The sequence below is a fragment of the Allobosea sp. CS1GBMeth4 genome (assembly GCF_900185715.1).
Lineage (GTDB): Bacteria > Pseudomonadota > Alphaproteobacteria > Rhizobiales > Beijerinckiaceae > Allobosea.
The window spans coordinates 1-54,440 of the sequence record NZ_FYAS01000020.1 but is presented as its reverse complement, the minus strand read 5'-3'; the positions used below and the strand labels follow the sequence as shown (position 1 = coordinate 54,440).

47 protein-coding genes and 2 pseudogenes are annotated in these 54,440 nt (G+C 68.6%); 29 read left to right on the top strand and 20 right to left on the bottom strand.

All coding sequences use genetic code 11. The features are described from left to right. From CS1GBM4_RS12935 to gmk, 3 genes and pseudogenes are all read left to right on the top strand, one after another. Positions 1-317, top strand: a pseudogene (locus CS1GBM4_RS12935) (hypothetical protein); the annotation flags it as partial. A gap of 101 nt (positions 318-418) precedes the next feature. Then, positions 419-1,300 carry a YicC/YloC family endoribonuclease gene (locus CS1GBM4_RS12930; RefSeq protein WP_186419140.1) on the top strand — a complete coding sequence of 294 codons (882 nt, stop codon included), beginning with the start codon at positions 419-421 and terminating at the stop codon, positions 1,298-1,300. Between the two features lie 5 nt (positions 1,301-1,305). After that, positions 1,306-1,953, top strand: a complete 648-nt coding sequence (gene gmk, locus CS1GBM4_RS12925; RefSeq protein ID WP_186419139.1) for a guanylate kinase — start codon at positions 1,306-1,308, stop codon at positions 1,951-1,953. Here the strand turns inward: gmk and rsmA are convergent, their stop codons facing one another. The 5 genes from rsmA to lptF are packed head-to-tail and all read right to left on the bottom strand — an operon-like array spanning position 1,954 to position 8,689. Next, complete coding sequence (gene rsmA, locus CS1GBM4_RS24595; protein ID WP_244607206.1) at positions 1,954-2,751, bottom strand: 16S rRNA (adenine(1518)-N(6)/adenine(1519)-N(6))-dimethyltransferase RsmA; 798 nt, start codon at positions 2,749-2,751, stop codon at positions 1,954-1,956. A 59-nt stretch (positions 2,752-2,810) separates the two neighbouring features. Further along, positions 2,811-3,830 (bottom strand): 4-hydroxythreonine-4-phosphate dehydrogenase PdxA, encoded by a 1,020-nt coding sequence (gene pdxA, locus CS1GBM4_RS24590; RefSeq protein WP_186419137.1) that lies wholly within the window; start codon positions 3,828-3,830, stop codon positions 2,811-2,813. A gap of 6 nt (positions 3,831-3,836) precedes the next feature. Then, entirely contained in the window at positions 3,837-6,374 is a 2,538-nt protein-coding gene (locus tag CS1GBM4_RS12910; protein WP_186419136.1) for an LPS-assembly protein LptD, read from the bottom strand. A gap of 36 nt (positions 6,375-6,410) precedes the next feature. After that, positions 6,411-7,499 carry an LPS export ABC transporter permease LptG gene (gene lptG / locus CS1GBM4_RS12905; protein ID WP_186419135.1) on the bottom strand — a complete coding sequence of 363 codons (1,089 nt, stop codon included), beginning with the start codon at positions 7,497-7,499 and terminating at the stop codon, positions 6,411-6,413. Next, positions 7,499-8,689 carry an LPS export ABC transporter permease LptF gene (lptF, locus tag CS1GBM4_RS12900; RefSeq protein WP_186419134.1) on the bottom strand — a complete coding sequence of 397 codons (1,191 nt, stop codon included), beginning with the start codon at positions 8,687-8,689 and terminating at the stop codon, positions 7,499-7,501. Before lptF ends, lptG begins: the two co-directional genes overlap by 1 nt. A gap of 238 nt (positions 8,690-8,927) precedes the next feature. Here lptF and CS1GBM4_RS12895 point away from each other — a divergent pair, with 238 nt between their 5' ends. From CS1GBM4_RS12895 to CS1GBM4_RS24585, 3 genes are all read left to right on the top strand, one after another. Further along, positions 8,928-10,421, top strand: a complete 1,494-nt coding sequence (locus CS1GBM4_RS12895; RefSeq protein WP_186419133.1) for a leucyl aminopeptidase — start codon at positions 8,928-8,930, stop codon at positions 10,419-10,421. A gap of 91 nt (positions 10,422-10,512) precedes the next feature. Beyond that, positions 10,513-10,965: a DNA polymerase III subunit chi gene (locus tag CS1GBM4_RS12890; RefSeq protein ID WP_186419132.1), complete on the top strand. Its 453-nt coding sequence runs from the start codon at positions 10,513-10,515 to the stop codon at positions 10,963-10,965. Continuing rightward, the gene (locus tag CS1GBM4_RS24585; RefSeq protein WP_244607203.1) at positions 10,962-11,372 is read left to right on the top strand and encodes a hypothetical protein; all 411 of its coding nucleotides are present in this window, start codon (positions 10,962-10,964) and stop codon (positions 11,370-11,372) included. Before CS1GBM4_RS12890 ends, CS1GBM4_RS24585 begins: the two co-directional genes overlap by 4 nt. Before the next feature lie 24 nt (positions 11,373-11,396). Here CS1GBM4_RS24585 and CS1GBM4_RS12880 read toward each other — a convergent pair whose 3' ends face one another. Beyond that, positions 11,397-13,262: an ABC-F family ATP-binding cassette domain-containing protein gene (locus CS1GBM4_RS12880; protein WP_186419131.1), complete on the bottom strand. Its 1,866-nt coding sequence runs from the start codon at positions 13,260-13,262 to the stop codon at positions 11,397-11,399. A gap of 186 nt (positions 13,263-13,448) precedes the next feature. On the opposite strand from CS1GBM4_RS12880, the gene CS1GBM4_RS24760 reads away from it, so the two are divergent. The 6 genes from CS1GBM4_RS24760 (at position 13,449) to CS1GBM4_RS12855 (ending at position 19,837) form a co-directional block, all read left to right on the top strand. Beyond that, positions 13,449-13,580, top strand: coding sequence for a hypothetical protein (locus CS1GBM4_RS24760; protein ID WP_280177713.1), 132 nt, complete (start codon positions 13,449-13,451; stop codon positions 13,578-13,580). 92 nt (positions 13,581-13,672) lie between these two features. After that, positions 13,673-15,811, top strand: coding sequence for a methyl-accepting chemotaxis protein (locus CS1GBM4_RS12875; protein WP_186419130.1), 2,139 nt, complete (start codon positions 13,673-13,675; stop codon positions 15,809-15,811). 40 nt (positions 15,812-15,851) lie between these two features. Further along, on the top strand, positions 15,852-16,352 hold the full coding sequence (gene coaD, locus CS1GBM4_RS12870) for a pantetheine-phosphate adenylyltransferase (RefSeq protein ID WP_186419129.1): 501 nt from the start codon (positions 15,852-15,854) through the stop codon (positions 16,350-16,352). A gap of 138 nt (positions 16,353-16,490) precedes the next feature. Further along, complete coding sequence (gene proS, locus CS1GBM4_RS12865; RefSeq protein WP_186419128.1) at positions 16,491-17,822, top strand: proline--tRNA ligase; 1,332 nt, start codon at positions 16,491-16,493, stop codon at positions 17,820-17,822. A gap of 16 nt (positions 17,823-17,838) precedes the next feature. Next, positions 17,839-19,137 carry a lipoprotein-releasing ABC transporter permease subunit gene (locus CS1GBM4_RS12860; RefSeq protein WP_186419127.1) on the top strand — a complete coding sequence of 433 codons (1,299 nt, stop codon included), beginning with the start codon at positions 17,839-17,841 and terminating at the stop codon, positions 19,135-19,137. A gap of 10 nt (positions 19,138-19,147) precedes the next feature. Next, a complete protein-coding gene (locus CS1GBM4_RS12855) occupies positions 19,148-19,837 on the top strand; it encodes an ABC transporter ATP-binding protein (RefSeq protein ID WP_186419126.1) in 690 nt (229 codons plus the stop codon). Positions 19,838-19,846: 9 nt separating this feature from the next. Here CS1GBM4_RS12855 and tagH read toward each other — a convergent pair whose 3' ends face one another. Genes tagH through tssI form a run of 3 tightly spaced genes read right to left on the bottom strand, consistent with a single transcriptional unit; the run spans position 19,847 to position 23,702 of the window. Continuing rightward, the gene (tagH, locus tag CS1GBM4_RS12850; RefSeq protein ID WP_186419125.1) at positions 19,847-21,214 is read right to left on the bottom strand and encodes a type VI secretion system-associated FHA domain protein TagH; all 1,368 of its coding nucleotides are present in this window, start codon (positions 21,212-21,214) and stop codon (positions 19,847-19,849) included. 60 nt (positions 21,215-21,274) lie between these two features. Then, positions 21,275-21,832, bottom strand: coding sequence for a hypothetical protein (locus CS1GBM4_RS12845; protein ID WP_186419124.1), 558 nt, complete (start codon positions 21,830-21,832; stop codon positions 21,275-21,277). Between the two features lie 7 nt (positions 21,833-21,839). Continuing rightward, complete coding sequence (gene tssI, locus CS1GBM4_RS12840) at positions 21,840-23,702, bottom strand: type VI secretion system tip protein TssI/VgrG (RefSeq protein ID WP_186419123.1); 1,863 nt, start codon at positions 23,700-23,702, stop codon at positions 21,840-21,842. 136 nt (positions 23,703-23,838) lie between these two features. Between tssI and CS1GBM4_RS12835 the strand changes: the two genes are divergently transcribed. The 9 genes from CS1GBM4_RS12835 to tssH all read left to right on the top strand — a co-directional run bounded on the left by CS1GBM4_RS12835 (position 23,839) and on the right by tssH (position 35,282). Then, positions 23,839-24,363, top strand: a complete 525-nt coding sequence (locus tag CS1GBM4_RS12835) for an OmpA family protein (RefSeq protein ID WP_186419122.1) — start codon at positions 23,839-23,841, stop codon at positions 24,361-24,363. Positions 24,364-24,410: 47 nt separating this feature from the next. Further along, positions 24,411-25,931, top strand: a complete 1,521-nt coding sequence (locus CS1GBM4_RS12830) for a type VI secretion system ImpA family N-terminal domain-containing protein (RefSeq protein ID WP_186419121.1) — start codon at positions 24,411-24,413, stop codon at positions 25,929-25,931. Between the two features lie 225 nt (positions 25,932-26,156). Beyond that, complete coding sequence (gene tssB / locus CS1GBM4_RS12825; protein WP_186419120.1) at positions 26,157-26,696, top strand: type VI secretion system contractile sheath small subunit; 540 nt, start codon at positions 26,157-26,159, stop codon at positions 26,694-26,696. 11 nt (positions 26,697-26,707) lie between these two features. Then, positions 26,708-28,210: a type VI secretion system contractile sheath large subunit gene (gene tssC / locus CS1GBM4_RS12820; protein WP_186419119.1), complete on the top strand. Its 1,503-nt coding sequence runs from the start codon at positions 26,708-26,710 to the stop codon at positions 28,208-28,210. Between the two features lie 155 nt (positions 28,211-28,365). Further along, positions 28,366-28,851 carry a type VI secretion system tube protein Hcp gene (locus tag CS1GBM4_RS12815; RefSeq protein WP_186419118.1) on the top strand — a complete coding sequence of 162 codons (486 nt, stop codon included), beginning with the start codon at positions 28,366-28,368 and terminating at the stop codon, positions 28,849-28,851. A 135-nt stretch (positions 28,852-28,986) separates the two neighbouring features. Further along, on the top strand, positions 28,987-29,535 hold the full coding sequence (locus CS1GBM4_RS12810) for a GPW/gp25 family protein (protein ID WP_244607201.1): 549 nt from the start codon (positions 28,987-28,989) through the stop codon (positions 29,533-29,535). Positions 29,536-29,541: 6 nt separating this feature from the next. Beyond that, positions 29,542-31,503, top strand: a complete 1,962-nt coding sequence (gene tssF, locus CS1GBM4_RS12805; RefSeq protein ID WP_186419117.1) for a type VI secretion system baseplate subunit TssF — start codon at positions 29,542-29,544, stop codon at positions 31,501-31,503. Then, complete coding sequence (gene tssG, locus CS1GBM4_RS12800) at positions 31,500-32,588, top strand: type VI secretion system baseplate subunit TssG (protein WP_348522324.1); 1,089 nt, start codon at positions 31,500-31,502, stop codon at positions 32,586-32,588. Before tssF ends, tssG begins: the two co-directional genes overlap by 4 nt. A 9-nt stretch (positions 32,589-32,597) precedes the next feature. Further along, on the top strand, positions 32,598-35,282 hold the full coding sequence (gene tssH, locus CS1GBM4_RS12795; RefSeq protein WP_186419116.1) for a type VI secretion system ATPase TssH: 2,685 nt from the start codon (positions 32,598-32,600) through the stop codon (positions 35,280-35,282). Positions 35,283-35,343: 61 nt separating this feature from the next. Here tssH and CS1GBM4_RS12790 read toward each other — a convergent pair whose 3' ends face one another. Beyond that, positions 35,344-36,129 carry a hypothetical protein gene (locus CS1GBM4_RS12790; protein ID WP_186419115.1) on the bottom strand — a complete coding sequence of 262 codons (786 nt, stop codon included), beginning with the start codon at positions 36,127-36,129 and terminating at the stop codon, positions 35,344-35,346. A 224-nt stretch (positions 36,130-36,353) separates the two neighbouring features. On the opposite strand from CS1GBM4_RS12790, the gene CS1GBM4_RS24755 reads away from it, so the two are divergent. After that, complete coding sequence (locus CS1GBM4_RS24755) at positions 36,354-37,676, top strand: peptidoglycan DD-metalloendopeptidase family protein (RefSeq protein WP_186419114.1); 1,323 nt, start codon at positions 36,354-36,356, stop codon at positions 37,674-37,676. Between the two features lie 8 nt (positions 37,677-37,684). Here CS1GBM4_RS24755 and CS1GBM4_RS12780 read toward each other — a convergent pair whose 3' ends face one another. Together CS1GBM4_RS12780 and CS1GBM4_RS12775 are read right to left on the bottom strand one after the other, a co-directional pair. Continuing rightward, positions 37,685-38,059: a nuclear transport factor 2 family protein gene (locus CS1GBM4_RS12780; RefSeq protein ID WP_186419113.1), complete on the bottom strand. Its 375-nt coding sequence runs from the start codon at positions 38,057-38,059 to the stop codon at positions 37,685-37,687. A gap of 57 nt (positions 38,060-38,116) precedes the next feature. Further along, positions 38,117-38,278, bottom strand: coding sequence for a hypothetical protein (locus tag CS1GBM4_RS12775; RefSeq protein ID WP_186419112.1), 162 nt, complete (start codon positions 38,276-38,278; stop codon positions 38,117-38,119). Positions 38,279-38,543: 265 nt separating this feature from the next. Here CS1GBM4_RS12775 and CS1GBM4_RS12770 point away from each other — a divergent pair, with 265 nt between their 5' ends. The 3 genes from CS1GBM4_RS12770 to cysN are packed head-to-tail and all read left to right on the top strand — an operon-like array spanning position 38,544 to position 41,904. After that, positions 38,544-39,377 (top strand): phosphoadenylyl-sulfate reductase, encoded by an 834-nt coding sequence (locus CS1GBM4_RS12770; protein ID WP_186419111.1) that lies wholly within the window; start codon positions 38,544-38,546, stop codon positions 39,375-39,377. Beyond that, positions 39,374-40,276, top strand: coding sequence for a sulfate adenylyltransferase subunit CysD (gene cysD, locus CS1GBM4_RS12765; protein ID WP_244607200.1), 903 nt, complete (start codon positions 39,374-39,376; stop codon positions 40,274-40,276). The genes CS1GBM4_RS12770 and cysD overlap by 4 nt, the downstream gene beginning before the upstream one ends. After that, the gene (gene cysN, locus CS1GBM4_RS12760) at positions 40,276-41,904 is read left to right on the top strand and encodes a sulfate adenylyltransferase subunit CysN (RefSeq protein WP_186419109.1); all 1,629 of its coding nucleotides are present in this window, start codon (positions 40,276-40,278) and stop codon (positions 41,902-41,904) included. Before cysD ends, cysN begins: the two co-directional genes overlap by 1 nt. Before the next feature lie 47 nt (positions 41,905-41,951). On the opposite strand, the gene CS1GBM4_RS12755 is transcribed toward cysN, so the two are convergent. From CS1GBM4_RS12755 to CS1GBM4_RS12725, 7 genes are all read right to left on the bottom strand, one after another. Next, entirely contained in the window at positions 41,952-42,605 is a 654-nt protein-coding gene (locus CS1GBM4_RS12755) for an EF-hand domain-containing protein (RefSeq protein WP_186419108.1), read from the bottom strand. A 177-nt stretch (positions 42,606-42,782) separates the two neighbouring features. Further along, a complete protein-coding gene (locus tag CS1GBM4_RS12750; protein WP_186419107.1) occupies positions 42,783-43,214 on the bottom strand; it encodes a RidA family protein in 432 nt (143 codons plus the stop codon). A gap of 23 nt (positions 43,215-43,237) precedes the next feature. Continuing rightward, a complete protein-coding gene (locus CS1GBM4_RS12745) occupies positions 43,238-44,884 on the bottom strand; it encodes an AMP-binding protein (RefSeq protein WP_186419106.1) in 1,647 nt (548 codons plus the stop codon). Between the two features lie 77 nt (positions 44,885-44,961). Then, positions 44,962-46,122 carry an acyl-CoA dehydrogenase family protein gene (locus CS1GBM4_RS12740; protein ID WP_186419105.1) on the bottom strand — a complete coding sequence of 387 codons (1,161 nt, stop codon included), beginning with the start codon at positions 46,120-46,122 and terminating at the stop codon, positions 44,962-44,964. Between the two features lies 1 nt (position 46,123). After that, complete coding sequence (locus CS1GBM4_RS12735; protein WP_186419104.1) at positions 46,124-46,957, bottom strand: enoyl-CoA hydratase family protein; 834 nt, start codon at positions 46,955-46,957, stop codon at positions 46,124-46,126. Further along, complete coding sequence (locus CS1GBM4_RS12730; protein WP_186419103.1) at positions 46,954-47,499, bottom strand: MarR family transcriptional regulator; 546 nt, start codon at positions 47,497-47,499, stop codon at positions 46,954-46,956. The genes CS1GBM4_RS12735 and CS1GBM4_RS12730 overlap by 4 nt, the downstream gene beginning before the upstream one ends. A gap of 2 nt (positions 47,500-47,501) precedes the next feature. Next, positions 47,502-48,263 carry an SDR family oxidoreductase gene (locus CS1GBM4_RS12725; RefSeq protein WP_186419102.1) on the bottom strand — a complete coding sequence of 254 codons (762 nt, stop codon included), beginning with the start codon at positions 48,261-48,263 and terminating at the stop codon, positions 47,502-47,504. Between the two features lie 227 nt (positions 48,264-48,490). Between CS1GBM4_RS12725 and CS1GBM4_RS12720 the strand changes: the two genes are divergently transcribed. The 4 genes from CS1GBM4_RS12720 (at position 48,491) to CS1GBM4_RS12705 (ending at position 53,682) form a co-directional block, all read left to right on the top strand. Continuing rightward, complete coding sequence (locus CS1GBM4_RS12720) at positions 48,491-50,854, top strand: bifunctional salicylyl-CoA 5-hydroxylase/oxidoreductase (RefSeq protein WP_186419101.1); 2,364 nt, start codon at positions 48,491-48,493, stop codon at positions 50,852-50,854. Positions 50,855-50,881: 27 nt separating this feature from the next. Next, on the top strand, positions 50,882-51,220 hold the full coding sequence (locus tag CS1GBM4_RS12715) for a hypothetical protein (RefSeq protein WP_186419100.1): 339 nt from the start codon (positions 50,882-50,884) through the stop codon (positions 51,218-51,220). Positions 51,221-51,349: 129 nt separating this feature from the next. After that, positions 51,350-52,300 (top strand): ring-cleaving dioxygenase, encoded by a 951-nt coding sequence (locus tag CS1GBM4_RS12710; RefSeq protein WP_186419099.1) that lies wholly within the window; start codon positions 51,350-51,352, stop codon positions 52,298-52,300. Between the two features lie 248 nt (positions 52,301-52,548). Then, a complete protein-coding gene (locus CS1GBM4_RS12705; RefSeq protein WP_244607199.1) occupies positions 52,549-53,682 on the top strand; it encodes a tlde1 domain-containing protein in 1,134 nt (377 codons plus the stop codon). Between the two features lie 429 nt (positions 53,683-54,111). On the opposite strand, the pseudogene CS1GBM4_RS12700 reads toward CS1GBM4_RS12705, so the two are convergent. Further along, positions 54,112-54,440: pseudogene (locus CS1GBM4_RS12700) on the bottom strand (hypothetical protein); the annotation flags it as partial.

Here is a 54,440-nt window from a genome sequence, read left to right as displayed (position 1 = left end):
CCCGCCCGCCGCTCGACAGCGGCGTCGATCGCGCCGAGCCGCCGCCGGCTCCGGATCAGCGCACCGAGGCCCCGGCCGGAGCCCGGCCGGATGGCCAGGCCGCGAGCACGCCCGGCCAGGGCGAGCCGGAGACCTTCCCGGTCCCGGGCAACCGCCGCGCCGCGGCTGGCCAGCCCGGGCAAGCTGGCGCCGGAGCCGGCCCGGCCGGCACCAGGGCGCGCGCCTTCGACGCTTCGGAAGGCACGGCGCGCGACCCCCTGCTGAACAAGACCTTCGATCTCAACAGCCCCAAGCAGGTTCCCCAGCTGAAGCCCTGATCCGGAGGCTGACAGCCTCCGGCTTTCCACATCTCGCGCTTGTCGATCTCGCCGCGCCTGAATAGGGTCCGCGCGCAACGCGAGAGGAAAGAGATCGGCCGATGGCGATCGAGAGCATGACGGGGTTTGCGCGCAAGGCCGGGACATCCGGGGCGCACGCCTTCGCCTGGGAGGTCCGCAGCGTCAACGGCCGGGGCCTCGATGTCCGCATCCGTGTCCCGGCCGGCCTTGAGAGTTTTTCCGAGGCGGCGCGCAAGCAGTTCTCCGCCGCCTTCACGCGCGGCACGCTGCATGTCAGCCTCGCCGTCACCAGCGAAGCCGCCGCCGCGCGTCCGCGGATCAATCAGGAGGCGCTTTCGGCCCTGATCGAGGCCACGGCGCGGCTCGAGCTGCCCGACGGTATCGCTCCCGCCACCCTCGACGGTCTGCTTGCGATCCGCGGCGTCGTCGAGGTGTCGGAAGAGGGCGGCGACACCCTCGCCGAGCTCGAGGGCCCCGTGCTCGCTGCGCTCACGCAGACGATCGCGGCGCTGAGCCAGGCGAGGCTCGCCGAGGGGCGGGCGCTCGAAACGATCATCGCCCGCCATCTCGACACCATCGCCCGCCTCACTGACGAGGCGGAAGGCCATCCCGGCCGCAGCGTCGAGGCGATCCGTGCCAGGCTGGCGGCGCAGGTCGCAGCCCTGCTCGACACCGCCGCCGCGCTGGAGCCGCAGCGCCTGCATCAGGAAGCGGCGCTGCTGGCGGTGAAGGCCGATATCCGCGAGGAGATCGACCGGCTCCATGCGCATGTGGCGGCCGCACGCGAACTGCTGTCCGAGGGCGGCCCGATCGGCCGCAAGCTCGATTTCCTGGCCCAGGAATTCGGCCGCGAGGCCTCGACCCTGTGCGCGAAGGCGGGCGACCCGGCCTTGTCGCGGATCGGGCTGGACTTGCGCACGGTCGTCGACCAGCTGCGCGAGCAGGTCCAGAACGTGGAGTGACCGCGATGGCCGATCTCATCCGTCCGGCCCGCCGCGGCCTCATGCTCGTCCTGTCCTCGCCCTCCGGCGCCGGCAAGTCGACGCTCACGCGCACGCTGTCGCAGAAGGAGACGAATCTCGATCTCTCCATCTCGGTGACGACGCGCGGCAAGCGTCCGTCGGAGATCGACGGCGTCCATTACCGCTTCATCGACCGCGACGCCTTCGATCTCCTGCGCGAGCGCGACGAGCTGCTGGAATCGGCCGAGGTCCACGGCAATGGCTACGGCACGCCGCGCAAGCCGGTCGAGGCTGCCCTGAAGGCCGGGCGCGACGTCCTGTTCGACATCGATTACCAGGGCACGCAGCAGATCCTCGAGAAGGCGCGCGAGGACGTCGTCGCGATCTTCATCCTGCCGCCCTCCATGGCCGAGCTGCGCTCGCGCCTGGTCCGGCGGGCGGAGGATGCGCCGGAGGTGATCGCGCGCCGGCTCGCCAATGCCCGCGACGAGATCGCCCGGTGGAGCGTCTACGACTACGTCATCATCAACGACGACCTCGGCGCCGCCTATGAATCGGTCCGTTCGATCCTCGCGGCCGAGCGCCTGAAGCGCAGCCGGGCCGTCGGCATGCCGGCCTTCGTCGAAACCTTGCTGGCCGAGCCGGTCGGCTGATCAGCCGCGCGAGGCCGAGGCGAGCGCGTTGGCGAGCGCGACGAAGCCGCTCACCGAGACCTCCTCGGCGCGCATGGTCGGCGACAATCCCGCCGCCTCGATCATCGCGGCCGGATCGGGGAGCACGGCCTTGAGGCTCTGGCGCAGCATCTTCCGGCGCTGGCCGAAGGCGGCGAGCGTCACCCGCTCCAGAAGCCGCCGGTCGCAGGGCTCCGGCTGCTGCCGAGGCACCAGCTGGACGATCGACGAGGTGATCTTCGGCTGCGGCACGAAGGCGGTTTTCGGCACGTCGAACAGGATCTTCGTCTCGCAGCGCCAATTGGCCAGCACGGCCAGCCGCCCATAGGCCGCGCGCTGCTCCGGCGTCGCGACGATGCGCTCGGCGACCTCGCGCTGGAACATCAGCGTCAGCGACGACCACCAGGGCGGCCATGGTTCGGCGCTGAGCCAGCCGACCAGCAGCGGCGTGCCGATATTGTAGGGCAGGTTCGCGACGATCCTGGCCTCGCCGCCGCCGAGCAGGGCGGAGAGGTCGACGGCGAGCGCGTCGCCGTCGACGACCTCGAGCCGTCCCGGATAACGGGCGGCGATCTCGGCCAGCGCCGGCAGGCAGCGCCGGTCGCGTTCGATCGCGACGACCCGGCCCGCCCCGTTGACCAGCAGGGCGCGGGTGAGCCCGCCGGGGCCGGGGCCGATCTCGACCACGGTCTGGCCTTCGAGCGGCCCCGCCGCGCGGGCGATCCGGCCGGTCAGGTTGAGGTCGAACAGGAAGTTCTGGCCGAGCGCCTTCTGCGCCATCAGCCCGTGGCGCTCCACCACCTCGCGCAGCGGCGGCAGTCCGTCCTGGGCGGCTGCGCTCACGGCGCCGCCCCGCTCTCGGCCGCCGCCATGCGCGCCGCCAGCCGCAGCGCCGCGCACAGGCTGTCCGGCCGCGCGATGCCCCGGCCGGCGATGTCGAAGGCGGTGCCGTGATCGGGAGAGGTCCGGATGAAGGGCAGGCCGAGCGTGACGTTGACGCCGTCGTCGAAGGCGATGGTCTTGATCGGGATCAGCGCCTGGTCGTGATACATGCCGAGCGCCAGGTCGTAGCCGGCGCGCGCTCGCGCATGGAACAGGGTATCGGCCGGATAGGGGCCGCTCGCCTCGATGCCGAGCGCCCGCAACCGCTCGACGGCGGGTGCGACCACCGCCGCGTCCTCCCTGCCGAGCGCCCCGCCTTCGCCGGCATGCGGGTTGAGTCCGCATAGCGCCAGTCGCGGCCGGGAGATGCCGAAACGGCGCCTCAGATCGGCGGCCGCGATCCGCCCGGTCTCGACGATGAGCTCCGTCGTCAGCTGCTCCGGCACCGCCGCCAGGGGGATGTGGATGGTCACCGGGACGACGGCGAGTTCCTCCGACCAGATCATCATCACCGGACGCAGCGTCGCCGCCCGGCCGCGGCCGGCCAGCTCCGCCAGGAATTCGGTATGGCCGGGATGCCGGAAGCCGGCGGCATAGAGCACGCTCTTCGCGATCGGATTGGTGACGAGGGCGCCGGCACGCCCGGTCTCGACGGCCTCGACCCCCCGCTCGATCGCCTCGATCACGCCGGCTGCGTTGCCGGGGTCGGGAATGCCGGGCCGGGCCGGGGTGTGGTGGGCGAGCTCGATCACCGGCAGGGCGGCCGGGAAGCAGGCTTCGGCCTCATCCCAGCCGACGCCGCGCAGCGGCACCGCCTGCCCGAGCCGCTCCGCCAGCCCTGCGAGGCCCGCGATGCTGCCGAGATAGGCGAAGGGCGGGAGCGCCCGCTCTTCGCGCTGCCGCCAGGCGGCGAGCGCCAGTTCCGGGCCGATCCCGGCGGGATCGCCTTGGGTCAGAGCGAGCAGGCGCGGGGCCAAGTTCGCTCAGCGGCTGCTGGAGGATACGCCGTCGCCGACGCTGCTCGTGCCGAGATTCTGCGAATAGCTGATCTCGCCGAGCGTGCGCAGCTCGAGCCGGAACATCAGCGTGCGCGTGTCCTTGGTCGAGCCCGCCTGCCTGTCGGCATAGGACTGCGAATAGGACACGTCGAAGATCGTGCACTCGTCCTGATAGCGCAGGCCGACCGAAGCCGCCGCCGTCTGGAACGGGCCGGTGTTCGGATAGGCCGGGTTCGTATAGCTGGCGGGATTCGCCAGATAGAGCGACACCGCATCGCGATAGCGCTCGCGGTCGTATTTGAACTTGTCGAGGTCGAACAGCACGCTGCCGCGCACGCTCCAATACTGGGCGAACGAGACCGACTGGCTGATGCTCAGACCTTCGCGGCGGCGCGGAATGCCGAGATCGGGCTGCGGCTCGTAACGGCTGTAGCCCACCGTGGTCGACAGGAACTTGTAGCTGAAGGCGGCGGAGGCGTCGACGCGCTGCGGCTCGAAGGTCGATTCGTCGAAACGGCCGCCGGCCTGCAGCAGCAGTCCCTTGAACGGCTGGAGCTGCACCTTGGCGACATAGTCGGAGCGGCGGGTATCCAGTCCCGAGTTGAGCCCGGTATTGGCCAGGTCGCCGCTGGCGTAGGAATTGCGGCCGCCGAGATGGTAGGACTGCCCGACCAGGGCGTTGGCATAGGCGTCCTTGCCGAAGGTCCCGCTGTAGCGCAGCCCGACATTGGCGCGGCTGCCGCCCTCGACCCGGTCGTAGCCGGAGAACTTGTTCCACTCGAACAGGTTGGTGTCGTCGAACACCAGGCTCTGGGCGTCCTCGTTGGCGACGCGCAGGCTGTTGGTCTCGTTCGGGCGCGCGACGATCTGCGCCACCGGCTCGAGGATATGCGTCCCCCAGGACGTCGAGGCGACGAAGGGGAAGCGGTACATCAGGCCGATCGCCGGCATGGCCCGGCCGAACACCTCGTCCGAAATGTCGGCGATCGTGCTGACATTGGCGTTGGTGTAGCTCGTCGTGTTCGGGTTGATCGAGAACACGTCGGCCCTGAGCGAGGCATAGGGCGTCCAGACCTGGCCGATCGGATCGATGAAGTTGCGCCGCCAGTCGACCTCGGCGGTGGCGCGCGCGATCGAGCCGGCGAGGCCGGTCACCAGGCACTGCCCCTTCTGATACACCGCGCAGCCGTCGAACAGCGAATAGCTCGGCGTGGTGATCAGATAGCTCTTCTGGACCGGGAGCTCCTTGTAAGAGGTCGCCTCGCGGGTCAGATGCGTGAGGTTGACGGTGAAGGAGAGCTCGCCGCCGATCATCGACGGCTTGTGCACGCGCTTGTTGTAGTCGACCACGGGGCCGACGATCGGCTGCTGCTTCTGCCAGTCGTAATAAGTCAGCGGCTGGAAGTAGTAGCCGCGCATGTCGAACCACGCGTCGGCGCTCTGGCCGTTGAGCGAGACGGTCGAGGTCGATTCCTGCAGATAGGTCGAGGCCGTGATGCTCTCGCTGCGGATGCGGTAGTTCTTGAAAAAGAACCGGTCGGTCGCGGCTGCGACGTCCCAGCTGAAGTTCCAGCGCGGGTTGATGAAGACCTTGCCGGAGCTCTCGATCGAGCCGCGGAACTTGTCGTCGCCGGCGCCGAAGGGGCTCTTCAGGAAGGCTTCCTTCTCCTGCTGGAAAATGCCGGCGGCGCGGATGTTGTACGAGCCGTTGACGAAGCGGTGCCGCCACTCGACCTGGCCGAGCAGGCCCTGGCGCGTGAGATAGGTCGGCGTGACCGTCAGGTCGTAATTCGGCGCGAGGTTGATGAAATAGGGCAGACCGACGCCATAGCCGAGCGCCGAGGTGTTGATGAACTTGGGCGCGAGAAACCCGCTCTTGCGCTTAACGGTCGCGTCGGGCCCCGACATGTACGGGATGTAGGCGATCGGGATGCCGGCGAACTCCAGCCGGGCATCCTCGTAATAGATCATCTGCTCGGACTTCTTGTGGATGATCCGGGCGGCGCGCACCTGCCAGAAGGGCGGGCGCTCGGGCTGCTCCACGCAGGGCTCGCAGGCGGTGTAGATGCCCTTGTCGAAGACGAAGACCTCGCCGTCGGTGCGCTCGGCGCGCGGCGCGGAGAAGCGCGTCTTGTCGGTGTTCACCACGCGCAGCGAATCGATGAAGCCGTCGCGGAAATCGTCGGTCAGGTTGAAGCGGTCGCCGGTGATGACCGTGCCGTTCGCCTCGGTGATGCGGGCATTGCCGGTCGCGACGACGCGCTTGCTCTGGCGGTCGTAGACGACGCGGTCGGCCTCGATCGTGCGGCCCTGATAGAGGATCTGGACGTCGCCGACGGCGGAGACGGTGTTGTTGTCCTTGTCGTAGACGAGCTCGCGCGCGTCGACGACCATGCGCTCCTGCGGCTTGGCCGCCGGAGTTTGGGCATAGGCGAGGCTCGTCCAGCCGAGGACCGGCGCGAGCGTCGTCGCCAGCGCGGTCGCAGCCGCAAGGCGCGTGATGCGTCTTACGCCGGAAGCCATGAACTCAATCCAAAATTAACCATAGCCACCGTATTCTCAGCCATCTTCCTGATGGAGGAGGGCAAGAGTGCCGAGCAGCGTGCCCACGATCGCGGGCAGCCATGCGGCCACCGAGGCGTTGACGATCCCCGATGAGCCCAACTCTTCAGATAACTGTGTCGCAACATAGAGCACGAACCCGGCCGCGACGCCACCTACCACCAATCTGGTCACACCACCAAACCGGAAAAATCTTAAGGAAACGGATGCCGCGATCAGGATCATGGCGATCAGCAGCACCGGCCGCGCCTTGAGGGCTTCGTAGCGCAGCTCGTAGCGCGTCGTGTCGAGCCCGGCCTTGCGGGTCCGGTCGAGCACGGCCGGCATCGACCAGAACCCGACGGAATCCGGCGGTGTGAAGCTTTGTCGCACCTGGTCGGGCTCCAGCGTCGTCGCGACCAGGTATGTCGAGTAGCTCTGTGGCTCTTCCGTGGCCGAGGTGACGCGGGCTTCCGACAATTCCCAGTAGCCGCGATACAGGACCGCCTGCTTCGCCTCGATCCGCTCGCTGAATCCGCCATCCGGCGAGAAGGTGAAGAAGGCCACCTGGGCGAGCCCCACGCCGTCCTGCAGCGCGGCGGCGGCGCGGATGATCGCCTGGCCGTCGACGCTGCGCTGGCGGATCCAGATTTCCTTCCCGCCCACGACCTGGCCGGTCCGGGCGAAGAGCGAGGCTTCGAGCGCGGTGGCGCGCTGCTTCAGCTCGGCGGCGACCGGGTTGTAGATCCCGATCGAGACGAGGCCGACCAGCCCGGCGACCAGCGCCGCCGGCTGCAGGAACTGCCAGGCGGAGATGCCGACCGAGCGGGCGACGACCAGCTCCAGCTTCCGGCTCAGGTTGAGCAGCGCGAACATGCCGCCGAACAGCACCGCGAACGGGAAGATCTGCTCGGCGACCGAGGGGGCGCGGTAAAGCGCGAGCTGGATGATGCTCGGCGTCGTCGCGACCGGCGAGTCGCCGGCGCGCCGCATCAGCTCGACGAAGTCGAGCGTTGCGATCAGGAAGAAGAAGGTGCCGAACACGCTCAGGATCGCGCGCAGGAAGCGCTGCGTCAGATAGCGGCCGAAGGTCTTGAACAGCAGCATCAGGCGCGCCGGAAACGTGCAGTGAGGGCCAGGAAGGGCGCGATCAGCGGCTCGGTCAGCCGGTCGATCAGCGCCCGCGTCCGTGACCCGAAGCCGATGGCGAAGGCGGCCACGACGATGGTCGTGATCGGCAGGACGTAGAGCAGGGCGACCGCGAAAGGCGAGCGCACGCTGGCGGTCCAGGCGGCATAGGCGCCGATCCTGATCGCGCCGACCAGGAAGATCGCGAGCTGGATCGCCGCGGCGCGGCCCTGCCGGGTCGTCCGCGCCTCGCCGAGAATCGCGAAGGCGACCAGCATGAAGGCGATCGGATAGAGCGGTGCCGACAGGCGGTTGTGCAGTTCCGCCCGGAACCGGCCTTCCTGAATCTTGTAATAGGGCTCGTTCGGGTCCTGGGTGAGCAGCGCCCAGGTGGTCCGCTCGCGCGGCTTGTAGACGACCTTGTCGCCGTCGCCGCCGCCGGCGCCGTCGGCATCGCCCGTCAGTGCCGAGAGGTTCAGCGCATAGCGCTCGAACGAGATGATCGAGCTCGAATTCTGGCTGCGGCTCTCGCGCTGGATCGTGCCCTTCTCGAGCATCAGGAAACTGTTGCCGTCGGCCTCCGCCGACTGTCCGCGCTCGGCGATGTAGACCGCCGGCTGGTTGGGGTCGCGCCGGTCCTGCATGAAGATGCCGAGCAGCGCCTGTCCCTGCTTCTCGCGGTAGTGGAAGGTGACGCCGGAATCGAGCGAGACGAACTGGCCTTCCTTGATGACGTTCGCGACGAAATCGGCGCGGATCAGCGTGATTAGGTCGCGCAGCGAGCGGAAGCCGGCCGGCATCACCGAGAGCGACATCCAGCCGACCAGCGCCGCGGTGATCAGGGTCAGTGTGATGAACGGGCGGGTCAGCCGGTGCGGCGCGACGCCGGCGGCGTTCATCACGATCAGTTCGGAATCGCTGTTGAGCTTGTTGAGCGTGTAGAGCGTCGCCATGAACAGCGCGACCGGCGCGATGCCGGCGATCAGCGCCGGCAGCGAGAGCAGTGTCACGGTGAAGAAGATCAGCACCGTCTGGCCCTTGCCGGTGATCAGGTCGACCTCGCGCAGCGCCTGCGTGACCCAGATCACGCTCGTCAGCCCGATGAGCAGAATCAGTGCCGCCCCGGTGGCGATCTTCAGGATGTAGCGGTCGAGAAGTCCAAAGCGCACGAAGGACGATCCTGGAGCCGGCGGCCCGCGACGAAAGTGAGGAGCCGGATTCACCGATCGGGTTGAATCGATCCGATCGGATCCGGCTCCGGCCAGGCGCTCCCCTTGGACGGCTCGCCTCGACTCCCTATGGTATAGCTTCGATCATGGCGCAAACGGGAATCGTTTGTGGCCTTGGCCGGGCCGGTCCCGGCCGCCTCCTTCCGCCAGCCCTTTTCCCGCAGCCCGTGAGCCGTCGATGTCGCAGCGCCTGAAGCTTGAGGTCAAAGCCCTGAACGCCGTTGCCGGGGAGGATCTCGTCATCCTCGTCTCGGACCGGCTGGCACCACCGAAAGCGGCCGAGGAATGGATCGGGGAGGGCGCCCATGCCCTGATCGCCCGCGCCGCCGCGGCCGAGCGTTTCAAGGGCAAGGCGCTTTCCGGCCTCACCCTGATCGCTCCGGACGATGCCGGCTACGAGCGCCTGATTCTGGTCGGGACAGGGCCGGCCGCCGACCGCGACAAGCTCGACTTCGCCGCGCTCGGCGGCGCCATTGCCGGCCGGCTCGGGCATGGCCGCAGCGCCGACATCGTCGCGGCTCTGCCGGAAGGAGAGCTCTCCGCCGCCGAGATCGCCGAGATCGGGCTCGGATTGCGGCTCAGGAGCTATGCCTTCGATCGCTACAAGACCAGGAGCCGGGACAAGGAGCAGTCCGAGCCGCGGACGGTGACGCTGCGCGTCGCCCATCCGGCCGCGGTCAGGAAGGCCCTGAAGATCCGCGAGGCGGTCGCCGACGGCGTCGAGCTCGCTCGCGATCTCGTGAACGAGCCGCCGAACGTGCTCTTTCCGGAGGAGTTCGCCGAGCGCGCCGGCAAGCTCGGCAAGCTCGGCGTCGAGGTCGAGATCCTCGACGAGAAGGAATTGAAGAAGATCGGCATGCGCGCCCTGCTCGGCGTCGGCCAGGGTTCGCATCGCGAGAGCCGCGTGGTGGTGATGCGCTGGAACGGCGCCGCCAAGGGGGAGAAGCCGATCGCCTTCGTCGGCAAGGGCGTGACCTTCGACACCGGCGGCATCTCGATCAAGCCGGCCGGCGGCATGGAGGACATGAAGGGCGACATGGCCGGCGCGGCCTGCGTGACCGGCCTGATGCAGGCGCTGGCGGCGCGCAAGGCGAAGGTCAACGCCGTCGGCGTGATCGGCTTGGTCGAGAACATGCCGGACGGCAAGGCGCAGCGACCGGGCGACATCGTCACCTCGCTGTCGGGCCAGACGATCGAGATCATCAACACCGACGCCGAAGGGCGGCTCGTCCTCGCCGACGTGCTCTGGTACACGCAGGACCGCTTCAAGCCGAAATTCATGGTCAATCTCGCGACCCTGACCGGTGCGATCCTGGTCGCGCTGGCGCAGGAGAATGCCGGCCTGTTCTCCAACAGCGACGAGTTGGCGGAGCGGCTGGCTGCGGCCGGCAAGGCGACCGGCGAGACGGTCTGGCGCATGCCGCTCTCGCCCGCCTACGACAAGATGATCGATTCGAAGTTCGCCGACATGAAGAACTCGGCCGGACGGCATGGCGGCTCGATCACGGCGGCGCAGTTCCTGCAGCGTCATGTCAACGATACGCCCTGGGCGCATCTCGACATCGCCGGCACCGGCATGGGCTCGCCGAACAGCGAGACCAATCGCTCCTGGGGTTCGGGCTGGGGCGTGCGCCTGCTCGACCGGCTGGTGGCGGATCACTACGAAGGGTGAACGCCTTGCCCATCGCGAGCGCAAAGAAGCGGTCCGAAAGGGCTCGCCCTGCCGCTCCTGGCGGTGACGCCATGGCGAGGCTCTGAGCGCGATGCCCGAGGTCTTGTTCTACCATCTGCAGGCACGCCCGCTCGAGCAGGTCCTGCCGACGCTGCTCGAGCGCTCGCTGGCTCGCGGCTGGAAGGTGGTGGTGGAACTGTCGAGCCGCGAGCGCCTGGCCGCGCTCGACGACCGGCTCTGGACCTATGCCGACGAATCCTTCCTGCCGCACGCGACGGCCGCCGAGCCGGACGCCGCCGCCAACCCGATCGTGCTGACCACCGCCTCGGACAATCCCAACGGCGCGCAGGTTCGCTTCTGCGTTGACGGCGTCCGCATTCCCGACGCATTGGAGCCGTACGAGCGCGTCATCCTGATGTTCGACGGCGACGACCCCGATGCGCTCGCCTCGGCGCGTGAAGACTGGAAAAAGCTGCGGACGCTCGGCATCGCCGCCACCTACTGGCAGCAGGACGAGACTGGCCGCTGGGAGAAGAAGGCGTGAAAGTTCCTGTTGCCCTGGCTCTGGCGGCCGCGCTCGCCGGCTGTTCCGTCGACATGGGCGGATTCTCCTTCGTGTCGAACGAGCGTGGCACCCGCACCAGCAGCGCCTCGGCCCGAATCTCGACGCAGGAGGCGATGTTGACCCCGGAGGGCGAATGCAGCGCCGACGTCTCGCTCGATCCGTCGACCCGGCCGCTGCCGAAGGAGATCGCCGTCGGCATCACCGAATGTGAGCTCGTCCGGCTGAAGAACAAGCGGCCCACCGACGTGCTGATCGGCGAGAGCGGCAAGGGCCAGCGCGAGGTGCAGGTGCTCTATGCCGAGCCGGGCGGCCGCGAGCTCTACCTGTTCACCGACAACCGCCTGAGCCGGATCGTGAAGCCGGGGCAGGGCGAGCAGCAGGGCTGACCGCCTTCGGAAGGTGCCGGCCGCTCACGCGCTCTCCAGTTCCTCGCTCAGCATCAGCCAGTCCTCCTCGGCCGCCGCCAGCGCCTCGCTCAGCTCGCCGCGCTGGCGCGAGAGCTGCAGGGCCTTCTCCGGCTCGCGCGCGAAGGCGCCGTTGGCCAGCGCCGCGTCGACCTTCTCGATCAGCCCGGTCAGCTTGGCGATGCGCGCCTCGGCGAGGTTGAGCTTCTGCCGGAGCGGCCCCAGCGCCTGGCGCTTCGCCGCCGCGCCCTTGCGCTCGTCGGCCTTGCTGGCGGCGTCGGCCTCCGCCTTGCCGCGCTGGGCCGGCTTGTCGCGGCCGAGCACGAAGTCGCGGTACTCGTCCATGTCGCCGTCGAAGCTCTTCACCGTGCCGTCCCCGACCAGCCAGAGCCGGTCGGCGCAGGCCTCGATCAGGAAGCGATCGTGGCTGACCAGGATGACGGCGCCGGGATAGTCGTTGATCGCCTTGACGAGCGCGGTGCGGCTGTCGATGTCGAGATGGTTGGTCGGCTCGTCGAGGATCAGCAGATGGGGCCCGCCGAAGGTGGCGATGCCGAGCATCAGCCGCGCCTTCTCGCCGCCGGAGAGGTTCTTCACCGGCGTGTCGGCCTTGTTGGCGGGGAAGCCGATCTGCGCGGTGCGGGCCCGCACGCGTGCCTCCGGCGCATCCGGCATCAGCTCGCGGATATGGCCGACCGGCGTGTCCTCCATCCGCAGCTCGTCGAGCTGGTGCTGGGCGAAATAGGCGGTCTCCAGCTTGGAGGAACGCCGCATCTCGCCCGAGAGCGGCGCGAGGCGCCCGCCGATCAGCTTGCAGAAGGTCGACTTGCCGTTGCCGTTGGCCCCGAGCAGGGCGATGCGGTCGTCGGGCGCCAGGGTCAGGTTGAGGCGCTGCAGCACCTTGCGCTCGCCATAGCCGGCGCTGGCGTTCTCCAGCACGATCATCGGCGGCGAGAGCGGCCGTTCCGGCGCGGGGAAATTGAACGGCAGCACGTCGCGATCCTCGATGACCGCGATCTCCTGCATCTTCTCCAGCCGCTTGACGCGCGATTGCGCCTGCCGCGCCTTGGTCGCCTTGGCCCTGAAGCGGTCGACGAAGGATTGCAGGTGCTTGCGCTCGGCCTCCTGCTTCTCGCGCGCCTTGGCGAGATGGGCCTGCTTCTCGGCCCGGAGCCGCTCGAAATCGCTGTAGCCGCCGCGATAGATCGTCAGCTTGCCCTGGTCGAGATGCAGGATGTGGTCGACGCAGCTGTCGAGCAGCTCGCGGTCGTGGCTGACGACCAGCACCGTGTGGGGATAGCGCTCGAGATAATCGTAGAGCCAGAGCGTGCCTTCGAGGTCCAGATAGTTGGTCGGCTCGTCGAGCAGCAGGAGGTCCGGCTCGGAGAACAGCACCGCCGCGAGCGCGACGCGCATGCGCCAGCCGCCGGAGAAGTCGGAACAGGGCCGCTGCTGCGCCTGGGCATCGAAGCCGAGCCCGTGCAGCACGGTGGCGGCGCGGGCCGGCGCGGAATGAGCACCGATGTCGGCGAGACGGGTCTCGATCTCGGCGATGCGCATCGGATCGGTCGCCGTCTCGGCTTCCCTCATCAGCGCCGCGCGCTCGGTGTCGGCCGCCAGCACGACCTCGATCAGCGTCTCCGGCCCGCCGGGCGCTTCCTGCGCCACGCCGCCGATGCGCATGCCTCGCGGCAGGGCGACGCTGCCGCCTTCCGGCGAGAGCTCGCCGGTGATGATCCGGAACAGCGTCGTCTTGCCGGTGCCGTTGCGCCCGACGAGGCCGACGCGCGAGCCCGTCGGCAGGAAGGCGCTGGCCTTGTCCAGCAGCAGGCGCTCGCCGAGGCGATAGGTGATGTCGTTGAGGGTCAGCATGGCGAGGGCGGTTTAGCGCGCTTTCGTCCCGGCTGGAATCGGGCGGCGGCAGAATTCGTCCTGCGCCCTCGCCGGATCGTGTCGGCCTGGAGGGTTGCCATGGCTTCGCCATGTTTCCGCCACGGCTCGGCCGGGCGGTCGCGGCACGACGCTCATGGGGCAACGTCCTGATTCGCAAGGATCATCATGCGCTTCGGCTTTCCGGTCCGGCCCTCGCGCCGGGTATCGTTCGCAGCCGTCTTCGTCGCGCTGCTTGCTCTGGTCCTCGGCAGCGCCGCCGCGCTCGCTGCCTTCGTGCCGCTGCCCGGCGCCTTGTGAGGCGATCGAGGCCCATCATGCGTTTCAGGCAACCTTAACCGCGTTCATGTTGATCTGCGCTGGCGCAGTCGACGTCGGCGGGGACCTGATTCGTGTTCAGCCTCAGGATCAGGCTTCCGGTCGCGATGCTGGCCTTGGCCTTGCTGGCGGCCCTGGCCGTCGGGGCCTCGGCCTATCTCTCCGTGGCGAGCTGGGCGCAGGGCGCGGTGCGCGAGCGCATGCAGGCTCTGGCCGGGAGCCATGCCCGCGCCATCGAGCTGCGCTGGTCGCAGCTCCGCGCGGAGCTCGCGGTCCAGGCCCGCAGCGCCTTCACGGTCTCGGCGCTCGACGAGATCGGCAAGTGGATGGAGCTCGGCCCGCACGATTACCGGAGCATCCTCGGCCATTATCAGGGCGACGGCTCGCTTTCCCTGGCCGAACGCATCGCCCGCACCGGCCGCGAGCATCAGCATGGCTATTCCTGGCGGCATGTGCCGATCCACGAGACCTATGCGGCGGCGCTGAAGCAGTTCGGCTACGCCGACATCTATCTCGTCTCGCGCAAGGGCCGTGTGGTCTACAGCGTCACCAAGGGGTCGGAGTTCGGCCGCCTGCTGAGCGAGGAGGATCTCGCCGGCACCGGCCTCGCCAGAGCCGTCGCGCTGGCGCGGGGCAAGGCCGCCGGTGAGCAGATCGTGCTCGACTTCGCGCCCTATGCCCCGGCCGGCGGCGATCCGCGCGCCTTCCTGGCCGCTCCCTTCTATGGCGCCGAGGCGGGCGCGGACGGGCAGGCCGGCACGATCGTCATCGCCGTCGACACGCGCCTGATCGACCATGTGCTCGGGTCCAGCCCGCTCGGCTCGGGTGCCGAGCGGGTCTTCGTCATCGGCTTCGACGGCTTCATGCGCTCCAATCCGGCGGCCCGTCGCGATGGCGCCTCCCCGCGCGAAACCCTCGACCGCGACCGGCTGGCGGGGCGGCCGGACGCGTCGCTCATTCCGATGATCAGCCATGATGGCCGGCCGCTGGTGGCGAGCGGCCAGGAGGTCGCGATCGGCGACTGGCGCTGGCTTCTCTGGCTGACCGCGCCGGAAGCGAGCGCCTTCGCCGTGGTCGGCAAGATCCGAGCCGCCGTCCTCTCCGCGGGTCTTCTGGTGCTGCTGCCGCTGTCCGGCATCGCGATCCTGCTCGGCTGGTCCGTGGCGCGCCCGATCGCGCGGCTCTCCGACCGGCTCGCGGGCGTCGCCGCCGGGCGGACGGAGGAGGAGATTCCCGGAGCCCGGCGTCGCGACGAGATCGGCGGCATCGCGAAATCGGTCGAGCTGATCCGCGAAACCCTGCGCGACGAGGCACGGCGCCGCGAGGCCGAGCAGGAGACACGCCGGGCCGAGGTCGAGCAGCAGCGCCGGACGCTGCTCGACGAATTGGCCGGAGAGCTCGAGGATTCGGTCCGCACCATCTCCGCCTCGGTCTCGGTCTCGGCGGAAACATTGGGGCGGACGGCGCACCAGCTCGCGGCGGGCGCGCGCGAGACCCAGGCCGGCGCCGCGGAGACCGACAACGCCACCGGCAACGCAATCCGCTGCGTCCGTTCGATCGAGGGAGCGGCGCAGGACCTGCTGGGGGCCGCCGACGCCCTCGCCGCCGAAGTGCGCTCCTCCGATGCGACCGCGGGCCAGGCGCGCGCGCATGCGGATTCCGTCAGCCGGATCGTCGACGGCCTGTCCGACGGCGCCGCTCGCGTCTCGGAGGTGGTCGGGCTGATCTCCGCCATCGCGGGGCAGACCAACCTGCTCGCGCTCAACGCCACGATCGAGGCCGCGCGCGCCGGCGATGCGGGCCGGGGCTTCGCCGTCGTCGCCGGCGAGGTGAAGTCGCTCGCGACCCAGACCGCCAGCGCGACGCAGGACATCGCACGCCAGATCGAGGCGATGAACCGGGCCACGGCAGCGACCGTCGAGGGCATCGCCGGCATCCGTGCCCTGATCGAGGCGCTGAACGAGGCGACGGGCCGCACCAGCCTGACCATGCGGCGCCAGCACGAGGCGGCCCATGCCATCGCCGCGGAAGTCGTCGCCGCGACCCGGGACATCGTGCAGATCGGCCAGGCCACGGGGCAGGTCGCGCTCGCCTCCCGCGACACCGCCGGCGCGTCGGACGCCGTGCTCAGGGCTGCGGGCGAGTTGACCGGGCTGGCGCAGACCTTGAACGCGCGCGTCGACCACGTCATCGCGGAACTGCGCGTCGCCTGAGCGCTTGTCGACCGGGCCGGTGTTGGCTAACGCTCAGGCCATGAGCCACACCGCCTTCTACGCCGGGTCGTTCGACCCCGTCACCAACGGCCATCTCGACATGATCGAGGCGGCGTGCCGGCTGGTCGACAGGCTGGTCCTCGCCATCGGCGTGCATCCGGGCAAGACGCCGATCTTCTCGGCCGAGGAGCGGGCCGAGCTGCTGCGCGCCATCGCCGGCCCGGTCGCGCAGGAATTCGCGACCGAGCTCGAGGTCGTCACCTTCGCCGACCTGACGATCGACGCCGCGAAACGGGCCGGCGCGACCATCCTGGTGCGCGGCCTGCGCGACGGCACCGACCTCGATCTCGAAATGCAGCTCGCCGGGATGAACCACACCATGGCGCCCGGCCTGCAGACGGTGCTGCTGCCCTCGACGCCGCAGGCCCGGCACATCACCGCGACGCTCGTGCGCCAGATCGCGGCCATGGGCGGCGACGTCTCCGCCTTCGTTCCGCCCATTGTCAGCGAGAGGCTGAAGGCCAGGTTCGGCAACCGCTGAACGCCCGTCCGCCTCATCCTGTGTGCATTTGCCTCGCGGCGATGTGCATTAGCGTTTGCAATTTGCAAACGGCGATGGTGTCTCTGGACTGACCTGACTCGGTGCGCGCCCGGCGCATCGCCTTCGACGAGTGTTCCGATGCGCCTGTCCCGCTATTTCCTGCCGATCCTGCGCGATACGCCCAAGGAAGCGGAGATCGTCTCGCACCGGCTGATGCTGCGCGCCGGCATGATCCGCCAGCAGGCCGCCGGCATCTACTCCTGGCTGCCGCTGGGCCTGCGGGTCCTGAACAAGATCAGCGCGGTGGTGCGCGAGGAACAGAATCGCTCGGGCGCCATCGAGATCCTGATGCCGACGATCCAGTCGGCCGATCTCTGGCGCGAGAGCGGGCGCTACGACGCCTATGGCAAGGAGATGCTGCGCATCCGCGACCGGCACGACCGCGAGATGCTCTACGGGCCGACCAATGAGGAGATGGTCACCGAAATCGTCCGCTCCTACGTCAAGTCCTACAAGGACCTGCCGCTCAGCCTCTACCATATCCAGTGGAAGTTCCGGGACGAGGTCCGCCCGCGCTTCGGCGTGATGCGGGGCCGCGAGTTCCTGATGAAGGACGCCTATTCCTTCGATCTCGACCAGGCCGGCGCCCGCCATGCCTATAACCGCATGTTCACCGCCTATCTGCGCACCTTCGCCCGGCTCGGCCTGAAGGCGATCCCGATGCGCGCAGACACCGGGCCCATCGGCGGCGACCTCAGCCACGAATTCATCGTGCTCGCGTCAACCGGCGAGAGCGAGGTCTTCTGCCACAGCGACTACCTGGCCTTCGACACGCCGGCCGCGGACACCGATTTCGATAGTGTGTCCGGCTTGCAGGGCATCTTCGACAAGTGGACGAGCCTCTACGCCGCCACCGAGGAAATGCACGACAAGGCCGCCTTCGAGGCGATACCCGAGGACAAGCGCGTCTCGGCCCGCGGCATCGAGGTCGGCCACATCTTCTATTTCGGCACCAAGTATTCCGACCCGATGGGCGCGACCGTCACCGGCCCGGACGGCCAGCAGGTGCCGTTGCACGGCGGCTCCTACGGCATCGGCCCGAGCCGCCTTGTCGCCGCGCTGATCGAGGCCGGCCATGACGATGGCGGCATCGTCTGGCCGGACGAGATCGCTCCCTTCGATATCGCGGTGCTCAACCTCAAGGTCGGCGATGCCGCCAGCGACGGCGCCTGCGAGCAGCTCTACAGGGGGCTCGCCGCCAAGGGCTACGACATGCTCTATGACGACCGCGACGAGCGGCCGGGCGGCAAGTTCGCCACCGCCGACCTGATCGGCATTCCCTGGCAGATCATCGTCGGTCCGAAAGGGCTGGCCGAGGGCAAGGTCGAGCTCAAGCGCCGCGCCGGAGGCGAGCGCGAGCTGGTGTCGCCCGAGGCGGCGCTGGCGCGCTTCCCGGGGAAGACGGCGTGAGCGGAGGAGGGCGGTCATGAGCGCCGTCGCCGAGGCTCCGGCCGCGGACAGCGTGCCCACCGGCACGAAGCCGTTCGCCGGCTTCGAATGGCTGCTCGCCCGCCGCTATCTGCGCACGCGCCGGCGCGAGGGCTTCGTCTCGGTCATCGCCGGCTTCTCCTTCCTCGGCATCCTGCTCGGCGTCGCGACGCTGATCATCGTGATGTCGGTGATGAACGGCTTCAGGAAGGAGCTGCTGGAGAAGATCGTCGGCGTCAATGGCCACATCTTCGCGACCCCGATCGACCGCCCGCTCGACGATTACGAGCAGGTCGCGGCCAGGCTGCGCCAGGTCCAGGGCATCAAGCTCGCGATTCCGCTGGTCGAAGGGCAGGCGCTCGCCTCCTCGCAGGTCGGCAACAGCGGCGTGCTGGTGCGCGGCGTCTCGGAAGACGACATCAAGTCGATCCCCTTCATCGCCCGCAATGTCCGCCAGGGCACGCTCGACGGCTTCGCCTCGAGCGGCGGCGTCGCCATCGGCCGGCGTCTCGCCGCATCGCTCGGCCTGCAGACCGGCGACACCATCACCATCGTCACCCCGCGCGGCGCCTCGACGCCCTTCGGCACGGCTCCGCGGATCAAGGCCTACCCGGTCACGGCGATCTTCGAGATCGGCATGTCGGAGTTCGACGCCTCCTTCGTCTTCATGCCGCTCGCCGAGGCCCAGGCCTATTTCAACCGCGATGGCGACGTGAACGTCATCGAGGTCTTCATCGACAATCCCGACCAGACCCAGGCTGTGCGCGACCGCATCGAGGCCGACCCGCCGCGGCCCCTGGTGCTGTCGGACTGGCGCCAGCGCAACCGCACCTTCTTCAACGCGCTCGAGGTCGAGCGCAATGTGATGTTCATCATCCTGACCCTGATCGTGCTGGTCGCGACCCTGAACATCGTCTCCGGCCTGATCATGCTGGTGAAGGACAAGACCGCGGACATCGCGATCATGCGCACCATGGGCGCCTCGCGCGGCACGGTGCTGCGGGTCTTCCTGATCACCGGCGCGGCGATCGGCGTGCTCGGCACCTTCGCCGGCTTCGTCCTCGGCATCGTCTTCGCCAAGAACATCCAGACCATCAACAAGGGGCTGAGCAGCCTGCTGGGCGTCAATCCCTGGGACCCCACCGTGCGCTTCCTCAGCGACATCCCCTCCGTCATCGACTGGCGCGAAGTGGCCGCGGTCGTGGTGATGACCCTCGTCCTGTCGCTGCTGGCGACGCTCTACCCGGCCTGGAAGGCGGCGCGTCTCGACCCCGTCCAGGCGCTGCGGATGGGCTGAGGGCGCGATCATGGCAACCGAGACCCCGGCGCTCTTCCTCTCCCAGATCGAGCGCTACTACCCGCAGACGGACGGCCCGCTCGAAGTGCTGCGCAAGGCCGATTTCGCGATCTGGCCGGGCGAGCTCGTGGCGCTGGTCGCGCCGAGCGGCACCGGCAAGTCGACCCTGCTGCACGTCGCCGGCCTGCTCGAGAGCCCCGATGGCGGCGAAGTCTTCGTCGGCGGCGTGCCGACCTCGCAGCTCGACGACAAGGGCCGCACCCGGCTGCGCCGCACCGAGATCGGCTTCGTCTACCAGTTCCACCATCTCCTGCCGGAGTTCACCGCTCTGGAGAACGTCGTCCTGCCGCAGCGCATTCGCGGTCTCGGCAAGAGCGAGGCGGAATCGCGCGCGACCGAGCTGCTCAGCTTCCTTGGCCTCGGCGAGCGGCTCGACCATCTGCCGGGCGAATTGTCCGGTGGCGAGCAGCAGCGCGTCGCCATCGGCCGGGCCGTCGCGAATGCGCCGCGCGTGCTCCTCGCCGACGAGCCGACGGGCAATCTCGACCCGCACACCTCCCTGCACGTCTTCAACACGCTGGTGGCGCTGTCGCGCGCCTCCGGCCTGGCGGCGCTGATCGCGACCCACAATCTCGATCTCGCCGCGCGCATGGACCGGCAGGTGACGATCCGCGACGGAATGGTGGTGCCGCTGGGCTGAAGCGCCGGCTCAGCGCCCGCCGCGATCGTAGCACTCGGCGAAATAGAGCATGAAGGCGTCGACGAGCCCGTCCTCGTAAGGGGCGGTCTTCGCCTCCCAGCGCGCGACATAGGCATCCCAGAGCTTGCCCTTGCGCGACGAGAGCAGGCCCTCCAGCCCGCGTCCGGCGTCGAGGCTTTCGGAGACCGCCTGCGGGTCGAGATCCTCGACCAGCATGCGCAGCGCGTGCTGCATCGCCGAATAGGTCTTGATCTGGTGGATCTTGAGGTCCCTGAAGCTCTCCTCGAAGGCCTTCTGCGCGTTGAGGTAGCCGCTCGTCGGCCGGCCGAAGATCAGCTTCAGTGCGTCCTCGATCGTCGGCGAGAACTTCAGCGGGTTGTTGTCCTGCGCCTGGATCATCGTCTGATTGGAGCTGCGGGCGATGCGCTTGCTCTCGGCACGTGCTGCCAGCAGCGCCTTGAGCTCGGTGGCGATGAGGCGCATCAGCGCGCCGGTCTGCTCGGCGAAGGCGCCGGGGTCCTGCCAGGACAACTCCTCGACCGGCAGGCCGGCGCCGCGGGCGAAGCGGGCGATGAATTCCGCCGGCGATATCGACGGTCCGGCCGGCGGCAGCCCGGCCGGTGTGGCGGGAGGCGGGGCGGCCGGACGCGGTGGCGGCTCGTAGGGCGCATCGAAACTCGGGCGGGCCAGGATTTCGGCGGGCCCCTCGTTCCAGGGATCGCCCTGGCCGGCCGACGAGGCGGGGCGTCGCGGCGTCGGAATCGGGGCGATCGGCTCGGGCTCCGGCGCCGGCGGCGCCTGATAGGGCGCCCAGGCGAGCTCGTCCGGCCGCGACGGCGGCACCGGCCCCGGCGAATAAGCCGGCGGTTCCTCCGACGGCGCCGGGATATCGGCCGCCCAGTCGATGAAGGGCGCGTGCACCGGCTGATATTTCTGCGGCGGCATCAGATCGCGCCGGGCGATCGGCGGCGCCTCGTCGCCGTTCGAATCCCACAGCGACTCGCCCGGCGGCGGCGGCATCGGCGGGCGCTCGGCCCCGGCGACGGCGTTGCGCTCCGCCTCGTCGATCGAGACGGCGATGATGTAGTGGCCGATCTCGAGCCGGTCGCCGTGCTGGAGGCGATAGGGTGACTGCACCCGGTACGCCCCGCCATTGACGAAGGTGCCGTTCGTCGAGATGTCGCGCAGCCAGTAGGCGTTGTCGCTGAAGCGGATCTCGCAATGACGGCCGGAGATGGCGCGGCTCGGATCCGGCAGGCACCAGTCGAGATGCTGGTCGCGCCCGATGTCGAGCCCGCGCCCGCCGCTCAGCGTCACGCTGAGCGGGCCGCCATCCGGCAGCGACGCCTGGTTCTCGATGGTCAGCGTCAGCGCCATATCGGGCCGTCCGCCTTGCCGTCGTCGAAGCCCGGCCGCCTGAGCGGCGCCGGGGCCATGCTATGCTTTTGCTCTGCCGCTGTCGTCATCGACCAGACGAATGCACGCTTCGACGCAATTTCGCAATGCGGCCTCGCGCTCGCGCTCCGGCACGCGCCCGAGCGCGGTCAGCACGGCGATGCGCGCCGTCTTGGCGGTCAGGTCCGGCGGGCAGGGCAGGGGATGGGACGCGACCATGCTGCCGCCGGAATACCCCGCCGCGAGCGCGACCCAGGTGCCGGGATTGGCGTGATGGCCGCTCTCGCCGAGCGCCAGGGCGGCGCGGCGGGTGTCGTCGGTCGGATCGCGCACCCAGGCCTCGGCGGCCCGCAGGGCCGGATCGGGCGGTGCGCCGGGGGGCTGCATGCGCTGGACGCTCTGCAGCGCCCACCAGACGGCCTCGCGCCGCGGCATCAGGAAGGCGCAGAAGCCGATCGCGTCCTTGTGCTGGCCGGCTCTGGCGAGCCCGCGCAGGAAGGCCAGCGGCGCTTCCGTGGTCGGCGCGGCGGAGATGGCCTGCCGCGCGGCCGGGAAGGTCTCGAACACCTCCTGCGCCGTGCTGAAGCGAAGTTTCGACATCGCCGCCTCAGTTGATCTTGACCACGGAGCCGGTGACGGTCGTGATCGCGTCGCTGTGGACGTCGGTCTTGGCGGTGCTCTTCACCGAGATCATCGGCGAGGAGATGGTGATGTTGGTCGGCGTCATCGTGATCTCGCTCTCGCCGCAGACCAGCTTGATCTCCAGGGCCGCCTCGACATAGCGCTTGCCCTGCTTGACGTGCAGCTTGTCGCTGCCGCTCAGGATCTGGGTGGTGCGGGCGAAATCAGTCGGCCCGCCCTCGAACTTCTCGCCGACATCGCGGGTCTCGAGGTTGAAGACCACCGTCTTGTGGTCCCTCTCCGCCTGCATGGAGAAGACCTCCTTGCCGGCGAGGTCCTCGAACTTGATCTCGTTGAACTTGCCGGACTTGCCGCCGCCGTCGGTCGATTCCGATTTCAGCCCGGATTGGGTCTTCTTGGCCGGCAGGTCGTAGGGCGGCATGTGCTGATCGTTCACGACCGTGCCGGTGATGATCGGCCGGTCGGGATCGCCGCCGATATAGGAGACGACGACCTCCTGGCCGATGCGCGGGATGATCTGCCCGCCCCAGTTCTTGCCCGACCAGAGCTGGGCGACGCGAACGCGGCAGGAGGTCGAATCCTTCTCGCGGTCCCAGTGGAAGCGCAGCCAGACGCGGCCATATTTGTCGACGTCGATATCGCCTTCCTCGCCCTTGTTCTTCTCGCCGACGACCTTGGCGGTGTCCGGGCCGATCACCAGCGGAGGGGGCGTGACCAGCGGGGCGCGGAAGCGCTTGTCGGCCTTCTGCAGCTCGTAGGAGCCGTGATAGATCGCCTCGTCCGTCCGCCGCGACGAACGGTAGCTCTGCACGCCATAGGCATGGGTCGCGCGCACCACGAGATATTCCGCATTCTCCGCCCCGACGGCATGGTCCGCCAACGTCATCAGCGTGCCGGGATTGAGGCTCGGCGCCTCGCCGACCGCCAGGCGCCGCTCGTCCTGCGCCTGCTCGGCCTGGACCTGGATGCGGGCGAGCTTCTCGCCCTTGCCGCGGTCGAGATAGGCGCCCGGATAATCGTAGGCCTCATAGGATTTGGTGCGTGCGAAGCCGCCCTCGGCCCGCGCCGTCAGGTCCGACGTCGATTTCTCGAAATCGTAGTCTTTGAGCTCGACCTTGCCGGTGCGCAGCCGCCGCTGCGCAGACCATTGCGTCAGATGCTCGATATGGCGCCGCTGGCTCTTGTCCTTGGGCATGAACGGATAGGCGGTGCCGGCGCCGGCGAAGGTCGGTTCGGCCGCTGCGGTAACGGGATCGTGCGAGCTGCGCGCATCGGAGAGGATCAGCTTGTGATCGCCTTCGGTATGCTGGAAGTAATAATAGATGCCGTACTTTTCCATCAGCCTCAGGACGAAGTCGAGATCGCTCTCGCGATACTGCACGCAATAGTCGATCTCCGGCGGCTTCTCGCTGACGCGGTCGTCGAAGCTCGCCTTGTCTTCCTTGCCGAAGATCGTCTTGATGATGTCGATCGCGGTCTTGTTCTTGAAGATGCGGCAGTCGGAGCGCTGCGAGAGCAGCCACAGCCATGGCCGCAGCACGAAGCGGTAATGGTCGAGGTCGTTCTCCCGGCCCAGCCATTGCGCCTCGACCAGGACGCCATTGAAGAACCGCTCCTTGCCGTTCTTCAAGGTCATCTTGATGACGCACTTCTCGCCGATCAAGCTTTGCAGGTCGGCGTTTGCTGTATTGCAGGTGGCTTCCGCCTGATAAACGAACAATTCGCTGAGCGCTTCCCGCGCCTCGAACTTGAGAAGCGAAAAGACATCTTTTCCTGCGGGTGTCGTAAAGGAAGCAAGTCTTTGCGACTGTCCAAGGGCAGCGGGCATCAACCAAACCTCATGGTTTGCGACAAGAGACGACTATTGACGCAGCAAACGCCGCGGTTCATATTTGCGCCGTCAGTCTTCGACCGCCTCAGCGAACCTAAACGGGAGGAAGACCGTGCGCAAGCAGGCCCTTGTCATGGTTAGTGCCGCTCTTGCCGCAGGCTTCGGCGCCCTGTCGCCGCTTGCCGCGCAGGCCCAGGCCTACAAGGCGGACGACATCATCAAGCACTTCGAGGCCGCCAAGCCCAATCTCGGCGTTTCGCGCGGCCTGTGCGTCGGCACCGAGGCCGAATGCAACAAGGCCGGCCACGTCGTGAAGCCGGTCGCCGCCTTCGATCTCGTCGTCAAGTTCAAGTACAATTCCGACGTGCTCGAGCCTGAGGCCCGGCTCAATCTCGACGAGTTCGCCAAGGCGCTGAAGAACCCGCAACTCTCGGCGAGCAGCTTCCTCGTCGAGGGGCACACCGATGCGAGCGGCACGGCCGACTACAACCTCAACCTGTCGGAGCGCCGGGCCAAGGCTGTGGTGCGCTATCTGAGCGAGCGCGGCGTCGATACGGCCAAGCTCGTGCCGCGCGGCTACGGCCAGACCAAGCCGCTGGTCGCCGACAAGTTCTCGGCCGATAATCGCCGGGTCGAGACGCGGCTGCAGGTGGAGTGACGGCCCAGCGACCCGGGCCCGGCATGTTCGATCGACCGTGAGGGGCCATGGCCGCGCTCAATTTCGCTGATCTGGCGAAGCCGGTTTCAGCCGACGATCCGTGCGGGCCGGATCCGGATGCGGATCCGGACGTCATGAACCTGCTGGCCCGCCTCGAGGTGGTGCTGCCGACATCGTATTTCCGGCGCGACGACGAAGGGCGCCAGCTTCCTTTCGACCGCAGCACGATCGATTTCCCGGCCGCCTTCGGCGATCTCGGCAAGATCCTGAAGCAAAGCCGCGATCTGCGCGGCTTCGTCCTCGCCGCCAAGCTCTGCCTGCTCAACCGTGACGTCGCCGGCTTCGCCGCCAGCCTCGGGCTGATAGCCGACTATCTCGGCGCGTATTGGGAGGAGGTCCACCCACGGGCCGAGGACGGCGATTTCATCATGCGCGAGGTCGCTCTGCAGGGCCTCGACGAGAACGCGACCATCGTCCTGCCGCTCCAGCATGCGCCGCTCTTCACCAGCAAGCGGCTGGGGCCGGTGATCTTCCGTAGCCAGCTCATCGCCACCGGGGAGCTGCGCGCCACCGAAGACGAGCAGCATCCCGATGCCGGCGGAATCGCAGCCGCGCTCAGGGAGGCGGAGGTGTCGGACCTCGCCGCCACGCTCGCCCATGTCGGCGCCATCCGCGATGCGCTCGCCCGGCTGCGTGCGATCTGGAGCGAGCGCCTCGGCGCCGATCAGGCGGTGACCTTTCCGCGGCTGGAGGGGCTGGTCCGGCAGATCCTCGCCTTTCTCGAAGCAGCGGTGGCGCAGCGCGCGCCCGCGCAGCAGGGGGCGGGTAGCGCGGGCGAGGCGCCGGCCGGCGCCGGAGGTGCCGTCTCAGCCGCGCCGGCCCTGCCGCCCGGAGTCTGCGCCTCGGTCGCCGAGGCCCAGGCCGCGCTCGCCGCCTGCCTCGGCTATTTCCGCCGCGTCGAGCCGTCGAGCCCGGCCGTCCTGCTGATCGGGCAGGCGCAGCGCCTGATCGGCAAGTCGCTGATCGAGGTGATCCAGATCATGTTTCCCGATCACGTCGACAAGGCGATGCTCGAGATCGGTACCGATCCCAAATTCCAGCTGCCGCTGGAGCGCCTCGGCGGCGACGGCCATGCCGGCGGCAGCGACGACGACGGCAGCGGCTACGAAGACGATAGCGGCTACGAGGACGGCTCCTCGTCCGGCGATGACGACGAGACTTATGCCGAAGCCGGCAACGATGAGGATGCGGCAGGCGGCGAAGGCGAGGAAGCCGAGCCGTCGCAGGAGGCCGAGGAGGCTGGGGCCGACTGGCGACCGGAGCCCGAGCCGGAGCAGCGCGAGCCGGCCGCCGTCGAGCGGCCCGCCGCACCCGCGATCATCGTCGCGAGCCGGGCCGAGGCGGTCGCCCGCATGAAGGCCGTCGCCGGCTTCTATCGCCATGCCGAGCCGTCCAATCCCGTGCCGCTGCTGATGGACAAGGCCTGCGCGCTCGCCCAGCAGGATTTTCTGTCGCTGCTGAGCGATATCCTTCCAGACGTCGGCATAAGGCAGGGCAGCGACGAATGAGGTCGCGACGGCCCGATGACGGGTTGGCGCGCATCGTTCGTGCGGCGGAAGGCCGTAACGTCATCCGTCCGCGGGCGCGGGCTTGCCGGGTTCCTGCACGGTCGATGCGAGCAGTTCGAGGAGAACTGTCAAGCGGTCGGCAAGTGTGTATGGTATAGCGAGCTGGATCGTTAGCGTGGTATCACGCTGTCCTTGCGTGATGCCTCTAGAGGAAGGGGCGCCGACATGGCCGCAGATTCAGGGCAGAAGTTCATTCGCCGCAACAGGCCGCCGCGGGTCCACATCACCTATGAGGATCCCTACAACGCGGATCAGAAGATCGAGCTGCCCTTCGTGATGGGCGTCCTCGCCGATCTCTCGGGCAACGCCTCCGCGGTCGAGAAGCCGGATATCGGCGAGCGCAAGTTCCTCGACGTCGACATGGACAATTTCGACCAGCGCATGGGGGCGATCGAGCCCGGCGTCTCGTTCACCGTGCCGAACAAGCTCGGCGGCGAGGGCGGCGACAAGCTCTCGGTCTCGCTGAAGTTCAAGAAGTTCGACGATTTCAATCCGGCTGCCATCGCCCGCCAGATCCCGGCCACCGCCAAGCTGCTCGAGGCGCGCGAACAGCTCGCCAACCTGCTGCGCTACATGGACGGCAAGGTCGCGGCGAGCGACCAGATCAAGGCCCTTCTGGCCGACCCGCAATTGATGGCGGCGCTGAAGGACCGGCTCGGCGAAAAAACGGCTGACGACAACAACAAGCTGGACAGCAACGGGTGAGCGAGGCGGCCATGGCGGAAGCACAGATCCAACAACCCGGCGCGGCGGCGACCGAGACCCGCGACGCCGACGATTTCTCGGCCCTTCTGAAGCAGAGCTTCAAGCCGAAGACCGAGCGGGCGGCGACCGAGGTCGAGAATGCGGTCGCGACCCTGGTCAACCAGGCGCTCGCCGACTCCACCCTGATCAAGAGCGATGTGCTCGACACGATCGAGGAGATGATCGCCCGGCTCGACGCCAAGCTCTCCGAGCAGATGAACGAGGTGCTGCATGCGCCGGAGTTCCAGAAGCTCGAGAGCGCCTGGCGCGGCCTCAACTATCTCGTCTTCAACTCCGAGACCGACTCGCAGCTGAAGATCAAGGTGATGAACGTCGGCAAGAACGAGCTCTACCGCAACCTCAAGACCTACCCCGGCGCCCGCTGGGACCAGAGCCCGCTCTTCAAGCAGATCTACGAGCAGGAATTCGGCCAGCTCGGCGGCCAGCCCTTCGGTTGCCTGGTCGGCGACTATCACTTCAGCCATGTGCCGACGGACGTCCAGCTGCTGCGGGATCTCTCGAAGGTCGCCGCCGCCGCGCATGCGCCCTTCTTCACCGGCGCCGACCCGACCCTGATGGGCATGGATTCCTGGACGGAGCTCTCCAATCCGCGCGATCTCGGCAAGGTCTTCGACACGCCGGACTACGCGGCCTGGAAGTCGCTGCGCGACGCGGCCGACTCCCGCTATGTCGGGCTGTGCCTGCCGCGCGTGCTCTCGCGGGTGCCCTACGGAGCGAAGTCGGAGCCGGTCGAGGAATTCGCCTTCGAGGAGGACACCGACGGTCACAAGGGCGAGAAATACGCCTGGATGAACGCCGCCTATGCGATGGCGGTGAACATCAACCGGGCCTTCAAGGAATATGGCTGGTGCACCCGCATCCGCGGCGTCCAGTCGGGCGGCGAGGTGCTCAACCTGCCGACCCACACCTTCCCGACCGATGATGGCGGCGTCGATCTGAAATGCCCGACCGAGATCGCGATCAGCGACCGGCGCGAGGCGGAGCTGGCGAAGTCCGGCCTGATCCCGCTGATCCACCGCAAGAACACCGACAAGGCGGCGTTCATCGGCGCGCAGTCGCTCTACAAGCCGAAGGCCTTCTTCGGGCCCGACGGTGTCGCGGCGACCGCGTCCGACAACCTGTCCTCGCGCCTGCCCTATATGTTCGCGGTGTCTCGGTTCGCGCACTATCTGAAGTGCATGGTGCGCGACAAGATCGGCTCCTACAAGGAGCGCGAGCCCCTGCGTCGCTGGCTGCAGGAGTGGATCACCGAATATGTCGACGGCGATCCGCTGAACTCCAGCGAGGAGACGAAGGCGCGCAAGCCCCTGTCCGAAGCGCGCATCGACGTCTTCGAGGACGAGGAGAACCCCGGCTATTATTCGGCCAAGTTCTACCTCCGGCCGCATTTCCAGCTCGAGGGCATGGATATCGGTCTGAGCCTCGTCTCGCGCCTGCCGGCGCCCAAGACCTGAGCTCGGAGCGCGCCTCCCGCGCGCAGAGCATCCAGGACGATAGTTAGCCCTGCGCCGACCGCGCCGGGAGAGTGGCGACGCATGGGGTGCTCTCCAGGCGACGCGAGTTCTATGCCTAAATTCCCCCTTCACCATTCAAACCATCGGAGAGCGCTATGGCTAGCGACTTCCTGCTCGAGATCGACGGGATCAAGGGCGAAAGCAACGACCACAAGCACAAGGGCACGATCGAGATCGAGTCCTTCTCCTGGGGCGTCAGCAACTCCGGCTCGCATGCGTCCGGCTCGGGCGGCGGCGCCGGCAAGGCGAGCTTCCAGGACCTGCACTGCACGGCCAACGTCAATAAGGCCTCGGCGACCTTGATGCTGAAATGCTCCACCGGCGAGCACATCAAGAAGGCCGTCCTGTGGGTGCGCAAGCAGGGCAAGGACCAGCAGGAGTTCTACAAGGTCACGATGGAGGACCTGCTGGTGTCGAGCTACCAGTCGGGCGACTCGACCGGCGGCAACCCGGTTCCGACCGACCAGTTCTCGCTGAACTTCGCCAAGATCAAGTTCGAGTACAAGCCTCAGAAGCAGGACGGGACGCTGGATTCGGCCGTCACCGGCTCCTGGGATCTGAAGGAGAACAAGACCTTCTGATCTGCTCCGGCTCCGGCGCCGCGGGCAAGGTCCAGCGGCGCCGGGCCCGGTTCGGTCGGCACGGACTCCCGCGCGGTCGCGGCAGCGATCGCAGGGAGTCCATCGCTTTGGACAAGGCCGGTTCGGGAAACGCGCATGATCGATCCCAAGGTCAAGAACCGCTTGCGTCCGCCGCTGATGTTCGCCTTCCGCGAGGCGCACCGCAGCAAGGACGCCAGGGCCCATCTGGATCTGCGCGATGCCGGCGGCGAGCGCGTCATCGCCGGGCGGCGGGCGGCCTCCCGTTCCGCCATCACCGAGAGCAAGCTGCGCCAGGAAATCGCCATCGACCTCGAGGCCCTGGTCAACACCATCAACTTCGGCTCGTCGACCGATCTGTCGCGCTTCGAGCACGTTCGCCACTCCGTGCTCAATCACGGCTTTCCGGACATCCAGAACAAGTCGATCGACGAGCATCGCGTCGGCTCGATCAAGGACGAGCTGGCGCAGGTCCTGCTCGCCTACGAGCCGCGCCTGCTCAAGCAATCGGTGGTGGTCGAGCGCGACGAGAGCCTGGACAGGGCCGAACTGAAGATCCGCTTCCTCGTTCGGGCCGACCTGAACTGCGAGCCGCTCAATATTCCCGTGCAGTTCGTCGCCGATGTCGAGCTCGATACCGGCAAGATCGCGATCAAGAATCGATAGGGTTTCATGAACCAGGAATTCCTCGACTTCTACAATCGCGAACTCCGGCTCTTCACCGAGCACACGAAGGAGTTCGCGGAGGAATATCCGGGGATCGCCGAGCGCCTCGGCGGGCTCGTCGGCGAGCGCATGGATCCCATGGTCGCGGGGCTTCTCGAAGGCGCGGCCTTCCTCGCCGCGCGCGTCCAGCTCAAGCTGAAGCACGAGTTTCCCGAGTTCACCAACAACCTGCTCGAGCAGCTCATCCCGAACTATCTGGCGCCGACGCCGTCGGCGCTGCTCGCCGGGATCACGCCGCCTTACGGCGACCCGGCCCTGCGCGACGGCGTCGAGGTGCCGCGCGGCTCCTATCTCGACGCGACCTATGTCGAGCGCGACCGCCGTGTCGCCTGCCGCTATCGGCTGGGCTCGGCCGTGACGCTCTGGCCGTTCGACGTCGCCGCGGCCGAATATATCGCCACGCCGGGGTCCCTGCAGGCGCTGGGGCTTCCTGTCGACGGGCGGGTGCTGTCCGGGCTGCGCCTGTCGCTGACGCATCGCGTCGCCAGCGACCCGGCAGAGGAGCCGTCGCCGGAGCAGGCGAAGAAGCTGCCGACGAGTTGGTTTGCCGGCTGCAGGACGCGCGAGCTCACCGTGCATCTGCTCGGCGCCGAGGCGGATGCGATCGCGCTCTACGAGCAGATCTTCGGCGACTGCCTCGGCGTCCATTTCCGCTATCTCGACGAGTTCGGCGATCCCGTCGTGCTGTCGGGCGCGGATTGCCCGCTGGAGCAGATCGGCTTCGCCGAGGAGGATGCCCTCCTGCCGGCCGACACCCGGATCTTCCGCGGCTTCGATCTGCTGCGCGAGCAGTTCTGGTTCCCGCGCAAGTTCCTCGGCTTCAGGCTGGCCGGCCTCGACAGGGTGATGTCGCGGCTCAAGGCCAAGACGGTCGACATCGTCTTCGTCTTCGACGAGCTGAACGCGCGCCTGCCGGCGGCCGTCCGTCCCGAGATGTTCGCGCTCTACGCCGCCCCCGCGGTCAATCTGTTCGAGAAGACCACCGACCGCATCCCGGTCCGCCGGAACGAGCACGAATACCATGTCGTGCCGGATCGCAGCCGCATGCTCGACTACGAGCCGCACTCGATCCTGGAGGTCTACGCCCACTATACCGGCGGGCGCGACAAGCAGCCGGTCCATCCGCTCTATTCGTCGCCCGAGGGTGCGTCGCCGACGCATGGCCTGCTCTACACGCAGCGACGCCTGCCGCGGCGGCGCTCCGCCTCGGAACGGCGCGAGGGGCGGGCCTCCGACTATACCGGCACCGAGATGTTCATCTCGCTCTACGAGCCGGCGACGGTCGCCGATGCCGCCTCGGTGGCGGAGCTGAGCGTTCGCGCGCTCTGCTCCAACCGGCACCTCACCGAGCATCTGCCGACCGGCGTCGGCGGCGCTGATTTCCGCCTGATCGACAATGTCGTGCTCGACGTGGCCTGCCTCTCCGGGCCGACGCCGCCGCGCGAGCCGATCGTATCGCAGCTCAGGCTCCGCTCCGAGACGGCGAGCACCGGCGTGGTCACCTGGCGGCTGATCAACATGCTCAGCCTCAACCATCTCGGCCTGGTCCAGCGTGGCGCCGGCGAGAATGCCGAGGCCCTGCGCGAAATGCTCTCGCTTTTCGCCGATCTCGCCGACAGCGCCACCGAGCGGCGCATCCGCGGCATCAAGAGCGTCGACAGCCGCCCCGTCGTCCGGCGCTTCCCGCAACGGGCCGGAACGGGTGCGGCCCGCGGGCTGGAGATCACCGTTCTGCTCGACGAGAAGGCGTTCGAGGGCAGCGGCGTCTTCCTGCTCGGCGCCGTGCTCGATCGCTTCTTCGCCGAATACGCGGCGATGAACCATTTCACCCAGACGGTGATCCGCACCGTCGAGCGCGGCGAGGTGATGCGCTTTCCGCCGCGCGCCGGCACGAGGCGCATCCTGTGAGCGAGACCGCGCCATCCCTGCCGCCGCCCGCCGCGCTGGACGATCTGCGCGTCGAGCCGCCCTTCGTCGAGGCGCTGCGGGCCGAGCCCTGGCGCCATGACTTCTATGCGGTGCTGCGGCGGATCGAGCGCAGCTTTCCGGAGCGCGAGCGCATCGGCGACGTCGCCGCCCGGCGCGACGAATATGTCGCGCTCGGCGAGCAGGCCTATATGGACTTTCCCGCCTCGACCATCGCCGAGGCGGATCGCGACGCGCAGGGGCGCCTGCGTCTCTTCGTCAAGTTCCTTGGCCTGCTCGGCCCGCAGGGCGCCTTGCCGCTGGCGACGACCGAGGAGACCTATCACTGGCAGTTGCTGCGCGACGACGCCTTCCCGCGCTTCCTCGACATCTTCAACAACCGCTTCCTCCAGCTCTTCTTCCGGGCCTGGGCCGATGCGCGGCCGGTGGCGCAGCACGACCGGCCGGACAGGGACCGCTTCATCGCCTATGTCGGCAGCATGGCCGGGCTGGGCTCCAGGCCGTACCAGAACCGCGACAGCATCCCCGATCCGGAGAAGCTCGCCCATGCCGGGCTCGCCGGCGCCCAGGCCAAATCCGCCTCGCGGCTGCGCAGCCTGCTCGCCGGCCTCTTCGACATCGAGGTCGAGGTCGAGCAGTTCGTCGGCATGCGGCTGGTCTTCGACCCGGAGGACCGGACCAGGCTCGGCCGCGGCCAGTGCAGCCTCGGCGGCAACGCCTTGCTCGGGGCCAGCGTCTACAGCGTCGAGGACAAGTTCAGGGTCAAGCTCGTCGCGCGCGACCTCGAGCAGTTCAACCGCTTCCTGCCGAACGGCGACCGCTGCGAGCCTTTGGCCGACGCCGTGTTCTTCTATCTCGGCGAGCAGTTCGAATGGGATGTCGAGCTCGCCCTGCCCGTCGGCAAGGTCCGGCCGATGCAGCTCGGCCGTTCCGGCGCGCTCGGCTGGTCGGGCTGGCTGTCGCCGAACTGGGACGTGCCGGACGGCACGCTGCGTCGCGACGCCCGCTTCCATCCCGCCGAACGCATGCGGCTGAAGCGCAGCCGGCAGACACAGAAGAAGCGATAGGAGGCAGCCATGGCCGACATCAGTCTCGAAGCCGTCACCGGCAAGCTCAACCGCGTCGGCTATGAAGCCTTCATCCAGGCCCTGCGCCAGGCCAAGGGCGCCGGCAACCGCAATGTCGAGCTGGCGCACTGGCTCGCCCAGATCCTGCAGCGGCGCTCGACCGATATCGGGCTGACGGCGCAGCATTACGGCCTCGACATGGCCCGGCTCGCCAGCGATATCGGCGGCGTCATCGAGGGCTTCCGCAAGAACGAGACCGAGATGCCCGGCGTCGCCAACAACGTCGTCGACCTGCTCGATCGCGGCTGGCACTACGCCACCCTGTTCTTCGGCGAGACCCAGATCAGGACCGGCCATGTCCTGGTGGCGGCGCTGAAATCGCTCGAGCTGAAGCGCGCACTGCTCGCGATCTCCAGGGAGTTCGGCAAGATCCCGGTCGAGGAGATCGCCGCCGGCTACGCGAAGATCTGGAAGGATTCCGAGGAGGAGAATCTGCGGCCGATGGACGGCTCGGGCCTGCGGGCTGCCGGCACGCCCGGCGCCGAGCAGGCGGAAGGGGCGAAGGGCACCACCGCGCTCGACCGCTTCTCGCAGGACCTCACCGAGAAGGCCCGCTCGGGCACGATGGACCCGATCCTCGGCCGCGACGACGAGATCCGCCAGGTCATCGACGTGCTGATGCGCCGGCGCCAGAACAACCCGATCCTCACCGGCGAGGCCGGCGTCGGCAAGACGGCGGTGGCCGAAGGCTTCGCTCAGCGCGTCGTCGCCGGCGACGTGCCGCCGCCGCTGCGCGGGGTCAAGGTCTGCGCGCTCGACATCGGCCTGATGCAGGCCGGAGCCTCCATGAAGGGCGAGTTCGAGCAGCGCCTGCGCTCGGTGATCGACGAGGTCCAGTCCTCGCCGACGCCGGTGATCCTGTTCATCGACGAAGCGCATACCCTGATCGGCGCCGGCGGCCAAGCCGGCACCGGCGACGCTGCCAATCTGCTGAAGCCCGCTCTGGCCCGCGGCACGCTGCGCACCATCGCCGCGACCACCTGGTCCGAATACCGGCAGTATTTCGAGAAGGACCCGGCGCTGACCCGGCGCTTCCAGCCGGTCCAGATCGACGAGCCGGACGTGGTCCGCTGCTGCACCATGCTGCGCGGGCTGATCGGGCCGATGGAGACGCACCACAAGGTCCGCATCTCGGACGCCGCCATCGTCGCCGCCGTGCAGCTCTCGCATCGCTACATTCCGGCGCGGCAGCTGCCCGACAAGGCGGTGAGCCTGCTCGACACCGCCTGCGCCCGCGTCGCGATCAGCCAGACGGCGACGCCGGCGGCGATCGAGGATGCGCGCGTCGCCATCGCCGCGCTGGAGAAGGAGAAGGCGGCGCTCACCGCCGACAAGGATCTCGGCGACGCGACCGACGAGCGCCTCGCCGCGATCGAGGCGGAGAGCGCCGGGCTGACGGCGAAGCTGGAGGCGCTCGAGGCCGACTGGGCCTCCGAGCTCGCGCTCGTCGAGGAGATCACGCTGCTGCGCGGCAAGCTCGGCGAGACGCCGCCGAGCGAGGCGGCTTCTGCCGATGGCGAAGCGCCGGCCGAGGCACCCGCCGATCCCGAGGCGACGCGCGCCAGCCTGCGCGAGAAATTCGACACGCTCGGCGCGATCGACCCGGCCAACCGGATGATCTACGCCCATGTCGACGATCAATCGGTCGCCTCCGTCGTCTCCGACTGGACCGGCATCCCGGTCGGCCGCATGGTCAAGGACGAGATCGAGACCGTGCTCAACCTCGCCGAGACGCTGAACCGGCGCGTCGTCGGGCAGGGGCACGGCATCGGCATGATCGCCAAGCGCATCGAGACCAGCCGCGCCAGGCTCGACAACCCGAACAAGCCGATCGGCGTCTTCATGCTCTGCGGCCCCTCCGGCGTCGGCAAGACCGAGACGGCCCTGGCGCTGGCGGAATCGCTCTATGGCGGCGAGCAGAACGTCATCACCATCAACATGAGCGAGTTCCAGGAGGCGCACACCGTCTCGACGCTGAAGGGCGCGCCTCCCGGCTATGTCGGCTATGGCGAGGGCGGCAGGCTGACCGAGGCCGTGCGCCGCAAGCCCTATTCGGTGGTGCTGCTCGACGAGGTCGAGAAGGCCCATCCCGACGTGCACGAATTGTTCTTCCAGGTCTTCGACAAGGGCCAGATGGAGGACGGCACCGGCCGGCGCATCGACTTCAAGAACACGCTGATCATCCTGACCTCTAATGTCGGCACCGACGAGATCATGCGCATGGCCGGCGACGAGGCGAGCCGGCCCGATCCGGAGGAGCTCGCCGTCGCGCTGCGGCCGGCGCTGCTCAAGGTCTTCCCGCCCGCGCTGATCGGGCGCCTGGTGACGATCCCGTACTATCCGCTCTCCGGCGAGATGCTCGGCGGCATCGTGCGCCTGCAGCTCGGCCGCATCGGCAAGCGCCTGCGCGAGAACCACAACGCCGCCTTCACCTATGACGATGCCGTGGTCGAGCACATCGTCGCGCAGTGCAACGACCCGGATTCGGGCGGACGCATGATCGACAACATCATCACAAACTCGATGCTGCCGGCCCTGTCGCGCAGCATCCTCAACCTGCAATTGGAGAAGAGGCCGCTGACCGAGGCGAGGGTGACGGTGGAGGACGGCGCCTTCCGCTACGCCTGCGATTGAGTTCGGCTCGTCGGAGCAGCCGTGCCTCGTGAGCCTTGCCGCGACCCGGGCGCTGTCCGTGTCAGTAGCTGTCGAGCATGTGCTCGACATCGTCGACCGTGATCATGCGCTTGGCCAGGTCGCCCGCGGCCGTGTTGGGGTATTGCCTGGCGAGGTCCTTGAACAGGCGCAGCGCGTCGCGGAACTGCCTGGTCTTCACATAGGTCCTGATGATGTAGGCCTTGAACTGATCCGCCGCCCGGCCTTGCGCCGCGAAATCCCAGATGCGTGTGCCTTCGCTGTCCATATGGAACTTGTCGCTGAACGGGTAGGCGGTGACGGTGTCGCCCTCATAGCTCCACGTGTCGAGCGGCTGGACGTTGACGGCGCCGATGGTGGGGACGTTGAAGAAGGAGGCGACCCGCTGCAGGTAGCGCAGCCCTTGTCCGTTCTTGTTGCCGGTGAAGGTGCCGGGTACGGCGTCGGAGCGGCGCGGGCTTTGCGGATTGGCGCCGGGCTTCAGCACGTCCGTCTCGCTGGCGATGCCGCAGCCATGGATCTCCAGACGCGCCAGCGGGGTGAACACGCTGCGCAGATCGGCATAGTCCAGGGCGATCAGGGTGTAGTTCCACAGGCCCGGGAAATAGAAGACGCCGCTGTTGCCATGCGACATGATCCGCATGATCGCGACGCGATCGTTGCCGACCACCGATCGGACCGCATCGACCACCTGCCGCGGCGTCGACTTGTGATAGGCCCCGACCTGCCGGAACGGCAGCGTCGCGCCATGCGCCATCTTCCTTTTGAAGTTGGCTTCGAACTCCGGATAGGAGCTGTTGTACATGTGAACGGCGATATCGGCCGCCATGGCGCCAACTCCCGCTGGGAGGTTGCACGAAGTTCGGGCGAGGTAGGCATTCTGGCGTGGAGGCAGCCCATCGCCGCGAGTGCCGCAGGGGAACTGCCGAGCCGCAGCTTAGCGCGGCGTGGATCGCTGCCAAGCGTTGTTTGCGCTATACTTGCGATCTGTCGTTTGGCTGAGGGCGAGCCGGGCGTGCGCGGATGCCGTCGGCCGGGATCAGGAGAGAAAGCGTGCAACCGGTTCGCCTGAAGCGACGGCCCGACGAGGCCACGGCTGCGACCGCGCTCCAGCCGGAGAGCGAAAAGCCGCGTCGTCCGCGCAGCGGCGGGCGGCCCGGCAGTGGACGCGGCGCGATCTTGCCCTGGACATGCGCGACGCTGGCGTTCGTCGGCCTCGGCGTGACCGCCTATTTCCTCTACCAGGAGAAGGGCCGCGTCGCTGCCCTGCAACAGGAGCAGGCGATCCTGCAGAGCAGCTATGACGAGAAGCTCAAGGCGCTGCAGCGCCGCCTCGTCAGCGCCATCGTCGCCTCGGGCAATTCGCCCGGCCTGCCGGCTCAGCCGGGGCAGCCCGGCGAGGCCGGCAAGGCGGGCGATCAGCTCGCCGACCTGATCACGCGGCAGATCGAACTGGAGGCGCGGCAGGCCCTCCTTGGCGCGCTCACCGGCCAGGCGGTCGGGCCGATCCTGCCGCAGGGCGGTGCCCAGGCGCCGGGCGGCACGCAGTTCGCCGACGGTCAGAACATCCTCGACCGGGTCAACCCGGCCGTGCTGGCGCAGCAGCGCCGTCAGGTCGCGGCGGCGGTCAAGGCGAGCGAGACCATGTCGCTCGACCAGCGCATCGCCGTGCTCGGCCAATCGCTCGACCGGGTGCAGAACGGCCAGAGCCAGCAGCTCTCGGCACTCGGCCGTCAGCTTGTCGGGCGGGTGCAGGAGGTGAGGGCGGCGCTGGCCGAGATCGGGCTCGATCCCGCCAGGGTCAAGCTGCCGCCGGGCCGCCCCGGCATGGGCGGGCCGCTGGTGCCGATGACCGTGGCGCTCAAGCCGGGGACGTTCGAGCACGCGCTGATGCAGCTGGGCGAGGCGCGCTCCGTCTTCGGCCGCTGGCGCGATCTGGCCGCCATCGTGCCGTTTCAGCGCCCGCTCGAGGGCGACGACACCACCACCAGCAATTTCGGGCCGCGCGCCGATCCGTTCACCGGCGGAACCGCCATGCATGCCGGCATGGACTTCCGTGGCGAGACCGGCACGCCGGTGCGCGCAGCCGGGGCGGGAAAGGTGCTGCGCGCCGAGGTCGCGGGCGGCTACGGCAACCTGGTCGAGCTCGACCACGGCAACGGCATCACCACGCGCTATGGCCACCTCTCGGCCTTCGACGTCAAGGAAGGCCAGATCGTCGCCGCCGGGCAGGTCATCGGACGCGTCGGCTCGACCGGGCGCTCGACCGGGCCGCATCTGCACTACGAGACGCGCCTGGCGGACGAGGCGCGCAATCCGCTGAAGTTCATCCAGATCGGCGAAAAGCTTGCCGTCGGCCCGAGCGGCCTGCGCTGACCGGCCGCCTATTCGACCAGCTGCCAGGCGCTTCCGGTGTCGTAGAAGAAGCGTTCCTCGGCGATGCGGTCGCCCTGCCAGCGCTGAAAGGCGAGCTCTTCCAGCCGCCGCGTCACGCCGGCCTTGTCGGTCGCGTCGAAGATCCAGCGGATGACGACGTGATCGCCGTCGACCAGGACCGCGACGGGCGGATGGGTATGCATCTTCTCCAGCCGCGCAAGGGCACGCGCCTCGTGCGCCATCAGCGCTTCGCGCCCGCGGCGTGGCGCGTTGGCGTTCTCCTGCATGGTGGCGTCGTCGGCATAGAAGTCGCGGATGGCGCCGACATGGTCGCCGCTGACGACGGCGGCGACGAAGGCATCGACTCTGGCGCGCTCTGGCATGATCTGCTCCATCTGTCAGGCCGGGATGGAGCAGGAATTCGCCATTTGCAACAGCGGTCAACCGCGGCGTTGCTTGGGGGCGCCAGCCTTCACCGGAGTCTGCGGCGCGACGGGATCGCTGGCCGGAAACGTGTCCTTCAGCGCCTTGTCGAGCTGCTTCTCGGCGGAGCCACCCGCCTTCTTCTCGTCCCTGCGTTGTTCGCGCTGTTCCTTGCGCAAGCTCTCGACTGCCTGGTTCGCGGAATGTGCCATGAGCTTCCCCTGTTGCCCTGCAGGGTCTCCCTGCGTCTCCGGTCAACGCGGCCGAACGAGCGAAGGTTCCTGCGCGCCCGGGCGAGTGAGGGGGCGGCTTCGGCCGAGACGGACGGAAGGATATTCTCCATCTCTCCCGAAATTGAAAATTTCACACTATGCAATGTAAATTGATCGGGGACCGTTCTGCTTATATGTGAATTGTTCGATTTGCAGAACGCCAGAGTGTCCGATGGTGCAGCGAGTATCGACCGGCGGGCGTCGCGCCGGGCCGCTCGCGTCAGGTTCGTCCGCGCAGAGCAAGCCAATTCTCCATTTGCAGGAACAGGCTGAAACCATCGGCGCCGCGTTCGGAACGTCGGAATCCGCGGAGCGCCTCTCCGGCCTGGCCGAACGGATTCCCGGCCGTCTGGTGTTCACCAGCAGCTTCGGCCTCGAAGACCAGATCGTCACCCATCTCATCGCCACCGGGAAACTGCCGATCGAGATCGTCACGCTCGATACGGGGCGGCTTTTCGGCAAGGTCCATACGCTCTGGGCTGAAACCGAGAGGCGCTACGGCATCGCGATCACGCCGTTCTACCCGCGCCACGATGCCGTCGAAGCCTTCGTCCGCGGCCATGGCATCGACGGCTTCTACGACTCCATCGCGGCGCGCAAGGCCTGTTGCCATGCCCGCAAGGTCGAGCCGCTCGGCCGGGCCCTCGCGGGCGCCGCCGCCTGGATCACCGGCCTGCGCGCCGAGCAGTCGGCCGCGCGCGGGGATCTCATGCTCGCCGAGGTGGACCGGGAGCGCGGCCTGATCAAGGTCAATCCGCTGTTCGACTGGTCCCGCGAGCGGGCGCTCGCCTTCGCCCGCGAGAACGATGTGCCGCTCAACCCGCTGCACGAGAGAGGCTTTCTCTCCATCGGTTGCCAGCCCTGCACCCGCGCTGTCCGGCCGGGCGAGCCGGAGCGGGCCGGGCGCTGGTGGTGGGAAGACGAGGCCGCCAAGGAATGCGGCCTGCATGTCGGCCCGGATGGCCGGCTGGTGCGGTCCAAGCCGGCCGCGGAGGTCATGGCGTGATCCAGCTCAGTCATCTGCAGAAGCTCGAAGCCGAGGCGATCTTCATCATCCGCGAGGTCGTCGCGACCTGCGAGAGGCCCGTGCTGCTCTATTCGATCGGAAAGGACTCGGCCGTCCTGCTGCACCTCGCGATGAAGGCCTTTCATCCCGGCAAGCCGCCATTCCCGCTGCTCCATGTCGATACGACCTGGAAGTTCAGGGAGATGATCGCCTTCCGCGACGAGACCGTCCGCCGGCTCGGGCTCGACCTGATCGTGCATGTCAACGAGAAGGGGTTGCGCGCCGGCGTCAATCCCTTCGCCTCCGGCTCGCGCCTGCATACCGACGTGATGAAGACGCAGGGGCTGAAGCAGGCGCTCGACAACTACGGCTTCGACGCCGCTTTCGGCGGAGCCCGGCGCGACGAGGAGAAGAGCCGGGCCAAGGAGCGCGTCTTCTCGCTGCGCTCGGCCCAGCATCGCTGGGATCCGAAGAACCAGCGGCCCGAGCCCTGGCGGCTGTTCAACACGCGCAAGGGGCCCGGCGAGAGCTTCCGCGTCTTCCCGCTGTCGAACTGGACCGAGAAGGATGTCTGGGACTACATCGCGCTCGAGAACATCCCGGTCGTGCCGCTCTATTTCGCGGCGAGGCGTCCCGTCGTGCGCCGCAACGGCGCCTGGATCATGCGCGACGACGAGCGCATGGCGCTCCTGCCCGGCGAGGTCGTCGAGACGAAGCTGGTCCGCTTCCGCACGCTCGGCTGCTATCCGCTGACCGGGGCGGTCGAGAGCGAGGCCGCGAGCCTGACCGACATCATCGCCGAGATGCGGGCGTCGCGCTCCTCTGAGCGCGAGGGGCGCGTCATCGACCATGACGGCTCCGGCTCGATGGAGCAGAAGAAGCAGGAAGGCTATTTCTGATGGCGGCGCTCGCGAAGCTGAAGGGCCAGCCCGCTCGGGCCGGCCAGCCGCAACCTGCCAACGATCAGGGCCGCAATGCCGAGGGCAGCGCCCGCGCGCTGTTGCGCTTCATCACTTGCGGCTCCGTCGACGACGGCAAGTCGACGCTGATCGGCCGCATCCTCTACGAGGCCGGCGCGGTCTTCGACGACCAGCTCACCGCCCTCGATTCGGACTCCCGCAAATTCGGGACGCAAGGCGCTGCGCCCGACTTCGCCCTGCTGGTCGACGGGCTCTCGGCCGAGCGCGAGCAAGGCATCACCATCGACGTCGCCTATCGCTATTTCTCGACCGACAAGCGCAGCTTCATCGTCGCCGACACGCCCGGCCACGAGCAGTATACCCGCAACATGGCGACCGGCGCCTCGACCGCCGATCTCGCCATCATCCTGATCGACGCGCGCAAGGGCCTGCTGCCGCAGACCCGCCGGCACTCCTTCATCGTCTCGCTGGTCGGCGTCCGTCATGTCGTCGTCGCCGTCAACAAGATGGACCTCGTCGGCTATGACGAGGCGGTCTTCCGGCGGATCGAACAGGATTATCGCGAGGCGGTCGCAGGCCTCGGCTTCGCCAGCATCGACTTCGTCCCGGTCTCGGCCCGCGACGGGCAGAACGTCACCAGCCCCTCGAGCCTGACGCCCTGGTATCGCGGGCCGGCGCTGCTGCCCCTGCTCGAAGCCGCGGTGGTGGTCGCCGAGGCGCAGGACGACACCGGCTTCGCTCTTCCGGTGCAATGGGTCAACCGGCCCGATCTCGATTTCCGCGGCTTTGCCGGCACGGTCGCGCGCGGGCGCCTGCGGGTCGGCGATGCGATTGCGGCGCTGCCCTCCGGCCGCCGCAGCACGATCGCCCGGATCCTCGCGCCGTCCGGCGAGGTCTCGCAGGCGAGCGCGGGTCAGGCGGTGACGGTGACCTTGACGGAGGAGATCGACGTCTCGCGCGGCGACGTCATCGCCTCGCTCGCGCATGCGCCGGTCGTCCGCACGGACGTGCAGGCGCGCCTGCTCTGGACCGGCGAGGCGGCGCTGCGGGAGGGCGGCGAATTCATCCTCAAGCTCGCCACCGCCACCGCCAATGCCCGCATCGTCCGGCTGCATCACAGCGTCGACATCGAGAGCTATGCCGAGGCGCCGGCCGAGAGCCTGGCGATGAACGGCATCGGCCTGGCGACGCTGACGCTCGACCGGCCGCTCGCAATGCTCGACTATGCGCGCAGCCGCGAGCTCGGCGGCTTCATCCTGATCGACAGGCTGTCGAACCAGACCGTCGCCTTCGGCTTCGTCGAGACGCGTCCCAAGGCATCTAACGATCGTTCGGCGGCGGAGGCCGGTGCGGCCCGGCGCACGGTGTTGCGCCTCGTCGGCTGGCGCGATGGACAGGAGCGGCGCGCCTGGTTCGAGGCGGCGAGCTGGCGTCTGGCGAGCGGTTTCTTGGTCGTCGCCGCGGTGGCGCTGCCGACGGGTCAGTGGGGTCTCGCCGCTGCGCTGGGGTTTGGCGATGTCGTGCTGCGGCCGCTGCTGAGAGGCCTGCATGCCAGGTTCTGGGCGAGGAAGGCACCGTCTGCGCTCTATGACGGGGCGGGGATCTGAAGAGCGCCGGACGGCCTTCTGCCGGCCCGGCGTTGCGCAAGCGGTGGCTAGGCCGCCTGGGAATAGGTCGCGCCGGACGGTGACCCGGCTCCGAGCCGGAACGTCTGGCCATAGGCGTCCGACGCGCCGCTGATCTCGGCCGGCGGCGGTGGCGGAGGCGGCCGGTGCGCGGCCCGATCCTCCATCTGCTTCCTGAAGTCGGCCATCTCCTCCTTGGAGATCTTGCCGTCCTTGTCCGCGTCCATCGCGGCGAAGAGCCGGCCGAGCAGGCCGTTCGAGCCGTCGCCATCCGGCGCGACGGCCTTCAGGAATTCCTCCCTGGCCACGCTGCCGTCGGAATCGGCGTCGAGCTTGGCGAAGTAATTCTTGTCCTCGCCATCCTTGGCGTCGGCCTTGGTCGCCGTCGTGGCGTTCGCCGAATCCGACTGGAGCATCAGCAGGAGGGCCTGCATCTGCTGGTCGGCCTTGTCGAGATTTGCTCGGAAGGCGTCCGATTCCGCCTTGCTGACCGCTCCGTCCTGGTCGGCATCCATTGCCTTGAACAGCTTCTCGGTTCTTGCGCTGTCGGCGCCTTTCGGCGCGCCGGCAGCGAATTCATCGAGGCTGAGTGCCCCGTCGCCGTTGCCGTCGAGCTTGTCGAAGCCCGGTGGCTTTCCGGGCGGTGGCGGGCGAAAGCCGCCGAGCCCGTTGATGCTCGTCATGAGATACTCCTGTTCACGCACCGCCCGTCGAGGGGCGGCGCCGTCGAGTATCGTGGCTAATTCTTGGTAAACTCCTAGCGCGCGTTCCGTTCGATCCGACGACCCGAAACCGTGCCCTGCGAGGATGAGGGCGATCTTGCGAGCAGGCCGGCCTGCCGGCCGCGCCGGAGCCGGCGCTCAGCCCGCCAGAACGGCCGTCGCCTCGATCTCGACCATCGCCTCGGGCTCGACCAGGGCGGCGACGGCGACCACCGCCATGGCCGGGAAATGCCGGCCGAAATTGGCCCGGTAGGTCGGGCCGAGAGCGGCCAGGCTGTCGCGATAGGCCTGGATGTCGGTGACGTACCAGGTCAGCCGCACGATGTCCTCGACCCGGCCTCCGCCCGCCTCGACCACCGCCTTGATGTTGGCGAGCGTCTGGCCGACCTGCGCGACGAAGCTCTTGGCGAAGACGCCGTCGACGTCCCAGCCGACGAGGCCGCCGGTCATCAGCACCTTGCCTTCGGCGAGCATGCCGTTGGCGTAGCCGCGCGGTTGCGGCCAGCCTTCCGGCAGGACGGCGCGGATGTGGCGCGGAGCGAAATCGGAGGGCGGCGAGCCGCTGGTCATGGCATGGTCTCTCTCGAATGTCGTCAGGAAGCCGTGGTCGCTTCCTGGCGCGCGATCTCGCGCAGGGCGAAGCGCTGCAGCTTCCCGGTAGAGGTCTTCGGCAGGGTTGTCACGAAAGCGATCGCACGCGGATATTTGTACGGCGCGATGGTCGCCTTGACGTGGTCCTGCAATGCCTTGATCAGGGCGGTGTCGCCGGTGAAGCCCTCGCGCAGCAGCACATAGGCCTTCACGATCTGGCCGCGCTCGGGGCATGGTGCTCCGACCACGCCGCATTCCGCCACCGCCTCATGCGTCAGCAGGCAGGCCTCGACCTCCGGTCCGGCGATGTTGTAGCCGGCCGAGACGATCATGTCGTCGGAACGGGCCTGGTACCAGAAATAGCCGTCGCCATCGCGCAGATAGGTGTCGCCCGTGACGTTCCAGCCATCGAGCACGTATTTAGCCTGGCGCGGATCGGCGAGATAGCGGCATCCCGTCGGGCCGCGCACCGCGAGACGCCCGGGCGTTCCGTCGGGCACCTCATTGCCGGTCTCGTCGATGATCCTGGCCTCGTAGCCGGGCACGGGCAGCCCGGTGGAGCCGGGCCGGATCCGGTCACGCGGCGCCCCGATGAAGATGTGCAGCATCTCCGTCGCTCCGATTCCGTCCATCAGCGCGATCCCGGTGGCCGCCTGCCAGGCGTCGAAGGTCGCCTTCGGAAGTGTCTCGCCGGCCGAGACGCAGATGCGCAGCGAGGACAGGTCGCGCTCGCCGATCCTGCCGAGGATGGCGCGATAGGCGGTCGGCGCCGTGAAGCAGACGCTGGCGCGATAGCGCTCGATCGCTTCCGCGAGATCGGGCGGCGAGGCCTTCGCCGGCAGCACGCAGGCCGCGCCGATCCGCAACGGGAAGAGCACGATGCCGCCGAGCCCGAAGGTGAAGGCGAGGGGCGGCGAGCCGATGAAACGATCGTCGGGCGATGCCTTCAGCACGCGCGCGCCATAAGTGTCGCAGATCGCCAGCAGGTCGCGCTGGAAATGCATGGTGCCCTTGGGCTCGCCGGTCGTGCCCGAGGTGAAGGCGATCAGGCAGACATCGTCCTGGGCCGTGTCAGCCGGTTCGAAAGCCTCGTAGCCGGGCTTCTCCATCAGCGCTTCGAGGGCGCCGTCGCCCCATGTCACGACGGTCGAAAGTTCCGGCACAAGCCGTTGAGCCGCCGCGAGTTCGCCGACCAGCGGAGCATCGCAGAGCGCCAGCGCGATCTTCGCCTTGCGGATCGGATAGGCGAGCTCGCCGGCGCGCAGCATCGGCATGGTCGCGACCACGATTCCGCCCGCCTTGAGCACGGCGAGATAGGCGGCGACCATCATCGGCGTGTTGGCGGCGCGCAGCAGGACGCGATTGCCGGGCACCAGGCCGAGATCGCGGGTCAGCACATTGGCGATGCGGTTCACCCTCTCGGCGAGCGCCGCATAGCTCCAGACACCCGCCGGCGAAATCACCGCATCGCGCCCGCCATGCCCCTCCGCGACATGGCGATCGACGAAGTCGGTGACGACGTTGAGCCGTTCCGGATAGTTCAGCCCGGCGGCTGCGAGGTCGAGGCGCGGCCAGGTTTCGCGCGGCGGCAGGTTGTCCCGCGCGAACGTGTCCACATGTCCCGACCGCAAGAGATCTGCGGTACCCATCTCGTTCCCCTGCTTATTCTTTCGGGCATGTTCTTGCCGCAAAACCGGTTCCCGCTTTTGCGGAACATGCTCGCGCCTTACTTCAGCAGGTCGCGCGCGATCACGACCTTCTGCACCTCGCTGGCGCCCTCGTAGATCCTCAGCGCCCTGATCTCGCGGTAGAGCTCCTCGACCTTGACCCCGCGGGTGACGCCGAGCCCGCCATGGATCTGCACGGCGCGGTCGATCACCTTCTGCGCGTTCTCGGTCGCGACCAGCTTGGCCAGCGCCGCCTCGCGGGTGACGCGGGCCGCGCCCCGATCCTTGGTCCAGGCGGCGCGGTAGACCAGCAGCGCTGCGGCGTCGACCTCGGCGGCGCTGTCGGCGATTGCCGCCTGCGAGAGCTGGAGGTCGCCCAGCGTGCCGCCGAAGAGCTTGCGGCCCTTCGCATGCGAGACGGTCTCGTGCAGCGCCCGGCGGGCGAAGCCGAGCGCGGCGGCGCCGACCGTCGAGCGGAAGATGTCGAGCGTCGCCATCGCGACCTTGAAGCCGTCGCCGGCGCCGCCGATGCGGTTGGCGGCGGGGATGAGGCAGCCCTCGAAGCGCAGCGTCGCGAGCGGGTGCGGCGCGATCACGTCGATGCGCTCGGCGATCGAGAGCCCGGGCGTATCGGCCTCGACCAGATAGGCGGAGAGGCCGCGCGCCCCGGGCGCCTCGCCCGAGCGGGCGAAGACGACGTAATGATCGGCGATCCCGCCATTCGAGATCCAGCTCTTCTCGCCATCGATCCGGACATGGCTGTTGCCGTCGGGCGTCGCTGTGGTCGCCATGGCGGCGACGTCGGAGCCGGCCTCCTTCTCCGACAGGGCGAAGGCGGCGATCCGTTCGCCGCGTGCCACCGCCGGCAGGATGCGCGCCTTCATATCCGGCGAGCCGGCGACGCTGATCGCGCCCGTTCCCAGCCCCTGCATGGCGAAGGCGAAATCGGCGAGCCCGTCGCGCGCGGCCAGGATCTCGCGGGCGAGGCAGAGCGTGCGCACGTCGAGCGCGGCATGCAGCCCGCCATGCTGCGCCGGGACCGCGGCCCTGAGGAAGCCGGCTTCGCCCAGTGCCTTCACCCGCGCCCTGCAAGCCTGGTCCACATCGTCATGCGGCAGCGAGGGCAGGGTCGCGTCGGCCCAGGCCACCAGCCGCTCGGCGAAATCGCGGTGGTGCGCCTCGAAGAAGGGCCAGTCGAGCGTGTCGCCGAGCAACGCCATGTCAATTGCCCTCGAACACCGGTTTCCGCTTCTCGGCGAAGGCGTGATAGGCGCGGGCGAAATCCTCGGTCTGCATGCACAGCGCCTGCGCCACCGCCTCGGCCTCGATCGCCGCCTCGACCGACATCGCCCATTCCATCTCGAGCATCCGCTTGGTCATGGCGTTGGCGAAGGTCGGCCCGTCGGCGAGCTCGGCGGCGAGCGCTTGCGCCTCCGTGAGCACGCCGTCGCGGGCGACGAGGCGGTTCAGGAAGCCCCAGCGCTCGGCCTCGTCGCCCCTGAGCACCCGGCCGGTATAGAGCAGTTCGGCGGCGCGCCCCTGTCCGACGATGCGCGGCAGCATCGCGCAGGCGCCCATGTCGCAGCCGGCGAGGCCGACGCGGTTGAACAGGAAGGCGATCTTCGTTTCCGCCGTGCCGAGCCGCAGATCCGAAGCCATGGCGATGATCGCCCCGGCGCCGGCGCAGATGCCGTCGATCGCGGCGATCACCGGCTGCGGGCAGGCGCGCATGGTCTTGACCAGCTCGCCGGTCATCCGGGTGAATTTCAGGAGGTCCCGGGTCTCCATCGCGACCAGCGGCCCGATGATCTCGAAGACGTCGCCGCCCGAGGAGAAATTGCCGCCGGCGCCGGTCACCACGATCGCCTTGACCTCCTCCTCCTTCTGCGCGGCGAGGAAGAAATCGGTCAGCTCGCGATAGCTCTCGAAAGTCAGCGGGTTCTTCTTCTCCGGCCGGTTCAGCGTCACGGTCGCGACCTTGCCGGCGACCGTGAGCTGGAAGTGCCGCGGCGTGAAGCCGGAAAGCGGCAGGGTGACCGGGTTCGCGCTCGTCATTCGTCGTCTCCCGCCGTGGCCGGCGTGCCGTTCTGCCGCTTGCCGATGGCCTGGTGCAGCGAGGCCTTGGTCTGCCCGAGCAGCCGGAAGAGCTGGCCGATCTCGGCTGCTCCCAGCCCGGCGAAGAGCTCGGCGATCCAGCCCTCGTGGCGCTCCGCCATCGCCCTGAAGGCGCGCCGGCCCTGGGCCGTCAACGTCAGCACCTGCACGCGCCGGTCCTGCGCAGCCGGGCGCTTGTCGACCAGCCCGTCGGCGAGGAGGCCGGCGACCACAGCGGTGACGTTGCCGTTGGAGACCATCAAGCGCTGCGAAACCTCGCCGACCGTCATGCCGGTGGTCGACTTCTCGAGCTGCGCCATCAGGTCGAAGCGCGGCAGCGTGGTCTTGAACTCCTCGCGCAGGCGGGTGCGGATCTCGCTCTCGATCAGCGTCGAGCAGGTCAGCATCCGCAGCCACAGCCTGAGCTCGTCCTTGTGGTCGCCCGGACGTTCGCTCGCCTTGGTCTCGCGGTCGAGCAGCGGGGCACTGGACGGGATCTCCATCGTCAGAACTCCCCGCCGTTGATCAGGATGGACTGGCCGGTGATGCCGCGGCTCTGCGGCCCGCAGAGATTGACGACGGCGGCCGCGACCTCCTCCGGCGTGATCAGGCGATGCTGCGGATTGTCCCTGGTCAGCTGCATCAGCGCCTCCTCGCGGGTCTTCCCGGTCTTGGCGGCGATCGTCGTCAGGCTGCCGGCGACCATGTCGGTGTCGGTGTAGCCCGGGCAGACGGCGTTGACCGTGACGCCGCTCCGCGCCGTCTCCAGCGCCAGCGAGCGCACCAGGCCGACCACGGCATGCTTGGCGGCAGCATAGGCCGAGACATAGGCATAGCCGCGATGGCCCGCCGTCGAGGCGATCGCGATCAGGCGGCCGGAGCCGCGCTCGACCATGGCGGGCAAAGCGGGCCGGAAGCAGTTCACCGCGCCGATCAGGTTGATCTCGACCATGCGCCGGAACAGCGCCGCGTCGCTGCGCTGGAAGCTCGCGCTCTCGGCCGCGCCGGCATTGGCGACGACGATGTCGAACGGCCGGCTCGCCGCGAGCCCGGCCATCGCCTCGCTCACCGCCGTTTCGTCGGTCACGTCGACGGGATGGGCGGCATCGGCCGCGCCGGCGAGCACGGCCTTCTGCAGGATCGCGTCATTGCGGCCGATGATCGAGACCCGGGCGCCGGCCTCGCGGAGAGCGGAAGCGATGGCGCGGCCGATGCCGCGTCCGCCGCCGCTCACCAGCGCATGCTGTCCCGCCAGAACCGATCCCATGCCGCCGTCTCCTCTTGCGGCAAATATATTTTAGGTCTGAAACATTTTGCAAGGGCAGGGCGCGGGGTTTATAAGGCCGCAGAAAATATATAGCAATGTCAGCTGTTTACTTGCGTCATCCGCCTTGTCTCAGGGCATTGGTGCGCCCGATGCCGTGGCCGCGACGCCATGGGCTTGAGTCAAAATTATTTCAGGCTTAAAATGATTTCGCTAGCAGGGAGGGTGTCATGCGCATTGCGGTGGTGGGCGGCGGGCCTGCGGGGCTCTATTACGCCCTGTTGATGAAGCGGGATTGGCCGTCGCTCGACATCACCGTCTTCGAGCGCAATCGCCCCGACGACACCTTCGGCTTCGGCGTCGTCTTCTCCGACCAGACGCTCGACCTGTTCAGGGCGGCCGACCTGCCGAGCTACGAGGCGATCGTCGCGAGCTTCGCCTATTGGGACGATATCGAGATCCATTTCAAAGGCACGGTGCGCCGTGTGCCGGGCAACGGCTTCTGCGGCTGCTCGCGCCGCACGCTCCTGATGCTGCTGCAGGAGCGGGCCCGCCAGGTCGGCGTCGAGCTCGTGTTCTCGCAGGAGATCGAGGACATCGCCGCGATGAAGCGCGATTACGACCTCGTCGTCGGCGCGGACGGCATCAACAGCCGCATCCGCGAGGGCGATCGCGACCGCTTCGCGCCGCAGGTCGACCTCCGGCCGAACCGCTTCGTCTGGATGGGCTCGACCCGGCCCTTCGACGCCTTCACCTTCTTCTTCCGCGAGACCGAGCACGGCGTCTTCATCGCCCATTGCTACCAGTACGAGGCCGGGCAATCGACCTGGGTGCTGGAGACCGATCCGGAAACCTTCGCCCGCGCCGGGCTGGAGGGCATGGACGAGGCCGCCACGGTCGCCTACCTCGAACAGGTCTTCGCCGAGGAGCTGCAGGGCCACAGGCTGATCACCAACCGCTCGCTGTGGCGCCAGTTCCCGATGATCCGCTGCCGCAACTGGGTGGTCGACAATGTCGTCCTGCTCGGCGACGCCAAGGCGACGGCGCATTTCTCGATCGGCTCCGGCACCAAGCTCGCGATGGAGGATTCGATCGCGCTGCACCGCGCCTTCCGCCGCACCGGGCTCGATGTCGCCGCCGCGCTCGCCGTTTTCGAGACCGGCCGGCGCGAGGAGGTCGAGAAGACCCAGCACGCCGCCGACGTCTCGCTGGTCTGGTTCGAGCAGCTCGAGCGCTTCTGGCATTTCGAGCCGCTGCGCTTCGCCTTCGGGTTGATGACCCGCTCCAAGGCGATCACCTACGACAACCTCGCTCTGCGCGCGCCCGAGTTCGTCGCGGCGATCGACAGGCTGGTCGCCGACGAGCTCGGCGCCGATCAGGTGTCGCGCCGCGACGGCTCGCCGGTGCCGCCCGCCTTCCAGCCTTTCGCCCTGCGCGAGATGCGGCTGGCGAACCGGTTCGTCGTCTCGCCGATGTGTCAGTATTCGGCGCATGATGGCCTGCCCGGCGATTGGCACCTGATGCATTATGGCGCGCGTGCCGTCGGCGGAGCGGGGCTGGTCTTCACCGAGATGACCTGCGTCTCGGCCGATGCCCGCATCACGCCGGGTTGCGCCGGCCTCTACAACGACGAACAGGAAGCGGCCTGGAAGCGCATCGTCGATTTCGTCCACGCCCACTCGGCGGCCAGGATCTGCCTCCAGCTCGGCCATGCCGGACGCAAGGGCGCGAGCAAGCTGATGTGGGAGGGCATGGACCGTCCGCTCGAGGCCGGCGCCTGGCCGATCGTCTCGGCCTCGCCCTTGCCCTATTACCCCGACAGCCAGGTGCCGCGCGCGATCGACCGCGCCGACATGGACCGGATCAAGGCCGATTTCGTCGCGGCGGCGCAGCGTGGCCTGCGCGCCGGCTTCGACATGCTCGAGCTCCACTGCGCCCATGGCTATCTGCTCGCGAGCTTCCTCTCGCCGCTGACCAACCAGCGCACGGACGCGTATGGCGGCTCGCTCGCCAATCGCCTGCGCTATCCGCTCGAGGTCTTCGCCGCGCTGCGCGAGATCTGGCCGGCCGGCAAGCCGATGTCGGTGCGCATCTCGGCGACGGACTGGCAGGAGGGCGGCATCGGCGCCGAGGACTCGGTTGCGATCGCGGAGGCCTTTGCCCAGGCCGGCTGCGACCTCGTCGACGTCTCGACCGGCCAGACCACGCCGGCGGCGAGGCCGGTCTACGGCCGCATGTTCCAGACCCCGTTCTCCGACCGCATCCGCAACGAGGCCGGGATCGCGACGATGTGCGTCGGCGCCATCACCTCGGCAGATCAGGCCAACACCATCGTCGCCGCCGGCCGGGCCGATCTCGTCGCGCTCGGGCGGCCGCATCTGGCCGATCCCTCCTTCGTGTTGCGGGCGGCCGCCTGGTATGGCGCCGATGTCGCGCAGCCGGTGCAGTACCAGCCCGGCAAGGACCAGCTCATGCGCAACACGCCGCGCGAGCGCGAGGAACTCCAGGAGCTCAAGCTGAAGGCCAAGCCGAGCCGGCATGGCGGCCCGCCGGCCGATGCGACGACTGAGCCAGCGGCGCGAGCGGCGGAATAAGCGGGAACCCGATCTCGCGGCAGCGGGTTGATCTCCGAACTCATTGATCAAGTTCGGAGATCAATCATGTCCCCCAGGACGACGCTGCTTGCCTTGCTGACGACGCTTGCGCTGACGACAGTGGCCGCAGCGCAGACGCCGCAGACCAACAAACCATCGGACAATTCCGGCGTCGGCCCCAGGACCACGCATCCGAGCCAGGTCGATAGGGGCCAGAACATGATCCTGCCTTCGGCCGGACAATCCGGCCCGTCCGCGGCGCCGACCATGGTCTATGACTGCAAGAACAAGCCGCAGGATTGCACGACGCCGCCTGCTGCCGCGGACAAGAGCAGCGCGCCGAAGCAATCCACGCCGGAGCGGTGAGCCTGACAATTGCACCGCCGCAATCAAGGCATGGCTCTCCGCCGTCTTCATGGCGCCTCCGCAACGCCCATCTGTGAGCGATCGATCGCAGCGCATCTCGGCGATCCGAGATCGGAAGGGGCTCGCGCCATGCAACTCACCGGAATCCACCACGTCACCGCCATCACTGCCCAGGCGGCACAGAACCGACGCTTCTATGTCGGGACGCTGGGCCTTCGCCTGGTCAAGAAGACGGTGAACCAGGACGACACCTCGGCCTACCACCTGTTCTACGCCGATGGCGCCGGCTCGCCCGGCACCGATTTGACCTTCTTCGACTGGCCGGCGGCTCCGGCAAGGCGCGGCACGCATTCCATCACCCGGACCTCGCTCCGGGTGGCGGGCGAGGCCTCGCTGGACTATTGGCGCCAGCGGCTGACGGCGGCCGGCGTCGCCGTCTCGGAGACGCGCCTGCTCAACGGCCGCGCGGCGCTCGATTTCGAGGATCCGGAGGGCCAGCGCCTGACGCTCGTCGTCGATGGCGGCACGATCCCCTTCGTCGCCTGGGAGCGCAGCACGGTTCCGGCCGAGCACCAGATCCGCGGCCTCGGCCCGGTGACGATCTCGGTTCCGCAGATCGAGCGGACCGAGCTCGTGCTGACCAAGCTGCTCGGGCTGGAGCGCATCGCGGATTATCGCGATCCGGCCCATGCCGGCGGCGACATCCATGTCTTCCGGATCGGCGAGGGTGGTCCGGCCGCCGAACTCAACGTCGCGGTCGAGCCCGGCCTCGCCCCGGCGCGCGAAGGCGCCGGCGGCGTCCACCATCTCGCCCTGCGCACGCCGAGCTTCGGCGAATACGACGCCTGGGCCGAGCGGCTGCGCGCCTCGGGCTATCCGAACAGCGGACCGGTCGACCGCTTCTACTTCCGCTCGCTCTATCTGCGCGAGCCGAACGGCGTGCTGATCGAGATCGCCAGCGACGGCCCGGGCTTCGCCACCGACGAGCCGCTCGAGACCATGGGCGAGGGGCTCTCGCTGCCGCCCTTCCTCGAGCCGAAGCGCGCCGCGATCGAGGCCGGTCTGAAGCCCCTGGCCTGACGAGGCCGGGCCGGCGAAGAGGAGCGCCGCGGCCATCCAGGCCGCGGCGTGATCGGCATCCGGTAAACTTGTTCCGATTCATCGGGAATTAACCAAGCGCGCGCTCAATGGGCTGACGAGGTTGGGGTTTCCCGAGACTGACGACCAGGCCGGAACGGTCTGCCCGCCACGCATTCGAGCGTGCCGGCGAGACGGATACGGCGCTGCGCCTGAACGGGATGCCTGCGTGGTGTCCCGAGGCGTTGCGTATGCGTTGCTCAAACAAGTTTGCCGGCTACTCCTATAGCCTGAAGCGTCAGCGTCGTAGCCCCTTCATCCGTCTCGGTGTGCTGGTGGCCCTTGCCGGCGTCACGATGGCGGGATTGTCGAGCTGGGCCGGCCGCCAGGGCGAGCCGGCGGAGGACGCAAGCATCACGGCTTCGAGAAAGCCGCCGCGAGCCCTGCCGCCGACGACGCTCGCCGCCGATACGTCGACGCCGCTGCTCCGGCCCGGCTATGTCGCCGGCTATGTCGCGCAGTCCTTCGCGGCCAGCGCGCCGCTTCCCGGCCGCTTCCAGTCGGCGGTTCCAACCCGGCAAGTAGCGGTCGCGGATCCCGAGGTCACCGGATCGATCGCACCGTCCGACCCCGTCGGGCAGAGCGCGGCGACGACGACGGTCGCGCTGCCGCCCCCGGCCGAGCCGCCGCGGATCGCACTGATTGCTCCGCGTCCGGTCCCGCGCCCGGCAGATCTGAAGTTGCCGGCTCCGCCCGAGCCGCGCCTCGCGGCGCGCGCGACCTCGCGCCAAGGCAAGGACGTGGTCGCCAAAGCCGAGCCTGCGGCCGACAATCGCAACTTCTTCGAGAAGCTCTTCGGCGTGAACGCCAATGCGCCGCAGAGCTCCGGCGAACGTCTCGCCTATGCGGCGCCGCAGGACGACATCACCCAGCGCAGCGGCCGCGGCAGCGGGCTGACGGTCGCGCCGGCGCCCGCGCCGATGGCGTCCATGCCGGCCGCCGGCAGCAAGACGGCGGTGTACGACATCAGCGCCCGCACCGTCTATCTGCCCAATGGCGAGCGGCTGGAGGCCAATTCCGGCCTCGGCGACAAGATGAACGACATCCGCTTCGTCCATGTCCGCATGCAGGGCCCGACGCCGCCGCATGTCTACGATCTGACCGAGCGCGAGGCCCTGTTCCACGGCGTGCGCGCCATCCGCATGCATCCCGTCGGCGGCAGCGGCAGGATCTTCGGCCGCGCCGGCCTGCTGGTGCACAATTACCTGCTCGGCCCGCGTGGCGATTCGAATGGCTGCGTCTCGGTCAAGGACTATGACCGCTTCCTGCAGGCCTTCCTGCGCGGCGAGGTCAAGCGGCTCGTCGTCGTGGCCGGGCGGAGCTGACGCGCGCCGCCTGCCTTGCCTCCGTCCCGGCCCGGCTGATCTGATCGGCGCATGTCGAGCTTGCCCCTCTCGCTGCGTGTCTGCTCGCACTGTCCGCGCCGGCGCCGCCACCGGCATTAGCCGGCCCGGCCGGCGCCGAAGTCCGATTCGGCGGCGATGTCCGCATCGGCGGGCACGAGGCTTCGAAGCAGCGCTTCGACCGCCGGAACCGCGCCTTGTATCGCCTCCATGAAGGCCGGCCGCGCAATCGCGGTTGGCGTCTGGCGCGGCGATGGCCGGGGGCGGACGGGCCAGGATCCGCGATCTGTTGCGCAGCAGACGGCGCCGGCGCACGAAAAAGGGGCAGCGTGAGCTGCCCCCGACCATTTCAACGCCAGTGGTGCGCGGGGGCGTGGGGTTTGTTCCGAGCCCTGCAACGCAGGTCCTGCGTCAGAACTCCTCCCAGCCCGCGTCGCCGCCGCGGCCATTGGCGACCTTGCGTGGCGGAATCTGAACCGGGGCGGGCACGGCCCGCTCGCGGCGCGGCGCGGGCTGCCGCTGCGCGAAGGCCGCCTCCGCCAGGTTCCGCAGCCGCTCCGGCTCGGACTGGCCGGTCGGCTCGGATGCCGGCTGGCGCGACGCGACAGTGGCACTCTCGCTGGTGCGGAATCCGGCGACGAGGGCGTTGAGTTCGGCGATCTTGCCCGACAGCGCGCCGGCGCTGGCGGCGCTCTGTTCGGCGAGGGCGGCGTTGGCCTGGGTCATCTCGTCCATATGGG

Excerpts from the sequence above, each read along its gene's own strand:
- CS1GBM4_RS12770 (WP_186419111.1), top strand. The coding sequence starts at position 38,544 with ATGGTGCAGCGAGTATCGACCGGCGGGCGTCGCGCCGGGCCGCTCGCG.
- CS1GBM4_RS12810 (WP_244607201.1), top strand. The coding sequence starts at position 28,987 with ATGATCGATCCCAAGGTCAAGAACCGCTTGCGTCCGCCGCTGATGTTC.
- CS1GBM4_RS12790 (WP_186419115.1), bottom strand. The coding sequence starts at position 36,129 with ATGGCGGCCGATATCGCCGTTCACATGTACAACAGCTCCTATCCGGAG.
- CS1GBM4_RS12710 (WP_186419099.1), top strand. The coding sequence starts at position 51,350 with ATGCAACTCACCGGAATCCACCACGTCACCGCCATCACTGCCCAGGCG.
- CS1GBM4_RS12860 (WP_186419127.1), top strand. The coding sequence starts at position 17,839 with ATGAGCGCCGTCGCCGAGGCTCCGGCCGCGGACAGCGTGCCCACCGGC.
- CS1GBM4_RS12930 (WP_186419140.1), top strand. The coding sequence starts at position 419 with ATGGCGATCGAGAGCATGACGGGGTTTGCGCGCAAGGCCGGGACATCC.
- CS1GBM4_RS12855 (WP_186419126.1), top strand. The coding sequence starts at position 19,148 with ATGGCAACCGAGACCCCGGCGCTCTTCCTCTCCCAGATCGAGCGCTAC.
- rsmA (WP_244607206.1), bottom strand. The coding sequence starts at position 2,751 with ATGGCGCAGAAGGCGCTCGGCCAGAACTTCCTGTTCGACCTCAACCTG.
- CS1GBM4_RS12755 (WP_186419108.1), bottom strand. The coding sequence starts at position 42,605 with ATGACGAGCATCAACGGGCTCGGCGGCTTTCGCCCGCCACCGCCCGGA.
- CS1GBM4_RS12845 (WP_186419124.1), bottom strand. The coding sequence starts at position 21,832 with ATGTCGAAACTTCGCTTCAGCACGGCGCAGGAGGTGTTCGAGACCTTC.
- tagH (WP_186419125.1), bottom strand. The coding sequence starts at position 21,214 with ATGGCGCTGACGCTGACCATCGAGAACCAGGCGTCGCTGCCGGATGGC.
- CS1GBM4_RS12720 (WP_186419101.1), top strand. The coding sequence starts at position 48,491 with ATGCGCATTGCGGTGGTGGGCGGCGGGCCTGCGGGGCTCTATTACGCC.
- tssF (WP_186419117.1), top strand. The coding sequence starts at position 29,542 with ATGAACCAGGAATTCCTCGACTTCTACAATCGCGAACTCCGGCTCTTC.
- CS1GBM4_RS12725 (WP_186419102.1), bottom strand. The coding sequence starts at position 48,263 with ATGGGATCGGTTCTGGCGGGACAGCATGCGCTGGTGAGCGGCGGCGGA.
- cysN (WP_186419109.1), top strand. The coding sequence starts at position 40,276 with ATGGCGGCGCTCGCGAAGCTGAAGGGCCAGCCCGCTCGGGCCGGCCAG.
- tssI (WP_186419123.1), bottom strand. The coding sequence starts at position 23,702 with ATGCCCGCTGCCCTTGGACAGTCGCAAAGACTTGCTTCCTTTACGACA.
- CS1GBM4_RS12735 (WP_186419104.1), bottom strand. The coding sequence starts at position 46,957 with ATGACGAGCGCGAACCCGGTCACCCTGCCGCTTTCCGGCTTCACGCCG.
- CS1GBM4_RS12745 (WP_186419106.1), bottom strand. The coding sequence starts at position 44,884 with ATGGGTACCGCAGATCTCTTGCGGTCGGGACATGTGGACACGTTCGCG.
- CS1GBM4_RS12880 (WP_186419131.1), bottom strand. The coding sequence starts at position 13,262 with ATGCTGACCCTCAACGACATCACCTATCGCCTCGGCGAGCGCCTGCTG.
- CS1GBM4_RS12910 (WP_186419136.1), bottom strand. The coding sequence starts at position 6,374 with ATGGCTTCCGGCGTAAGACGCATCACGCGCCTTGCGGCTGCGACCGCG.
- CS1GBM4_RS24760 (WP_280177713.1), top strand. The coding sequence starts at position 13,449 with ATGCGCTTCGGCTTTCCGGTCCGGCCCTCGCGCCGGGTATCGTTCGCA.
- CS1GBM4_RS12830 (WP_186419121.1), top strand. The coding sequence starts at position 24,411 with ATGGCCGCGCTCAATTTCGCTGATCTGGCGAAGCCGGTTTCAGCCGAC.
- CS1GBM4_RS12835 (WP_186419122.1), top strand. The coding sequence starts at position 23,839 with ATGGTTAGTGCCGCTCTTGCCGCAGGCTTCGGCGCCCTGTCGCCGCTT.
- CS1GBM4_RS12895 (WP_186419133.1), top strand. The coding sequence starts at position 8,928 with ATGTCGCAGCGCCTGAAGCTTGAGGTCAAAGCCCTGAACGCCGTTGCC.
- proS (WP_186419128.1), top strand. The coding sequence starts at position 16,491 with ATGCGCCTGTCCCGCTATTTCCTGCCGATCCTGCGCGATACGCCCAAG.
- lptG (WP_186419135.1), bottom strand. The coding sequence starts at position 7,499 with ATGCTGCTGTTCAAGACCTTCGGCCGCTATCTGACGCAGCGCTTCCTG.
- CS1GBM4_RS12750 (WP_186419107.1), bottom strand. The coding sequence starts at position 43,214 with ATGACCAGCGGCTCGCCGCCCTCCGATTTCGCTCCGCGCCACATCCGC.
- CS1GBM4_RS12705 (WP_244607199.1), top strand. The coding sequence starts at position 52,549 with ATGCGTTGCTCAAACAAGTTTGCCGGCTACTCCTATAGCCTGAAGCGT.
- tssH (WP_186419116.1), top strand. The coding sequence starts at position 32,598 with ATGGCCGACATCAGTCTCGAAGCCGTCACCGGCAAGCTCAACCGCGTC.
- gmk (WP_186419139.1), top strand. The coding sequence starts at position 1,306 with ATGGCCGATCTCATCCGTCCGGCCCGCCGCGGCCTCATGCTCGTCCTG.
- tssC (WP_186419119.1), top strand. The coding sequence starts at position 26,708 with ATGGCGGAAGCACAGATCCAACAACCCGGCGCGGCGGCGACCGAGACC.
- CS1GBM4_RS12740 (WP_186419105.1), bottom strand. The coding sequence starts at position 46,122 with ATGGCGTTGCTCGGCGACACGCTCGACTGGCCCTTCTTCGAGGCGCAC.
- CS1GBM4_RS12730 (WP_186419103.1), bottom strand. The coding sequence starts at position 47,499 with ATGGAGATCCCGTCCAGTGCCCCGCTGCTCGACCGCGAGACCAAGGCG.
- tssB (WP_186419120.1), top strand. The coding sequence starts at position 26,157 with ATGGCCGCAGATTCAGGGCAGAAGTTCATTCGCCGCAACAGGCCGCCG.
- CS1GBM4_RS12890 (WP_186419132.1), top strand. The coding sequence starts at position 10,513 with ATGCCCGAGGTCTTGTTCTACCATCTGCAGGCACGCCCGCTCGAGCAG.
- CS1GBM4_RS12815 (WP_186419118.1), top strand. The coding sequence starts at position 28,366 with ATGGCTAGCGACTTCCTGCTCGAGATCGACGGGATCAAGGGCGAAAGC.
- coaD (WP_186419129.1), top strand. The coding sequence starts at position 15,852 with ATGAGCCACACCGCCTTCTACGCCGGGTCGTTCGACCCCGTCACCAAC.
- CS1GBM4_RS12780 (WP_186419113.1), bottom strand. The coding sequence starts at position 38,059 with ATGCCAGAGCGCGCCAGAGTCGATGCCTTCGTCGCCGCCGTCGTCAGC.